The organism is Paenibacillus shenyangensis, assembly GCF_000346635.1.
In the GTDB taxonomy this organism is placed as follows: Bacteria; Bacillota; Bacilli; order Paenibacillales; family Paenibacillaceae; genus Saccharibacillus; species Saccharibacillus dauci.
The window spans coordinates 173,015-230,685 of the sequence record NZ_AOIG01000003.1 but is presented as its reverse complement, the minus strand read 5'-3'; the positions used below and the strand labels follow the sequence as shown (position 1 = coordinate 230,685).

The 57,671-nt window shown below is 46.7% G+C and carries 57 protein-coding genes (2 of these 57 running past the window's edge); 44 read left to right on the top strand and 13 right to left on the bottom strand.

What is annotated here, in order from left to right; genetic code table 11:
• On the top strand, positions 1–614 hold the 3' end of the coding sequence (gene recQ, locus H065_RS0102465; RefSeq protein ID WP_017811425.1) for a DNA helicase RecQ. 1,261 nt of this gene lie to the left of the window's left edge; the window shows 614 of its 1,875 coding nt (coding positions 1,262–1,875); the start codon falls outside the window, past its left edge; its stop codon occupies positions 612–614.
• Between the two features lie 147 nt (positions 615–761).
• On the opposite strand, the gene H065_RS0102460 is transcribed toward recQ, so the two are convergent.
• On the bottom strand, positions 762–1,169 hold the full coding sequence (locus tag H065_RS0102460; protein ID WP_017811424.1) for a DoxX family protein: 408 nt from the start codon (positions 1,167–1,169) through the stop codon (positions 762–764).
• 246 nt (positions 1,170–1,415) lie between these two features.
• Here H065_RS0102460 and H065_RS0102455 point away from each other — a divergent pair, with 246 nt between their 5' ends.
• The 6 genes from H065_RS0102455 (at position 1,416) to H065_RS0102430 (ending at position 8,263) form a co-directional block, all read left to right on the top strand.
• Entirely contained in the window at positions 1,416–2,246 is an 831-nt protein-coding gene (locus H065_RS0102455; protein WP_017811423.1) for a hypothetical protein, read from the top strand.
• Positions 2,247–2,367: 121 nt separating this feature from the next.
• Complete coding sequence (locus H065_RS0102450) at positions 2,368–3,123, top strand: thioesterase II family protein (RefSeq protein ID WP_017811422.1); 756 nt, start codon at positions 2,368–2,370, stop codon at positions 3,121–3,123.
• A 547-nt stretch (positions 3,124–3,670) separates the two neighbouring features.
• A complete protein-coding gene (locus tag H065_RS0102445) occupies positions 3,671–5,440 on the top strand; it encodes a B12-binding domain-containing radical SAM protein (protein ID WP_017811421.1) in 1,770 nt (589 codons plus the stop codon).
• Positions 5,441–5,737: 297 nt separating this feature from the next.
• Positions 5,738–6,532 (top strand): PP2C family serine/threonine-protein phosphatase, encoded by a 795-nt coding sequence (locus H065_RS0102440; RefSeq protein WP_017811420.1) that lies wholly within the window; start codon positions 5,738–5,740, stop codon positions 6,530–6,532.
• Positions 6,533–6,640: 108 nt separating this feature from the next.
• On the top strand, positions 6,641–7,096 hold the full coding sequence (locus H065_RS0102435; protein WP_017811419.1) for a DUF3237 domain-containing protein: 456 nt from the start codon (positions 6,641–6,643) through the stop codon (positions 7,094–7,096).
• A 414-nt stretch (positions 7,097–7,510) separates the two neighbouring features.
• Positions 7,511–8,263, top strand: coding sequence for an HD domain-containing protein (locus H065_RS0102430; protein WP_017811418.1), 753 nt, complete (start codon positions 7,511–7,513; stop codon positions 8,261–8,263).
• A gap of 101 nt (positions 8,264–8,364) precedes the next feature.
• Here H065_RS0102430 and H065_RS0102425 read toward each other — a convergent pair whose 3' ends face one another.
• Positions 8,365–9,828: a glycoside hydrolase family 32 protein gene (locus H065_RS0102425; protein ID WP_017811417.1), complete on the bottom strand. Its 1,464-nt coding sequence runs from the start codon at positions 9,826–9,828 to the stop codon at positions 8,365–8,367.
• A gap of 247 nt (positions 9,829–10,075) precedes the next feature.
• On the bottom strand, positions 10,076–10,990 hold the full coding sequence (locus tag H065_RS0102420) for a methyl-accepting chemotaxis protein (RefSeq protein WP_017811416.1): 915 nt from the start codon (positions 10,988–10,990) through the stop codon (positions 10,076–10,078).
• A gap of 527 nt (positions 10,991–11,517) precedes the next feature.
• Between H065_RS0102420 and H065_RS0102415 the strand changes: the two genes are divergently transcribed.
• The 8 genes from H065_RS0102415 to H065_RS25005 all read left to right on the top strand — a co-directional run bounded on the left by H065_RS0102415 (position 11,518) and on the right by H065_RS25005 (position 19,360).
• The gene (locus H065_RS0102415; RefSeq protein ID WP_017811415.1) at positions 11,518–12,159 is read left to right on the top strand and encodes a hypothetical protein; all 642 of its coding nucleotides are present in this window, start codon (positions 11,518–11,520) and stop codon (positions 12,157–12,159) included.
• Between the two features lies 1 nt (position 12,160).
• Positions 12,161–12,643: a DUF7716 domain-containing protein gene (locus tag H065_RS0102410; protein WP_017811414.1), complete on the top strand. Its 483-nt coding sequence runs from the start codon at positions 12,161–12,163 to the stop codon at positions 12,641–12,643.
• 64 nt (positions 12,644–12,707) lie between these two features.
• A complete protein-coding gene (locus tag H065_RS0102405) occupies positions 12,708–14,537 on the top strand; it encodes an HSP90 family protein (RefSeq protein ID WP_017811413.1) in 1,830 nt (609 codons plus the stop codon).
• Positions 14,534–15,622 (top strand): hypothetical protein, encoded by a 1,089-nt coding sequence (locus H065_RS0102400; RefSeq protein WP_017811412.1) that lies wholly within the window; start codon positions 14,534–14,536, stop codon positions 15,620–15,622. The genes H065_RS0102405 and H065_RS0102400 overlap by 4 nt, the downstream gene beginning before the upstream one ends.
• 2 nt (positions 15,623–15,624) lie before the next feature.
• Complete coding sequence (locus tag H065_RS0102395; RefSeq protein WP_017811411.1) at positions 15,625–16,686, top strand: hypothetical protein; 1,062 nt, start codon at positions 15,625–15,627, stop codon at positions 16,684–16,686.
• 162 nt (positions 16,687–16,848) lie between these two features.
• Positions 16,849–17,916 carry a hypothetical protein gene (locus H065_RS0102390; RefSeq protein WP_017811410.1) on the top strand — a complete coding sequence of 356 codons (1,068 nt, stop codon included), beginning with the start codon at positions 16,849–16,851 and terminating at the stop codon, positions 17,914–17,916.
• Positions 17,917–18,032: 116 nt separating this feature from the next.
• Entirely contained in the window at positions 18,033–18,692 is a 660-nt protein-coding gene (locus H065_RS0102385; RefSeq protein WP_017811409.1) for a nitroreductase, read from the top strand.
• A gap of 191 nt (positions 18,693–18,883) precedes the next feature.
• The gene (locus H065_RS25005; protein ID WP_017811408.1) at positions 18,884–19,360 is read left to right on the top strand and encodes a DinB family protein; all 477 of its coding nucleotides are present in this window, start codon (positions 18,884–18,886) and stop codon (positions 19,358–19,360) included.
• A gap of 95 nt (positions 19,361–19,455) precedes the next feature.
• Here H065_RS25005 and H065_RS0102375 read toward each other — a convergent pair whose 3' ends face one another.
• Together H065_RS0102375 and cypC are read right to left on the bottom strand one after the other, a co-directional pair.
• Positions 19,456–20,010: a hypothetical protein gene (locus H065_RS0102375; protein ID WP_017811407.1), complete on the bottom strand. Its 555-nt coding sequence runs from the start codon at positions 20,008–20,010 to the stop codon at positions 19,456–19,458.
• 169 nt (positions 20,011–20,179) lie between these two features.
• Entirely contained in the window at positions 20,180–21,466 is a 1,287-nt protein-coding gene (cypC, locus tag H065_RS0102370; protein WP_017811406.1) for a CYP152 family fatty-acid peroxygenase CypC, read from the bottom strand.
• 242 nt (positions 21,467–21,708) lie between these two features.
• Here cypC and H065_RS0102365 point away from each other — a divergent pair, with 242 nt between their 5' ends.
• From H065_RS0102365 to H065_RS0102320, 10 genes are all read left to right on the top strand, one after another.
• Complete coding sequence (locus H065_RS0102365) at positions 21,709–22,182, top strand: GNAT family N-acetyltransferase (RefSeq protein WP_017811405.1); 474 nt, start codon at positions 21,709–21,711, stop codon at positions 22,180–22,182.
• 228 nt (positions 22,183–22,410) lie between these two features.
• The gene (locus tag H065_RS28430; RefSeq protein WP_017811404.1) at positions 22,411–22,536 is read left to right on the top strand and encodes a hypothetical protein; all 126 of its coding nucleotides are present in this window, start codon (positions 22,411–22,413) and stop codon (positions 22,534–22,536) included.
• 165 nt (positions 22,537–22,701) lie between these two features.
• Positions 22,702–23,370 (top strand): DUF2238 domain-containing protein, encoded by a 669-nt coding sequence (locus tag H065_RS0102355; protein WP_017811403.1) that lies wholly within the window; start codon positions 22,702–22,704, stop codon positions 23,368–23,370.
• Between the two features lie 168 nt (positions 23,371–23,538).
• Positions 23,539–24,066 (top strand): peptide-methionine (S)-S-oxide reductase MsrA, encoded by a 528-nt coding sequence (gene msrA / locus H065_RS0102350; RefSeq protein ID WP_026135995.1) that lies wholly within the window; start codon positions 23,539–23,541, stop codon positions 24,064–24,066.
• 106 nt (positions 24,067–24,172) lie between these two features.
• The gene (locus tag H065_RS0102345; protein ID WP_238557863.1) at positions 24,173–24,778 is read left to right on the top strand and encodes a DUF4269 domain-containing protein; all 606 of its coding nucleotides are present in this window, start codon (positions 24,173–24,175) and stop codon (positions 24,776–24,778) included.
• A 103-nt stretch (positions 24,779–24,881) separates the two neighbouring features.
• On the top strand, positions 24,882–25,616 hold the full coding sequence (locus H065_RS0102340) for a Bax inhibitor-1/YccA family protein (protein WP_017811400.1): 735 nt from the start codon (positions 24,882–24,884) through the stop codon (positions 25,614–25,616).
• 286 nt (positions 25,617–25,902) lie between these two features.
• Positions 25,903–26,190, top strand: coding sequence for an antibiotic biosynthesis monooxygenase family protein (locus tag H065_RS0102335; RefSeq protein ID WP_017811399.1), 288 nt, complete (start codon positions 25,903–25,905; stop codon positions 26,188–26,190).
• A gap of 48 nt (positions 26,191–26,238) precedes the next feature.
• Positions 26,239–26,688: a GNAT family N-acetyltransferase gene (locus H065_RS0102330; protein WP_017811398.1), complete on the top strand. Its 450-nt coding sequence runs from the start codon at positions 26,239–26,241 to the stop codon at positions 26,686–26,688.
• A 130-nt stretch (positions 26,689–26,818) separates the two neighbouring features.
• Positions 26,819–27,040, top strand: coding sequence for a tautomerase family protein (locus H065_RS0102325; RefSeq protein WP_017811397.1), 222 nt, complete (start codon positions 26,819–26,821; stop codon positions 27,038–27,040).
• 26 nt (positions 27,041–27,066) lie between these two features.
• Positions 27,067–27,705, top strand: a complete 639-nt coding sequence (locus tag H065_RS0102320) for a LysE family translocator (protein ID WP_017811396.1) — start codon at positions 27,067–27,069, stop codon at positions 27,703–27,705.
• A 56-nt stretch (positions 27,706–27,761) separates the two neighbouring features.
• Here H065_RS0102320 and H065_RS0102315 read toward each other — a convergent pair whose 3' ends face one another.
• From H065_RS0102315 to mnmL, 5 genes are all read right to left on the bottom strand, one after another.
• On the bottom strand, positions 27,762–28,697 hold the full coding sequence (locus H065_RS0102315; RefSeq protein ID WP_017811395.1) for an alpha/beta fold hydrolase: 936 nt from the start codon (positions 28,695–28,697) through the stop codon (positions 27,762–27,764).
• Between the two features lie 105 nt (positions 28,698–28,802).
• Positions 28,803–29,771, bottom strand: coding sequence for a type I phosphomannose isomerase catalytic subunit (locus tag H065_RS0102310; RefSeq protein ID WP_017811394.1), 969 nt, complete (start codon positions 29,769–29,771; stop codon positions 28,803–28,805).
• Between the two features lie 103 nt (positions 29,772–29,874).
• Complete coding sequence (locus H065_RS0102305) at positions 29,875–30,264, bottom strand: VOC family protein (RefSeq protein WP_017811393.1); 390 nt, start codon at positions 30,262–30,264, stop codon at positions 29,875–29,877.
• A gap of 120 nt (positions 30,265–30,384) precedes the next feature.
• Entirely contained in the window at positions 30,385–30,981 is a 597-nt protein-coding gene (gene mnmM, locus H065_RS0102300; RefSeq protein WP_017811392.1) for a tRNA 5-(aminomethyl)-2-thiouridylate-methyltransferase MnmM, read from the bottom strand.
• On the bottom strand, positions 30,982–31,938 hold the full coding sequence (gene mnmL / locus H065_RS0102295) for a tRNA modification radical SAM protein MnmL/YtqA (protein ID WP_017811391.1): 957 nt from the start codon (positions 31,936–31,938) through the stop codon (positions 30,982–30,984).
• Between the two features lie 531 nt (positions 31,939–32,469).
• Between mnmL and trmB the strand changes: the two genes are divergently transcribed.
• Positions 32,470–33,177 (top strand): tRNA (guanosine(46)-N7)-methyltransferase TrmB, encoded by a 708-nt coding sequence (trmB, locus tag H065_RS0102290; protein WP_017811390.1) that lies wholly within the window; start codon positions 32,470–32,472, stop codon positions 33,175–33,177.
• Between the two features lie 51 nt (positions 33,178–33,228).
• On the opposite strand, the gene H065_RS0102285 is transcribed toward trmB, so the two are convergent.
• Both H065_RS0102285 and H065_RS0102280 read right to left on the bottom strand, forming a co-directional pair.
• On the bottom strand, positions 33,229–34,362 hold the full coding sequence (locus tag H065_RS0102285; protein WP_017811389.1) for an MGDG synthase family glycosyltransferase: 1,134 nt from the start codon (positions 34,360–34,362) through the stop codon (positions 33,229–33,231).
• A 119-nt stretch (positions 34,363–34,481) separates the two neighbouring features.
• On the bottom strand, positions 34,482–35,009 hold the full coding sequence (locus tag H065_RS0102280; RefSeq protein WP_017811388.1) for a phosphatase PAP2 family protein: 528 nt from the start codon (positions 35,007–35,009) through the stop codon (positions 34,482–34,484).
• A 611-nt stretch (positions 35,010–35,620) separates the two neighbouring features.
• On the opposite strand from H065_RS0102280, the gene H065_RS0102275 reads away from it, so the two are divergent.
• The 14 genes from H065_RS0102275 (at position 35,621) to H065_RS0102205 (ending at position 52,251) form a co-directional block, all read left to right on the top strand.
• On the top strand, positions 35,621–36,865 hold the full coding sequence (locus H065_RS0102275; RefSeq protein WP_026135994.1) for a glycosyltransferase family 2 protein: 1,245 nt from the start codon (positions 35,621–35,623) through the stop codon (positions 36,863–36,865).
• 310 nt (positions 36,866–37,175) lie between these two features.
• Positions 37,176–37,673, top strand: a complete 498-nt coding sequence (infC, locus tag H065_RS0102270) for a translation initiation factor IF-3 (protein ID WP_017811386.1) — start codon at positions 37,176–37,178, stop codon at positions 37,671–37,673.
• 13 nt (positions 37,674–37,686) lie between these two features.
• Complete coding sequence (gene rpmI / locus H065_RS0102265; RefSeq protein ID WP_017811385.1) at positions 37,687–37,887, top strand: 50S ribosomal protein L35; 201 nt, start codon at positions 37,687–37,689, stop codon at positions 37,885–37,887.
• 26 nt (positions 37,888–37,913) lie between these two features.
• Positions 37,914–38,273, top strand: a complete 360-nt coding sequence (gene rplT, locus H065_RS0102260) for a 50S ribosomal protein L20 (RefSeq protein ID WP_017811384.1) — start codon at positions 37,914–37,916, stop codon at positions 38,271–38,273.
• A gap of 198 nt (positions 38,274–38,471) precedes the next feature.
• Complete coding sequence (locus H065_RS0102255) at positions 38,472–39,014, top strand: hypothetical protein (protein WP_017811383.1); 543 nt, start codon at positions 38,472–38,474, stop codon at positions 39,012–39,014.
• Between the two features lie 646 nt (positions 39,015–39,660).
• Positions 39,661–40,692: a BMP family lipoprotein gene (locus H065_RS0102250; protein ID WP_017811382.1), complete on the top strand. Its 1,032-nt coding sequence runs from the start codon at positions 39,661–39,663 to the stop codon at positions 40,690–40,692.
• A 134-nt stretch (positions 40,693–40,826) separates the two neighbouring features.
• Complete coding sequence (locus H065_RS0102245) at positions 40,827–42,365, top strand: ABC transporter ATP-binding protein (protein ID WP_017811381.1); 1,539 nt, start codon at positions 40,827–40,829, stop codon at positions 42,363–42,365.
• Positions 42,358–43,437: an ABC transporter permease gene (locus H065_RS0102240; RefSeq protein ID WP_017811380.1), complete on the top strand. Its 1,080-nt coding sequence runs from the start codon at positions 42,358–42,360 to the stop codon at positions 43,435–43,437. The genes H065_RS0102245 and H065_RS0102240 overlap by 8 nt, the downstream gene beginning before the upstream one ends.
• The gene (locus tag H065_RS0102235; RefSeq protein WP_017811379.1) at positions 43,438–44,400 is read left to right on the top strand and encodes an ABC transporter permease; all 963 of its coding nucleotides are present in this window, start codon (positions 43,438–43,440) and stop codon (positions 44,398–44,400) included.
• A 1,014-nt stretch (positions 44,401–45,414) separates the two neighbouring features.
• Positions 45,415–47,163: a biosynthetic-type acetolactate synthase large subunit gene (gene ilvB / locus H065_RS0102230; RefSeq protein WP_017811378.1), complete on the top strand. Its 1,749-nt coding sequence runs from the start codon at positions 45,415–45,417 to the stop codon at positions 47,161–47,163.
• Entirely contained in the window at positions 47,160–47,654 is a 495-nt protein-coding gene (gene ilvN / locus H065_RS0102225; protein ID WP_017811377.1) for an acetolactate synthase small subunit, read from the top strand. Before ilvB ends, ilvN begins: the two co-directional genes overlap by 4 nt.
• A 198-nt stretch (positions 47,655–47,852) precedes the next feature.
• Complete coding sequence (gene ilvC, locus H065_RS0102220; protein WP_017811376.1) at positions 47,853–48,845, top strand: ketol-acid reductoisomerase; 993 nt, start codon at positions 47,853–47,855, stop codon at positions 48,843–48,845.
• 330 nt (positions 48,846–49,175) lie between these two features.
• Complete coding sequence (locus tag H065_RS0102210; RefSeq protein WP_017811374.1) at positions 49,176–50,720, top strand: 2-isopropylmalate synthase; 1,545 nt, start codon at positions 49,176–49,178, stop codon at positions 50,718–50,720.
• Positions 50,721–51,168: 448 nt separating this feature from the next.
• Complete coding sequence (locus tag H065_RS0102205; RefSeq protein ID WP_017811373.1) at positions 51,169–52,251, top strand: hypothetical protein; 1,083 nt, start codon at positions 51,169–51,171, stop codon at positions 52,249–52,251.
• Between the two features lie 155 nt (positions 52,252–52,406).
• Here H065_RS0102205 and H065_RS0102200 read toward each other — a convergent pair whose 3' ends face one another.
• Positions 52,407–53,387, bottom strand: coding sequence for an aldo/keto reductase (locus H065_RS0102200; protein ID WP_017811372.1), 981 nt, complete (start codon positions 53,385–53,387; stop codon positions 52,407–52,409).
• An 811-nt stretch (positions 53,388–54,198) separates the two neighbouring features.
• Between H065_RS0102200 and leuB the strand changes: the two genes are divergently transcribed.
• The 4 genes from leuB to H065_RS0102175 all read left to right on the top strand — a co-directional run.
• The gene (gene leuB, locus H065_RS0102190; RefSeq protein WP_017811370.1) at positions 54,199–55,281 is read left to right on the top strand and encodes a 3-isopropylmalate dehydrogenase; all 1,083 of its coding nucleotides are present in this window, start codon (positions 54,199–54,201) and stop codon (positions 55,279–55,281) included.
• 290 nt (positions 55,282–55,571) lie between these two features.
• Entirely contained in the window at positions 55,572–55,976 is a 405-nt protein-coding gene (locus H065_RS0102185; protein ID WP_017811369.1) for a hypothetical protein, read from the top strand.
• 232 nt (positions 55,977–56,208) lie between these two features.
• Positions 56,209–57,285, top strand: coding sequence for an AAA family ATPase (locus tag H065_RS0102180; RefSeq protein WP_017811368.1), 1,077 nt, complete (start codon positions 56,209–56,211; stop codon positions 57,283–57,285).
• Positions 57,286–57,671: the start of a DUF58 domain-containing protein gene (locus H065_RS0102175; protein ID WP_017811367.1), read on the top strand. Its footprint extends 703 nt past the window's final position; the window shows 386 of its 1,089 coding nt (coding positions 1–386); the start codon lies at positions 57,286–57,288; its stop codon lies beyond the right edge, outside the window. It abuts the gene before it with no gap.

Sequence of the window (57,671 nt, the reverse complement as noted above, 5' to 3'; positions counted from 1 at the left end):
TTTCCTGTATCTACCGCCTGCGTGAACGGTTTGGCGTATCGGTCGTTGCCCAGGTTCTCAAAGGCTCACGCAACAAAAAGATCGTACAATACAAATTCGATGAACTGCCTACCCACGGTCTGCTGTCGCATCTGACGGAAAAGGAAATCTCCGAGCGGATCAACGTGCTGGCTGCGGAAGGCTATCTGCTGCTCACCGAGGGACAGTATCCGGTCGTGAAGCTGCAGCCACTGGCAGGCGAAGTATTAAAAGGCCAGCATAAAGTCATGCAGAGAGCACCACTGCCAGCTGCTGCGGCAGCAGGACGCGTATCCTCTTCGCGCAGTCGTTCCGGCAGCCGCGGCGAAGAACTGTCTGCGGTGAATGAGACGATTTTCGAACAGCTGCGTCTGATACGTCGTGAACTGGCTTCACGCGAAGGTGTACCTTCATACATTATTTTCAATGATGCGACACTGCGTGAGATGAGTGTAGTAGAGCCGCAAAGTGAAGGTGAGATGTTGACGATCAAAGGGGTCGGCGAAGTGAAATACCGGAAATACGGCGAGCCTTTCCTGGCATTTTTCCAGAAAAAAACGATGGAAGAAGACAGTATATATGGAGATGAACTGTAAAGGATATATGCAGCATGCTGCCATTGGTCTATCGGATATCATCGAATAAGCATCAAAAAGCGCGGTACCCTGACAGGTATCGCGCTTTTTAATTTTATAATGAATGACGGTGTATGAGATACATGACATGCTCTATATATTCTAGTATTAGCGGCGGCTCGATCTGCGACCAAATAGCAGATGATCCAGTGACCAACGGGTCCGATCGGCTACGGCCAGATAAAGAGCAATGACAATATAAGCCAGATCCAGCTCATATCCGGCCATCTGACCATTACCGAGCAGTCCGAGAGACAGCTTGGCTGTAAAAATCGCACCAAGTAAAATCACGATCAGTACAATAGATACATAACGGGTCAACAAGCCTACGATTAACAGAATCCCGCCTACCAATTCGATCGGTGCAACAAGATAAGCCATAAATCCGGGAATGCCGATACTCTGGAAATATCCAGCTACACCGTCCAGTCCCATTTGAAATTTACTAATACCATGGGCCAAAAATAGAATACCCAGTACTACTCTCATAATAGTTATAACAACTGAAATCTTCATAACAAAAACTCCCTTTTGAATTAATGATAAATAACTAACTAAAAGTAATTTATAATATTTTTATCAGCAGGTCAACAAAAATATTTAGGGATTAGAAAGGATCTTGAAGAATATCGGAGAGAACGTCGCCACGATAACGAACGCAGTGTATACTGGACAGAGCTGGAAGTTTAGCCCATACCAAGATGCAATTTACCAATTATGTGGTAGGATACAAAATAATAAAAGAAGTGAAGGAAGGTAGATATGCCTTTATTTCAGAAATATATCGGTATTGATTATTCAGGAGCAGAGCGTCCTGATTCGCGTATTCGTGGACTGGCGGTAGCAGGAGCGAGTGGAGACGGAAGTTGTCATTTGCTGATTTGTCCACAGTATAAGTCTGACCGGAATCTGTCTATTCCTGATAGCAAATCCCATCTGTGGTCCAGGCGGAATATCTATCTATGGCTGCGTGATCAGCTGCTGACCAGCAGTGAACGGATGATTGTCGGACTGGATTACGGACTATCTTATCCACTCACTGCACTGGATCGGCTGCAATTGACCGATTGGGATTCTTTTCTGAGTTGGAGCCGTCGCACCTGGAAAACAACCCGGCTCACGATGAAGGACAGCAAGCAGCAGGTCGATTACCTTAACTCGACAGAAAAAAGACTGGTTGAACGGGAATTCGTTCCCAGTACCAAAAGTGTGATGGATCTGGACCGGGTCTCCGGCATGCAGGGTGCTGTCTCTTACTCTACCCATACCGGACTCCCCTGGATTGGCAGGCTGCGCAGATACCAGCAGCACTATGGAATGAAGGTACATTTCTGGCCGTACGATGGGGTGAATATTCCTGATGATCATCATGTGATTGTTGAAGGTTATCCGTCATTATACCGAAGACGAATGCAGCAGGAGGATTGGAGCGCTACGATGAGTGAGCATGAGCGGGATGCCAGTTATATTGCTCGCTGGATGCAGGAACGCGATCAGGCCGATACACTGCTTGCCTACCTGGCTCTACCTACACTGAGCGCCGATGAACACCGAATGATCCGTCGTGAAGGCTGGGTACTGGGCTGTCTATAGCTGCTTCTGTCAGATATACACTTAATCAGTAACCCTATTCCATATAGATACGATCTATGCACCATCAATCTCCGGCATTGATGCCGGCATACCATTTCACTGGAGAGAGGAAGGATATTCTATGCTACACAATAGTCTGAATTCTCGCAAAATCCGTTTGTTTGCTTTTGCTTATGCAGGTGGCAGCAGCAATATATTTAACAGCTGGAAAAAACAGCTGCATCCCGATATCGAGCTGATACCCGTTGAACTTCCCGGACATGGAAGCCGAATGAGCGAGCCTCTGCTAGAACGGATGGAGCAGGTGATTGAGAACGCATGGCAGGATATGCAGGCTCATCTCCAGGATGACCGTGAATTTGCTTTTATCGGTCATAGTATGGGCAGTATGCTGGCTTTTGAAATGATACATAAAGTGCATCGTGAGACGGGACGCTATCCGATCTGCAGCTTCTTTGCCGGCCGGGTACCGCCGCATATCAGCCGCGATCATCAGTGGGGCGCCCTGCCAGACGACCAGTTCATGGAAAAGGTCCGTACACTCGGCGGTCTGCCGGATGCCGTGCTGGAGCATGAAGAATTGCTGCAGCTGTTCCTCCCAATCCTGCGCGCCGATTTCCGATTGGTCGAAGATTATCGATATGACGGTCAATATCCGTCGCTACCGCTGCCGATCTTCGTCATGACCGGAGAGCAGGACAATAGGACGAACGAGGATATCCAGGGATGGAGCAGCTATTCTGCCGTCTCCTGCCGCTATTTTACTTATCCCGATGGACACTTCTTCATCAATACCTGTGTGGATCAGGTTATCCGGGACGTCAACAATACCTTTGCTGAAATGATCAACAACCGGAGTACTCTACACCGATCATAAGCCGTTACAGACAGAAAGATGTGCAGATCTCAAAGCGAATACTGCCGTATTGTTGTACAGCCACTGTTACTGTATTGCAATTATTGCATCGTTTTTAGCACCCAGCTTTAACGACTGTCAGCATGACATCTTTTTGCGATAGACATTTCTTTGAATATATAGGGTTTGCTATTTACAGGTTGTACTTATAAATGTTTACCAAGACCGCGAGCACAACGTATCTAACACGCAGCTATCTCAATATACCTACCCTGTATTGACTTCGTGAGTTGCTCCAGCACCATGCATATCCATGGAGCGGAGAAAAGAGAATTCTGCCAACGCCCGACATTTAAGAATGGAAATCAACTGCTGCAGGCAGTCATTCAGGATTTCCATTCTTAACCGAAGGAAGTGGTAGAATCTCTTTTCGCAGCGGTAGCCCATTCAACACACCCAGCAGCACTTGAATACATGAAGCACTGGTGTCTGACCAACCAACCGACCAATGCTTGAACACCCGAGCCTCGAGCCACTTCAGTATGAACATCCCGAAGGGAGCGATTTTATGAAAGTCGTACTGTCCACCCTGAATGCCAAGTACATTCATACCTCTCTGGCGATCCGCTGTCTCAAAGCCTATAGCGAAAAGGAATTTGATATCGAGCTTGCCGAGTATACGATCAAAGATCCCGTGATGAATATCGTCTCCGATCTGTATCAGCGTCGCCCGGATGTGATCGGATTCTCCTGTTATATCTGGAATATTGAAGAGACGATCAAAGTGATCGATGTACTGCGGAAAGTGCTGCCGCAAGTAAAAATCATTCTTGGCGGACCGGAAGTATCCTATGATACCGAGCACTGGATGAACCGGCTGTCCAATGTGGATTTTATTGTGATTGGCGAAGGGGAAGAGACGTTCCATCACCTACTGCAGGAGATTGAAGGGGCTGGCAAGTATCATTTCATCTACGGAGTTGCCTATCGCAAAGGAGAAGAAGTAATCGTGATGCCCGGTCGTCCCAAACAGGATCTGAATGAGCTGCCAAGTCCACATCGTTTTGTCGAGGATATTCCGAGTCTGGGCAAGCGGGTCGTTTATTTTGAGACCAGCCGCGGCTGTCCGTTCAGCTGCCAGTTCTGCTTGTCGAGTATAGAAGTAGGCGTGCGGTATTTCGATATTGAACGAACCAAAAGCGATATTTTGTATCTGATCGAGAACGGAGCCAAGCTGATCAAATTTGTGGATCGTACGTTTAATATCAAGCGGGATTATGCACTGGAGATGTTCCGGTTTCTAATCGAGAATCATAATGGATGTACATTCCAGTTTGAGATTACAGCGGATATTATGCGGCCGGAAGTGCTGGATTATCTGGCTGAGCATGCTCCACCGGGAGTATTCCGTTTTGAGATCGGTGTACAATCGACCAACGATCCGACCAATGAACTGGTCAAGCGCCGGCAGAATTTCACGAAATTGAGCCGTACTGTAACCAAGATCAGGGAATCCGGCAAAATCGATCAGCATCTCGATCTAATCGCCGGTCTGCCGATGGAGGACTATAATACGTTCCGCAAAACATTCAACGATGTATTCGCGCTTGGACCGGAAGAGCTGCAGCTGGGTTTCCTCAAAATGCTGCGCGGCACAGGGCTGCGGATCGATGCGGACAAATACGAGTATACGTATATGGATCAGGCACCCTATGAGATTCTGAGCAGTCATATGCTGTCGTTTGACGATATTGTACGTCTCAAGCGGCTGGAAGATGTACTGGAAAAGTACTGGAACGCCCATCGGATGGATTATACCCTGCATTATCTGATGAAAGACGAGTTCAGCTCGCCGTTCGACTTCTTCCAGGAGTTCGGTAACTACTGGGAAGCCCAGGGCTGGCAAAAGATCGGCCACCAGCTGGAAGATTTGTTTGTCCGGCTGCAATCTTTCCTGGAAGATCGGGACACCGGACGAATGGATATTATTCTGGGATTGATGAAGCTGGATTATTTCCTCAATCACAAATACAAGCCTCGTAAAATCTGGTGGGAGCCGACGGTAGATAAGTCCCGTCTGAACCAGCATATCCAGCGGGCTGTCCGGAAGCCGGAGGCTATTTCGGCAGAATTTGCAGAGCTGGGACTGGATGACAAAGATATGCATAAGCACATGGTAATGGAAGAACTGCCTTTCCGCCTCGATCAGCTGTTGGCTGGTGTGCCGATTAGTGGTGCCCAGGGAAGAAGCCTATTGATGGTAGCTTATCAGCAGAATGAGCAGCAGAAGCCGTTGTTTTTTGTAGCGGCACTGACGTCCGAGAGTGCAGTGATGTAATTTATCCAGATAACAGATACCGTATCAGGTCGAAGCATTCACCTCTCAGGAGCAGCCGCTTTTGTCATAGGAGCAAGAAGTTCCGTCTCCCATCATGCCGACCAACAGCTGTCTGAACAGGCCGCCGTACATAGCGCGGTCTGTTTTCTTTTATACCAATGTGCAGCGATGAGGCATGTTCAGATGGGGGATGTGTATCGAATATGGTTAATTGTAAAAGAATCTTTCATACGTATGAAGATGAATCAAGCCGAATCAAGACGTTAAAAATATACACTATAAAAGGAGGCTGCAGGCATGAGCTACAGTTGGGTAGGCAGCAGATATATGTTTTTGGATGAGATCTCAGTCTCCGAGCAAAAAGGTATACATATCGGACGATATGGCGGACATACACTTAGTGGAGCGAACAAGAACGAAGATGGATTGATGGTGCTTCAGAGTGAGACAGGACAGTGGAAGCTGGCGGTACTGATGGATGCTCATCAGACAGCAGAAAGTGCGACACTGGTGATTGATTACTTGCTGAGTCAGCAGGAAGAACTGAACCGGGTACTGAACAGCAGCGATACGTTTGAGCGTCTGGATTATTATTTCAGTGCACTATTCAGCAGCAGAGAATTCCGCGAAGCTTGTCAGACCGTGCAGGGAGAGACAGCCTGTCTAATTCTGTATCAGCGTGAGCAGTATCTGTGGTGGTTCTCGGTTGGAGATTGTGCGGCCTATCTGCTACATCCCGAACTGGCCAAATGGGATCAGTATCTACTGAATCAGAGGCAATTTTATGAATGGATCGGTAGGGTGAATACATTTGATCTGCCAGTGCCTTGTTATAGCTCTGGGCGCCGGGAGCTGCGCAGTGGGCGTAATGTGATTGTGATGCTGACAGATGGCGTGCTGGATGGAGCGGAGGCCTTTTATAATACGCCATCTAATCTGTATCAAGCGCTGTATAACAATAACAGCATGAGCCATAATCTGCATCATATTCTGAACCAGCTGCATACCCATCAGGCGTATGATAGTGCGACACTGATCTGCTGGGAAGTGAATAATACCTGCGAAGCAGCGATACCTTCGGATATGAAATAAGGAAGCATTTATCCCGCCAGCCAGCTATTTTGACAATATGTTTCTTTTTTCTTTATAATAATATGTAAATAATAACATGTATTTATTTACATTATGAGGAGAGATACTATGCAGCAACCAACACTTCATTTAATGGCTTCCTTGACGATTCAGGTAGATACACCGATTGATGTAGGGGTTACTCCTCTGGGACGCCGTCGCCTGATTCCGATTCTATCCGGTCGGGTAACCGGCAAGATTGAAGGTGATCTGCTGCCGGGCGGCGTTGATTCGCAGATTATTCGTCCGGACGGCAAAACGGATTTATCGGCGAGATACGTTATTCGCACGCAGGACAATGAATTAATTTATATCGAAAATAACGGGATTCGTCAGGTCAGTGAGCCTTACCGCGAGCAGGCAGCAGCCGGAGAGATTGTTGCGCCGGAGCATGTCTATTTCCGCACAGTACCGGTATTTGAGACGAGTAGTCTACGGTATAGCTGGCTGCAGGACCGGATATTCATCGGAGCGGCTACCCGTCTGCCGGATGCGGTATTGCTGGATATTTACGAGGTTCTATAGACAATGTGGCATGATCATGCTCATTTCGTGTGATGGAGCTTTATAACAGGGAAACAACTAAAACGACTGCCTCTGCTATACTAAGGAGGACAGTCGTTTTGTTATAAATAGAGAACAGTTCATGTACGAGATTATCCTATATTATAAATTTGTCCAATGAATGAGATGGAGGGTGACAATGAATCGACGCGGAGCAGGAATCGGATTATTAGGAATTGGTGCCGTATTATATACAGGCAGATACATAGGCGCGGCTATTATGGTATGGTGTTCGAACAGGCTGTACTTTTCAAATCAAGAATGGCTTATCTCTATGTAAGTAACGATATGTGACTAATGAATAGAGGTATTCTCCATAAAGAAAGTAATCCCCAGATTATCAGGCTATTCTGGTAAAAGGAAAGGAATATTCCCATGACAACATCCAATAATCAGCAATTAGTTCAGCTGCAATATTCAAAAGCAAATCCGTTATCAACAAACCATTCCGAATCCCAACCAGGCGATCTTCCGCAAAGGTCTTCCAGCAGACAGCAGATGCTGGAGGAGACCGAAGCATTTGTCCGAACCGAGCTAAGTGGTGAGACAAGCGGACATGACTGGTGGCATATTCATCGTGTAGTGCAGATGACCCGGCGCCTGGCTGCTGCCGAACAGGCTGACTTGTTTATCTGCACGATGGCTGCACTGCTGCACGATATCGCAGACGAGAAGCTGAATCCATCCAAGGAAGCAGGAATGCAGCGTCTAAATGGCTGGTTGGATCAGCAGCCGCTGGACCCGCAGGAGCGAGAGCATATTCTGGAGATTATCGCCAATATGTCTTACAATGGCGGGAATAATCCACCGATGCGTACGATCGAAGGAAAAGTCGTACAAGATGCCGATCGGCTGGATGCCATCGGAGCAATTGCAATTGCGCGCTGCTTTGTGTATGCCGGCCATGTGGGTGATCTGATGTATGATCCTAAAGTACCGGTGAGAGAACAGATGACAGCCGAAGAATACCGCAATGGACAGAGCACTGCAATTAATCATTTCCATGAGAAACTCCTGAAGCTCAAAGACCGGATCAACACTCCAGCCGCTCGTGAGATTGCCGAGGAACGCCATCAGTATATGCAGGACTATGTAGACCGGTTTTACCGGGAATGGAATGGCATGTAAAATAAGCAAGGCAGCAGAGATCAAATGATCCTGCTGCCTTTTTGATATTAGAATAAAATGGGCATAAATGGTTAGAATAATCATCGATCTTCAACTGTTGGTTATGGAGCAGCAGCAATATAGCTGTCATACAACCTTATATCCCCACCACGCGTATAGATGGAGATTCGCTCGCATGTCTTATCCGGGAAAATAAGGCTGGTGATCGAATACAGCCCGTCATTGACGAATACTTCCACTGATGAAGCATCCAGTACAATCCGCAGACCAAAGTGACTGCTGGATGGAATATGAATCTGCTGCGGACGATTGAACATTGGCGCATATTCGCTATCTTCGCTGGATTCCCGCTTCACACTCAGCAATTCACTGCTTGAGTTGTAGGATACGCTGGTCTGCTGGTCGGCTGTGTGATGGATAACAACGCCGAATTCTTCAATGCCGTCATGCTGCAGATGCAGATTAATATCAGCAATACTCGCCGGTAGATCGACTTCATAGGTCTGACCATCGGTTATGGAGAGACTTCTTAGTTTGGTCTTAGAAGTGAAACTGCGATCCAGCTCTGCGACCGGACGCTGGCAGAGTACCATTTTGTCCTTGATCGATCGAAGGGAGAGAACGCGTGGCAGTGTCATCGAACCGCGCCAATTGCCGGTTGGTAGCTGATGGGCATACCGCCAGTTATTCATCCAGGCCATATAGATCCGGCGGCCATCCGACTGGGGAATGTCCGAGAAGCTAACCCCCGCATAATTATCCCGTCCGTAATCGAGCCACTGGATTTTGGAGTGATCCGGCATAAACTGTCGTCCGTCAAAGGATCCGGTAAAATACTGCGTACGCGAACCGTGATACAGCTCCGGACTATCGCCGATACTGACCAGCAGCACCCATTTACTCGCTTCGGTTCCTTCTACCGGGAGTCGGAACAGGTCCGGACATTCCCATACGCCTTCATGACAGCCGATGCCCGCTCCGAATTCACTGACCAGCTTCCAGTCCAGCAGATTGGAGGAGGTATAGAACGAAATACTCTGTCCGGTCGCCAGCGCCATGACCCAGTAACCTTTGGGACGATACCAGAATACCTTGGGATCACGAAAATCAGGCTTGTCGGTGCTGGATAATACCGGGTTATGCTCATACTTGGTCCATGTTCTGCCCCGATCATGGCTGTAGGCAATGCACTGTGACTGTACATAGGGTGCATCGATATCCGGCGAATCTGCTGTATCCAGATGAGTTGTATAGATAGCGACCATACCTGGCTCATCCGGGAATAGACCGGACGTATTATTCCAATCAATCACGGCACTGCCCGAGAAGATCGTACCCTGTTCATCCGGATAGAGAGCAATATCCAGCTCTTCCCAGTGAATCAGATCGGTACTGACAGCATGACCCCAGTGCATCGGTCCCCATACTGTAGAATGCGGATGATGTTGATAGAACAGATGATATTCACCTTCAAAATAAACGAGTCCATTCGGATCATTAATCCAGTTTTGCTGCGGTGCGAAGTGCAGATGCGGTCTATAGCTTTTGAGAAAAGAGGATTCCATCGAATGACCACCTTTGCAGGAATTTGGCAGTGCCTGATACTTATTTTATGATAACGTTTTCAATAAAGAACAGTAGCAGATCGAACGACTGCTTCTATCTCCTATTTTATACAATTCAAGCGAGATGTTCTATCTTTTCATAGCTGAAATAGAAGATTAATTTCATCAAAAAAGACTGTCATCACAATATCTTGCGATAACAGTCTGCTGATTGGGTCAACATCATATAATGATGAATTAGTATAGATTAGATAATATCGGATACTTTACGTGCCTGGTTATCCAACTGCTGGGCTGATGAGGCAATCGTAGAGAATTCCTCTATGGCTACCTGAATCTGCTGCTGGCTATCTTCCACATCGCTTTGTACACCCGTAGTTCCGTCCGAGATTTTATTGATCTCCTGGGTGATCGAATCTACACTGTTTTTGACTTCAATAATGGATTTCTCGACCATACCGGATAACTTGCGTACTTCCTTGGCTACTACATCGAATCCGCGGCCGAATTCGCCGGCATGGGCAGCTTCGATAGCGGCATTAAGTGCGAGCAGATGTGTCTGCGAAGAGATATCACGAATCGTTTGCACCACTCCCTGAATAGAGTGTGCCTGCTGTTGCAGATTTTGAAGAGTAGACGTATTCTCCAGTGAAGCATTAGCAATTTTGTTAATGCTGGTCAGCAGATCCTGATTGCGCTGGATACCGGTATCTGCGCGTTGACTTAGTTCATCGGCCATATTTTGCATATCCTGTACAACGTTTGTAATATTCATTTGACGTGTAGTAATATTCGCTGCAATTTTGGTAACTCCGATGACTCTGTTTCCTGCTTCGTTAAAAACAGGCATGTAGGTGGCTTCAAGCCAGATCGCGTCACCGTGCGCATCCATACGTTTGATCTTATCCTGAAAGCTTTTGCCGGAAAAGAGATTTTTCCACATTAATTCATATTCGGGACTATTCACAAATTCGGGAAAACAAAACTGTTTGTGACTCATGCCAAGCATGGCGGCTGGTGTATAACCCATAGTACTTGCAAAGATATTGTTCACATAAGCGACCTGACGATTCGTATCAAACCGGATAATCGCCAGATTTTTCTCAAGAGATTTTACTACAAGTTCATCGGTTACAGTTTGATCCTGATTGTTGGTTGTCATAATACAGAATGCCTCCACGTCCAAATTCGTTTTCGGTAATTTTTTTATCGTAGTTTTGTCGATTTAATAAGTGATTAAATTACCTGGATACTACTTATTATCGTATGCAGTTGCGAGAATGATTAGGTCAAAAGTAGTAGCTTGCTAAATAATTTGTTCAATTTATATTGATTACAAGCTAATTCGGTAAATAGCCATTATCGTTCATTCACAAACGTTTACATACAGTCATGAAAATGCGTATTTTTGGCGGAAAATGAGTGAATAAGCAAAATGACGTTAGAGAATTCTAATACATGTTGATTCATAAAATAGCAGCTTCTATTCTATTTCACCAGTTAGGTGCAGTCGGTAATCAGGTTGTTACTGACCGAATACATCGGTATACTTATAAGTAATATATCCTGTTAAATAGCAGGAATAAGGAGAGAACTGGAATGTAATTCTGGATATAGCAACGGCTATGGATAATACGCCTATTCAGCTAACCGGTTATGGAGACATAACCTGTCAAGGGAGGTGCAAAGGTGAAACGTTTCAAAGATCCTGTCGGAATGCCTTATTCCATCTATGCGATCCTGAACAGCGGCGGTGAAATTATCGTCAAATGTTCTCAGTGCGAAGGACCAGCCAGTATTCGCTATCTATCAGATGAACAAGAAGTTATCGTGCGCTGTTCATCATGCCTGTATCAATCAAGACAACAGCCGCGATATGCTTACTCGGTAGCTGCAATATGTACACATTGCGAGAGGTGGTTCAACCAGCCGCTGCATAACCGGCGACAATTCGGTCAAAAGCAGGTTCATTTTCCATGTCCCCATTGTAATAGGGTTAACCGCGTTGCTGTTCGCAAGCAGGATACCGGCTACTGGCAGATGCCGGAGATTTATCAGGGTAGAGAGCCTTATTTTAATTTGGAACTGTATTTCATGGATGATTATCGTGGACAACAGGTGTGGGCACTGAATCGGGAGCATCTGAGCTATCTGCTGGACTATATCTCTGCAGATCTGCGCGAGAATTCCATGTATTTTCAGGTTATCCGCACAGCTTCCCATCCTATACCCAAATACATGAAAGAAGCCAAAAACCGCGATGGAATCGTCAGGCTGCTGCGCAAAATGCAGATGAAACACAGTCCGTCTTCCGGCAGAAAAGAGGGATAAGTTGAGTCGATACGAAGATCGGATGGCGGATTATAACCGCAGAACCCGTCCGGATAGCATGACATTCGGGAATCTGCAGGAATTGGTCGCTATGCATGGGCAGCTGCATAATGAATGGCTCTATACCGATGTGGAGCACTGGAATGAAGATCCGCTCCACACACCCATCTATTATTTTAGTGAAGAATGGCTCGGGGAGCAGGAAGAACAAGGGCTGACGGTACAAAATGATCGTGAGGACATACTGCCTGCCAGGTTTGCGGAGCAAGGTGTCCAGACATGGTTGGAACTTGCTACATTTGAAGATGTGATCGATGTACTCAAGCAGGCGAAACAGCCGATATCGCTCACGATGATTGTGATGGCATTAAATTATTATTACGAATACGATGCTTTTCTGGATTACGATCAAGTGACAAGCCGGATCCAAGCTATAGATGTGCTTCATCAGGTCGCTGAACACAAGCAGTCCAAAGACATATAATCACAGGCTCTGCATCCGAAAGAAAAATAGATATTCACATTTCAGGTGAGAATGGAGAGTACTTATGAGCAATCAGAATAATTATCGTTTTCAGGTGAACCTGAGCGGCATGATCAATATTTTATCCAATCATTTATACAGTAATCCACGGGTATTCCTGCGTGAAGTGATGCAAAATGCAGTGGATGCCATTACGGCACGTAACCAGCTGGAGACGGATTATCAAGGCAAGGTGCATATCGAGCTCGCCGGAAGCGGTGCAAATTCAACACTGATTATCGAAGATAATGGTGTCGGTCTGACCGAGAAAGATATTCATGAGTTTTTGGCACAAATCGGTCAGTCTTCCAAGCGTGGCGAGGCTGCTTTTACTGGAGAGACGACGTTTATCGGGCGATTCGGTATTGGTCTGCTCTCCTGCTTTATGGTGAGTGACGAGATTGTCATGGTGACTCGCTCCGCCAAGGGTGGACCTACGCTGGAATGGCGTGGACAGCCGGATGGTACATACAGTATCCGTACCCTGGAAACGGATTTATCGGCAGGAACCAAGGTATACCTGCGCTGCAAGACAGGCAGTGAAATGTATTATGAACCACAGGAGCTCGAGCGTGGCCTGTACTACTATGGAGCGTTGCTGCCTTATCCGATTACATTCAATGATGGCACATCCAGCAAAGTGATCAATGATTACCGTCCGGTCTGGATTCAGGAACCGGATCTGGCCCGCAGTAATCGGGAAGAAGTATTACAGTATGGCGAACGATTAATGGGAGAGCAGTTCAGAGACTTTATTCCACTGCGTACGGCTTCCGGTCGGACAGGAGGGATTGCCTATGTGCTGCCACATGCAGTCAATCTGAATGCCAAGCGTTCCCATCAGGTTTATCTCAAATACATGCTTGTCTCCGACAAAGCAGAGAATATTTTGCCGGATTGGGCCTTTTTTGTGAAGTGTCTGATCTGGACCGATGAACTGCAGCCGACAGCATCACGTGAACATTTTTATGAAAATGAAAGATTGGAAGAAGTACGTGATGAGCTGGGCGAAGCCATCCGCAGCGAGCTGATGCGCATGGCGGACTATGATCCTGACCGGCTGCAGCATATTATCCAGCTGCATGCCCTGTCGATGAAAGCACTGGCAACCGAAGATGCCGAGTTCTACCGGATCGTTCACCGCTGGCTGCCGTTCGAGACGACCTATGGACGGCGTACTCTGGGCGAAATGCTCAAGGAGCATGATCATATTCACTATACGCTGACACTGGACGAATATCGTCAGATCACTCATGTGGCTTCGGCACAATCCTTGCTGGTAGTTAATGGTGGGTACATCTATGATGCCGAGCTAATGGCGCTGCTGCCCGAAGTCAATGCACAGGTAGTCACCGAGCGTCTGCTGCCGGAAGATGTATCCATGTCCTTTACCGATCTGACACCGCAGGAACGCAAGGAATACTATGAGAAAACACGGCTTGCCGATATGGCTCTGCAGCGTTTCCGTTGTCAGATCCAGTTGAAGCGGTTCAAACCATCCGAGTTGCCGGCACTGTTTACCCTATCCAAAGAATCTTCGGATCTGCGTTCTCTTGAAGCTGCCAAGGAAGTAAGTACAGATACGCTTTCTTCAATTCTCGGTTCACTGGGATCCACGATGCAGCAGTCGGCGTATTCGACGCTGTATCTGAATCTGGACAATCCGGTAGTTGGACGCATTTTCCAGCCGGGTAGCGAGGAGATGATGCAGGTAGCGATCGAGATGTTATATGTTAATTCACTCATGATGGGCCACTATCCAATGAACAAGCAGGAGATGGCTGTCCTGAATCAGGGCATTCTGCGATTTATCGAATGGGGATTGTCTGCAGGTGGCAAAGGAGACTCGCTATGAGTACACCGATTGATCCGGAAATTCTGGCGCTGTACAGAGAGGCGCTTGAACTGCCAGACAGTCGGACCAAGGTTGAACTTCTGGAGCAGGCAGTACGGATTGCGGATCATCAGGGACATATCGAAGCGGGATACATGGTGCGCAGCGAGCTGGTGGAAGCAGCGATATTCAGCGGCTATCCCCGTAAAGCAATGATTCATTATTCGTGGATGCTTGGTCAGTATGATCAGAATCCGCAGGCATACAATCAGCATAATCTGCTCTGGTCGTACAAATGGATCTTTGTCAATGCTATCGATTTTCCGGAGATCAGCCGGGAGCAGCTGCAGGAACTGATAGACGATATGCGTGTACGTTACCAGGCGGCTGGTTATAGTGACCGCACGTATTACTCCAATCTGTATACCCTGCATCTGTACGTCGGAGAGCTGGAGCAGGCGGATGACTATATGAAGCTTGTTCTGCAGCTGCCGCGTGATCAGATGAGTGACTGCTCTGCCTGCGAGCAGGATGAACTGGTGGATCACTATATCATACTGGGCAGACATGAAGAAGCTTTGCAGGCAGCCGAACCTATTTTGCAGGGGACAATGAGCTGTACTACGGTTCCTCATCAGACCATTGCTTCACTGCTGCTGCCTTTTTACCATTTGGGACGTACAGCCGAAGCGGAAAATTATCGCAGTCGTAATTATGCGAATATCGCAAGCAATCGTGATTATTTGCAGTCGATAGGTGAACATATTGGCTATCTTACCCATACCGATCCATTTCTCGGCTTGGATCTGTTCGAACGTCATGCAGATTGGCTGATTGATCATGAGAGTGCACTGGAAGCCATGATGTTCAGTATGCATGTAGCTGGTCTGCTGCGGCGTCTTAGCAAGGAGACGGATGTGCACTATCAAATCCGTCTGCCTATGGAATATGGTTATACGGGTGATAAAGCAGATGTCGGTGCACTAGCGGATTATGTACTGCAACAGGCACTGGATACCGCAGCCCGATTTGATAAGCGAAATGGCAATTCGTATTATACCGACAGGATTCATCAATATATCAGGGGAACGGAGGCTATTAATTAACTATGAATACAGAACGAAGTTACGAAGAATTGCTGGATGAGGCATATCAATTACCCAATGGACATGCCAAATTGGAACTGCTGGATGAAGCGGCGCGGATCGCTGACAGTCTGGGCGAAGTCGATGCCGGATACGAAATTCGTGGGGAGATTGTCGAGACGGCTACATTTAGCGGATATCCGCGCAAAGCGCTGGTCGCTTTCTCCTGGCAGCTTGGTCAGTATGACAAGAATCCGGAGGAATATTATGATTATCCGCTGCTCTGGTCGTATAAATGGATCGTAGATAATCTGCTCTGTTTCCCGGAGATTGAGCGGGCACAGATCGATAATCTGTTGGAAGATATGCGGCGCCGGTATCAGGAACACGGCTATAATGACCGGACCTACTGGTACTACCGCTTTACACTGGCTCTGCAATCCGGTCAGTTGGAGGAAGCGGGACAGTTCCTGCAGCAGCTCCGACCGATGGAACGGGACGGAATGAGTGACTGCGAAGCCTGTGAGCAGAATGAATTTGTCGAATATTATATGCGTCTTGGTGATGATGAGCAGCTGCTTCAGGCAGCGCAGCCTATTCTGACCGGGAAAATGACCTGTGCAGAGATTCCGCATCTGACCTTGTCCAAGGTACTGCTGCCCCTGCACCGTCTGGGGCGTCACCAGGAAGCAGAGAAATATCAGAAAAAAGGATATCGGCTGACCAAGGATAATCATGACTTTTTGCGCTGTATAGGAGAACAGATCGGATACCTGACCGTAACCGATCCGTTCAAGGCACTGGAATTGTTTGAGAAACATATCTCCTGGACCGCAGAACATGAAGATCCGCTCGATAATATGCTGTTCCATGGTTATGCAGCAGCATTATTCCGGCGTCTGGCCGAGGAGCAGGTCAACTTCAATGTGAAGATTCCTTCTTTTTACCCGTACCCGGAGCATGCGACAGATGTGAACAAATTGGCTGCCCAGTATAGTGAAATGGCACTGGAAACTGCCCGCAAACTGGATCAGCGTAATCACAACCAATATTATGTGACGTATCTTCAGACGCTGCCAAGATAAATGGAAATGATCGATGAAAAGATTTTGATTGGCGTAGCCGTATGATGGTATGGGAAAGGGCGCTCAGATGAGCGCCTTTTTATATGATAAGACTGTTATGATCGACAGGCATGTTCTTCAGAAATGTAACTAATCCCTTATATTAGAAAGGAAGTTTCCCCGATGCTAACGATTACCCGGCAATTGATCATGGAGCTGGAACAGAATACGAGCAGAGAATCCGTCTGGTATGAGACCATGCTGCATATGATTATCAAGTACGGCAATATCGAGGATGCCCATGCGCTGTATCACTGCTTTATTACTCATCCCGAAGACTGGGACTATATTAATCTACTGGAAGGTTTATGTAAGCTGGGTGATCGGGAGCTGGGACTGGAATTGTATCGATGGGCTTTTACAGAAGGCCGGCTGCGTGTTGGACTACCGGGAGATATACTGACTGCCTGTAGTTACCTCGGCGTGCAGGAGGCAGTGGGCAGCCTGCTTCATTATGCGCTCGACGACAGTAAGAGCTGGGAGTGGCAGACTAGAGCCTGTCTTGGACTGCTGCAACTGCAGCTTGATGATAAAGAAGCAGCTATACTGCGAAGAACAATCGAAGAGACAATGGGACAGTCTCTGTTTAATGAGTTTTTGCCTGCTCTATCCAGCCAGGTGGCAGATGCTTCGCTGATTCCGAAGTTATATCACTGGGGAGAACAGCAGGCTTCTATTGACTGCAATGCAGGATTGGTACTGGGTATTGCCTTATATGGACCAGAGTATCGCGAATGGATACGACAGATATTATGGAGTCCTTACTGGGAGGCTCATGATACAGGTACCGGAACCTGTGTATGGATGTATAGAGCGATGAGTCATGTAGGATTGACGTTTACAGATCTGATTGATGATGTACGGCATACACTGACGGATACGGAAGATCGGCAGCGGATGGAATATCAGCTGGATGTACTATACCAGATGTTATGCGAGAAGCTGCAATATCGGAGGTTATCCCTGTCTGTTCTTCATCCTAATCAGGAGACGGCAGAAGAGATTTATCATGCTCTCTATCACTGGAGTACCCCTGACTATGATGATTCGATTATTGGGCTGATCATCAAGCGGCTTGGCATGGATTATTGCGGACTACAGGATTTTTATAATCTTCGGACACGTCTGGAGATGCGAATAGCTCATGATATGGAGACTATATATTTGTTATCACAACATAATCAGGTATAATAGGATAAGCTGCTATTTAATTGTAACTATTATAGTTGTCAGCAATAAAGTGTCTTCTTATTCAGTATAGCTACTTAACCAATCGTCTCCATACATTCAGAGGAGGAATCATTATCATGAGCAATATCTTCGATCAGCGCAAAACAGTTCGTAAATATACATCCAAACCGGTACCTCACGAAGTGTTGATCCGTGTACTGGAAGATGCTCAAAAATCTCCTTCCTGGGCGAATTCACAGCCATGGGAAGTATACGTTGCAACAGGAGAGACGCTGGAAAGATTGCGTACTGCCAATCTGCAGGCCTATGATGAGAAAATTCCGGCTGATGATGCAAATATGCCCTGGCCTGCAGTATGGCCGGAATATATTCAGGAGCGGATGAATGCAGCCTATGCCAAAGTATTCGAGCAGAGCGGCATCGCACGCGACGATCAGCAGGCACGTGAAGAGAACTGGCGCAATAACTTTTACTTTTTCAATGCACCGGTAGCTGCGTTTATCTGTCAGGATCGCAATTTGACGGAATGGTCTACACTGGATGCAGGCATTTATGCCGGTAATCTGATGCTGGCAGCCGCGCAGCATGGACTGGGTTCCACACCGGCAGCCAGTTCGGTATCTTATCCGCATATTTTGCGCGAGATTCTGGGTATCCCCGATCATCAGCGGATTATGGTTGGTGTGATGCTTGGTTATGAAGACCAGGAACATCCGTACAACAGACCGGTAAGTTCCCGTGTACCGATTGGCGAAAATATTCATTTTAGCGAGTAATCGCAGTAATCCAATAGATAATTCTGGCTTATGGAGAAACCTCATGATTTCCGATCATACGTTATCCATGCCTGAACAAAGAAGCTGTCTGCTCATGTAGCGGACAGCTTTTTATTATGTGCTATAATTTTGATAAAGTTGGATTCAGAACATTCTCCGTCTTCACAAATTCCAAGCGAGGAGTGCTGTATATGAATACGCTCAGTCACAGATTGCAGGAACTGGTCATCTATTTTCAGGGGAAATTAAATGATATTCCGCCGGATCTATTTAGCGCCAAACCCCATGCCGGGCAGTGGTCGCAAAAGGAAACTCTTGGGCATCTTTGCGATTCGGCTTCGCATAATTATATCCGGTTTGTCAGTATTGCGCTGTCGGAAGAACCTGTGCGGCTGACCGATTATGATCAGGATCGCTGGGTGGAGCTGAATGATTATCAGAACAGTTATGATCAGCAGGATCTCATTCTGCTCTGGATGACGCGTAATCTGCAGATTGCTACGCTACTGAATCAGATTCCAAAGGAAGATTACGAGAAGACATGCCTGACCCGCAGCGGACAGGAACTAACTCTAAAATGGCTGGCAATGGATTATATCGCCCATATGATCCATCATTTCCGCCAAATGCTCGGGAGTGAACATCTACAGGAGATTTTACCGGACTAAAAACAGCCATTCGGCCCGGTAACAGGCAGGATGACTGTGATTATGAATTTATATCCGGTATAGCCTGGGAACCCGATGGGTCGCGGTCGCTGACATTAGGAATCAGAGGCAGCATCTTTGCTGCGCGTTTCTCCCGCTACCCGCCAGCGTGAAGCATATTTTTCCAATCGGGGATGAAGCTGCTTTGGCCGCTCGGTCAGTACGAGACTGACTTTGACAATCCATTCTTCAAAAGTGGAAAAGGAAGCGAACTGATTGGCCATATCCGGCGTCATCAGGAGAAAGTAGGGGGAAGTATAATGATCGGTCAGTGTGCGCAGAGCCGCTTCGATGGGAGTATATTTTTTGCGTTTGCCTTCCCAGCTCTCGATCATAATATCCTTGCGTCCGGTATCCTGCCGCCATTCATGCAGCCGATCTTCACGTTTGTAAAAAGGAGAGACTGGCGTTTTGGACATTCGTTTGACGGTCTGTTCATGCAGCGGATAGAGAACCAGCCGATCGAAACGCATCTGATCGGCGATAGCTGCCGCCTGTTCCAATTCTTCGTCTGTTGTGTTCTGGAATGAATCGTAGTAGATCAGTGTACCCCTGAACTTCTCGACAGGCGGCTCGTATCCATAGGGGACATGCTGTGTATTATGCGGCATAACAGTTTCCTCCTGAACTATAGGTTATGAATAATATTACCCTATTTCTACAAAATCGTATGCGCCGAATCTATTGAGCAAAAAGCTGCCCCTGCACTATATGCAGCAAGCAGCTTTTGTAAATGCTGTAGGATATGGCAATTATGATGGCACAGTATAGACGTACTACTCAGGACCCGGCATTCTTCGGCTGTACCTGCACATCGCTCATCACAAACCGGCTCTCCGGAATGGCAGGCATCCGGGACAGATCGATGGTCAGATCCTGCGGAGGAACTTCATAAGTGATACGGGTGGTCAGGAACTCCAGACTGACACGCATCACATCAATCGTCAGCCATTCGCCGGCGCAGCGATGATTACGGTAGTGATCGCCGCCTCCCTGGGGAATCAGATCGAACGGACTGCCGCTCCAGTGTTCGAACCGTTCCGGCTCAAACGTATCTGCCTGCTGCCACAGCTTCTCATCATGAGTGGTGCCGTATACATCCAGCAGTACCATCGTTCCTTCTTCAAAAGAATAATCTTTCCACGTAAAGTCTTTGCGTACCTGTGCACCGAGAATCGGAGTGAAGGGATAAAATCGGCGCACTTCCTGTACAAACCATTGACTGTAGGTAGGGTCACCCGTCTGCAATGACTGTACCAGTTTGTGCCGGGCTTCCGGATAGTCATGCAGAGCGACCGCGCTGAATACTACATAACGACCAATCGCTACAATCGGACGAATAATATTGATTAACTCTACAGCTGCCGTCTGGGTATCCAGAAGATTCGCTTCGGTATCACGGTGCCAGGACATGGCGTGGGCTGCTGTCTGTTCCGGAGCCTCCAGCTCACCTTCACGAATCTGCTCAATCAGATGTGATACCCACTTCTCTGTACGGCGGCGAGCCTGCCTGCCGCGGCGATGGCGCATACCTACCGCTCCGAATGACTCAACCATATCACCCAGATCATCAGCGACCTGCTTCACATCGCTTTCCTGCAAAGGAACACCTGCCCACTGACAAGCCGCACGGCACATCACCTGCTGGGCTTCGTCAAATAGTACCAGCTGCTCTGTACTTTGCCACTTCAGCGCAGCCGCTTCCCATTGCTGCTCGACGAGTTCGGCAATTTCATTCAGACGCTCAGGCGACATGAGGGACATGAACAACTTTTTGCGGTGAGCATGAGCCTGTCCATCAAGTGTCTGTACTCCTTTTTCACCGAATAGTGATTTCTGGATACGCTTGGGAATGGCACCGCCGCGCTGGAACAGCTCTTCATTATAAAATAATTCGGCACCTTCCTTGCCACCGATACAGATTGCCTTTTGTCCCAGCATACGGGTCTGGAAAATATCGGACTGGAATTCCTGACGACGTTTCATGGCAAATTCATAACCTTCCGAAAGCAGTCCAATTCCGCCCTCCAGTGTATGATCACGAGGAATAGAGTTGTCATTCGTCATAATAGGCTGTCTCCTTTGTGTAGAAATTCGATATTTTAGATATGAGTGCAAAGTCACGCCAAATAAAAAGAGGTATATAACCAGTGTAATGACCGTTTTGCGCAATCCGTGATGCTGTCATCCATGTATTACCTCTGATCCACTGGCATCTAACATTAATATGGTAAAATTCAGTACGAGCGCTTGCTGGCAGTAATCATTCCATGTATCTCATAGACATTACCGATTCCGAGGAGGAGAATATGATTACATTTGTAAGCACATCACCTGATCTGCTGGAAGTAGAACTGTCGATCATTAATTCCAATCCATTTTACAATCGTATTATCAAAGGCAGGGAACAGCTGACCGCCGAGGAAATACAGCAGGAAGTGGAGGAGACGATACAGCTTGGAGCAGAACGCTATGTGATCTGCAGCGATGATCAGCCGATCGGCATCGTGGAGTACCTTTCATTAAATCCGAATGATGGTTATCCATGGCTGGGACTGTTTATGATCGATAAATCCTGTCAGGGCAAAGGACAGGGTAACCAGGCTTTTCAGGCATTTGAACAGCGGCTGATTCACCAGGGGGTTCAGGCTTTTCGTCTGGCTGTAAATATTGAAAATGAACCTGCACATATATTCTGGAAACGACAGAACTTTCAGTATGTAAAACATTCAATTACACGGGATAATATGGAAGTTATTATCTATGAAAAAGAGCTTAATTGATAACGCAATATTGTGCTTTTTATAGACAAATACAACATTTATTAATGTCTATAATCCCTTGCTGCATATGCGATTAAGCCGTTTTAATTAATATGTTTACACACAGTTAATATAACGATAATTGTCTTAACATATTTTTACAAAAATAGTGATTGACACAATGCCGGCTCCCCCCGTAGAATGTGCTTAAACCATTAAGGTTTTATTTCATTTACGGGAGGGACTCTCATGCTGCAAACCATTCAAAAAGTACTGGAATGGCTGTTCGTCAGCCGAAGCGGGATCTATCAATTTGGTGACGTGTATTGTGAAGACAGCGGTTTTGTCGTCTACATCCCAAGAGAAGAAGAATAATAGCTACAGACATATAATGAATGCCAAATCAGCTGCAGATCCGAGGGCCAAGCCTGGATTTGTGGCTTTTGTTTGTTCTGTTGTATGTTACAATGGCACCACTGAAGATCCTACCTACATAACAGATCCTTTTCATCCTATTCTGCCAAAGGAGAAGTTCCGGAAATGAACAGATTACGTACAGGGAAGAAGCAAAGGCGGGAACAAAAGCTGCATATTGTACTACTGGCTGTGACAGTAGCGGTGCTGGTCTGGTCGGCTATTCATCCGCATGACTGGTTCACATGGATATTGGAAGTATTCCCGGCGCTTATTGGCGGTGCGATTCTGCTGCTGACTTATCGGCGGTTTCAGTTGACGGGTCTCGTCTACAGTCTTATTGCGCTGCATATGATTATTCTGATGATTGGCGGACACTATACCTATGCCGAGATGCCGCTGTTCAACTGGCTGCGGGATAGTCTGCATCTGGAGCGCAATTACTATGATCGACTGGGTCATTTTATACAGGGATTTTTTCCAGCGATGATTGTAAGAGAAATGCTGCTTCGTACATCGCCGCTTCGTCCGGGGAAATGGCTGGTGACAATTGTAATCTCGATTTGTATGGCGATTAGTGCTGCTTATGAATTGATTGAATTTGCAGTAGCAGGAATCACCGGCACAGCAGCCGAAGCTTTTCTCGGTACACAGGGCGACGTGTGGGATACGCAGTGGGATATGACATTTGCCCTGCTGGGTGCTGTCGCTGCCCTGCTGCTGTTCAGCCGCTATCACAATGCCGAGCTGCGTCGCATAGAGCGTTCCCGGACGACTTTCAATGAAGACAGGTAATTTCTCCATGATACGTTATAATGGGGAAGATGACAGGGAAGCAATAGAGAGGCGCTATCTCTGTATCTTCGTCTGCTCCAGGCTGTTCAAGCAGACGTTCCGTTTTGAAAATGGTATGATATAGAGACACCCAATTTACAGCTGAAAGGATAAATCGATATGGCAGAATTGCAAAAAGCAACATTCGCTGGCGGATGCTTCTGGTGCATGGTTACTCCATTTGAGGAATTGCCCGGCATTCATGGTATCATATCCGGTTATACTGGCGGACATGTGAAGAACCCGACTTATGAGCAGGTCAAGACCGGCAATACCGGTCATTATGAAGTAGTGGAAATTACGTTTGATCCGGAGTTGTTCCCTTATGAGCGTCTGCTGGAACTGTACTGGCCGCAGATTGATCCGACCGATGATGGCGGACAATTTCATGACCGTGGTTCGCAGTATCGTACTGCTATTTTTTATCATAATGATGAGCAGCAGGAACTGGCCCAAAAGACCAAAGCGGAAGTTGGAGCAAGCGGACGGTTTGGCGACAAGCCGGTTGTAACCGAGATTCTGCCTGCCGACGTGTTTTATCCGGCTGAAGAATACCATCAGGATTACCACAAAAAGAACACTAAGCATTACAAGGAAGACCGTGAAAAGTCCGGCCGTGATGAATTCATCAACGAGCACTGGGAGAATCAGGGTTAATCCATAAATTTACAGCATATAACGGTACAAGAATCTTTCTTCACATTCCGTCAGGAACGCGAGCAGATACTTTGTACCGTTATTTGTGTGTCATACTGGAGGCAATATGATGAATACATCGGAAGCGATTCTTCGTATAGAGCGTATATTCAGACAGACCGCTTATCTGGCAAGCGGCAATGCAAGGCAACGCTCTGCCTATCAGGTGCTGCAGCATCTGGATCTGTTCTCTGTCCTGTCTGCCTATGATCCGGTACTGGCCGGAACGATTCCACTTGATATTGATATTGGCAGCAGCGATCTGGATATCCTGTGCGAAGTACATGATCCCGATACGTTTGAAGCCATACTGATCGAGCATTATAGTCATATGACCGATTGGATGCTGAATCGCTGTGAAGTAGACGGGTTGATGTGTACTGTTGTACGCTGGATGTATGAAGAATGGGAGATCGAAGTATTTGCCCAGCCTCGTGCAGTCGAGCAGCAAAATGGATTCCGTCATATGGTGGTGGAACAGCGCTTGCTGGAACATCTCGGCGATCAGGGACGTCAGCAGATTCGTCTGCGCAAACAGCAGGGCATGAAGACCGAGCCAGCATTTGCCGACTATCTGTCTATTGCCGGAGACCCGTATAAAGAGCTGCTCCTCCTGTACGAATGGAGCGATGAACAGCTGCAGCAGTTCATCATTCAGGCTAATCTGACATAGTAGATTTGTCTTCGTTGGTGGAGCATTATTCAATTTTCAGGAAGAAATACCGTTAATAATAAAGTATGCATTTTATTCTTAATTGAGGAAAAGAGATGATTTCATGGCTTTGAAAAATCCTGTATTTAACAGCAGGGCATTCTCGGAAGAAAGAGACTATGATCAGAGAGAGTCTATGACCATTGCCGGCGCGGCAGGTAAAGCACTCGTACTGACTATACTGCTCATACTATCCGCTGCGTACACATGGTACTTATTTAACAAGGGTGAAGACATCCGTACTTACATGATCGTCGGCATGATCGGCAGTCTGGTGATTGCACTGCCTACTACATTTTTCCCGAAAATTGCTCCGGTCACAGCGCCACTGTATGTGATTGTCAACGGACTGGCGCTGGGTGGTCTGTCAGCGATGGTCGAGATGGTCTATCCCGGTATTGCGCTCAATGCCGTTCTGATTACAGTCGGTATCCTGTTCTTTATGCTGCTGCTGTATGCAACACGCATCGTACGTGTGACTCCCGGACTGGCTATGGGTATTATGCTCTGTACGCTGGCTATTGCTTTTGTGTATCTGATTAATTTTGTGCTGAGCTTTTTTGGAATGAGTGTGCCTTATATTCATGATACCGGCTGGCTTGGCATCGGAATCAGTGTATTTGTAGTTATCGTGGCAGCTGCCAATCTGCTGCTCGATTTCCGGACGATCGAAGAATCGGCTCAGGCAGGACTGCCGAAATACATGGAGTGGTATGGAGCATTCGGACTGATGGTAACGGTAATCTGGATGTACGTGGAGATTCTGAGACTGCTCAGCAAGCTGGCAAGTCGGGATTGATCCCTTATTCAGCCATCTATAATAAGTAAAATGTAACGTGATCAAAGCCTGCATTTCTGCTGATCTGCTCTTGTGTAACAAGGGTCTAGCCAGCGGGAATGCAGGCTTTTTGGCATGTCATTATCTACATCGGATATATTCGAATAATGATATGGACAAGAATCGGAGATTGACGCTGCTCTTTTTATTCGTCAATATATGGTACAAGCATCTTGGGTTTGCTGCTATTTGGTAACAGCATTGATCAAGTGAGGATTCATTATTTTATTATGGAGGAGGATACATCATGATTCTGGAAGTTGCCATACTGAACGTCAAGGCAGGGCATACCGATGCATTTGAAGACAGTTTTCGCCAAGCCAGCCGTATTATTGCCGGGATGAAAGGGTATCTGTCCCATGAACTGCAGCGCTGTCTGGAGATCGACAATCAATACATACTGCTTGTCCGCTGGGAGACGCTGGAAGACCACACTGAGGGATTCCGCGGCTCGGAGCCTTATCAGGAATGGAAAAAGCTGCTGCATCACTACTATGATCCATTTCCGGTCGTTCATCATTACGAACTGGCTTGATAAGGATAAGCATCATCATTTACGTACTATAATTAAGGAGGAGCCTGTATGATTACCATCTTGCCGGTACAAGCTGATCACACCGATCTGCATCTATTGATCAAGGAACTTGATACTTATCTGATGGAATGCTATCCGGCGGAGTCGATCTATGGATTAAGTCCGGCTGACCCGGCTACCTTTATGATCGCCTATGATGCGGAGGGCAAGCCTGTAGGCTGCGGAGCCATTCGTGCACTGGATGAACAGAGTACCGAGCTGAAGCGATTTTACGTCCGTACTTCACATCGCCGTCAGGGAATAGCCAGCAGGCTGCTGCAGGCACTGGAAGAACAGGCATGGCAGGAGAATTATCGGATTATCCGCTTGGAGACGGGGGCTGCCCAGCCCGAAGCTATTGCTTTTTACCAGCGTCACGGCTATGAACAGATCGAGCGGTTTGGCATTTATGTAGAGGATGAGAGCAGTCTTTGTTATGAGAAAAAGCTGCAAATGTAATGCGATGCTAGCGCACACTGGATGATCAGTATATATTCCGGAGTCTGCCGGGAAAAGGTTGTTTTCCGGGATATATACATGGTATTCTAATTCATTAATCAGACAACTATTCTGGAAAGGGTGAAAAGCGATGCCGTTTATTACTGTCAAAGTGCTTGAAGGCAAAACTGTCGAACAAAAGCGTGAACTGGTACAGAAGATGTCGGAGCTGGTTTCGGATGTATTTGAAGTAGAGAAAGAGAAGATCTTTATCTTTTTTGAGGATCTGGCACCACATAATTATGGCAAGCATGGCGAGTTGCTACCTTATCTGAATGCACCGTCTCCAGAGGAACCGGACGAACAGGCATAGATACTGGTTGAAAGGGGGAGATAGAGATGTGGGGGATTGAACACTACTGGTTGTTTATATTATCTAGTATTCTGCTGAATATCACACCCGGCAGTGATACGATTTACATTTTGAGCCGCAGTATGTTCCAGGGCAAGCAGGCAGGACTTATGTCTGTCTATGGCATTATCAGCGGCTCACTGGTACATACACTGCTGGCTGGACTGGGATTATCACTGATCCTGATGCAGTCGGCACTTGCTTTTAATCTGGTCAAATGGATTGGCGCCGGATATCTGATCTGGATGGGGATTCGGGCTCTGATGGCACGTCAGGAAGAAGGAGAAGCACTTAAGCATGTAGAGCAGCGACCTCTGCGTAAAATCTATCTGCAAGGCATGCTGACCAATGTGCTGAACCCCAAGGTAGCGCTGTTCTATCTGGCTTTTATCCCGCAGTTTGTCAGTCCTGCGCAGCATATGGGTCCGATTCCATTCCTGCTGCTGGGATTAACATTCAGTACAACAGGCTTGATATGGTGCATACTGCTGGTGCTGTTTTCCAGCAAAATGTCCGGCCGGCTGCAATCCAGCCGCGCATCACGTTATCTGAACCGGGTAACCGGAGGGATTTTTGTTCTGCTGGGATTGAATTTGCTGCGTACTTCGCGGCATGTATCCTCCTGAGAAATCAATCGATCCTATCAAATAGCCATCAGACCGGGACGATAACGGTCTGATGGCTATTTGGGTACAGGACAATGACGCTGAAGCCAGTCCAGAATATCTGCAGTAACTTCTTCACGGTTCGTATCATTAAGTGTCTCGTGCCGTGCATCGGGATACAACTTGATCTCGATATCCTGCAGCTGCAATCTCTGATACTGTTCATACAACTTGCGTACTCCTTTGCCATAGGCACCTACCGGATCACGATCTCCGCTGAATAGATAGACAGGCTTGTCTTTTGGAATTCGCCGCATACAATCCGGTCGATGAATCTCGATCAGCAGCTGGAAAAAGTGTACATAAAACCTCACACTGGCAAGCCGCGCACAATAAGGATCATTGACGAACAGTGCCACTTCCTCAGGATCGCGGGAGAGCCAATCAAACCGGGTCGCGCGCGGTCTGGGCAGCCCGCGGTTGAACGGGCCGAATACAAGTGCATTGAGCAGCAGACTGCGATGCATCGGTCCACGCAGACGCCGCTGCAGCTGTGCCAGACGTTCACCAGCCTGGAGCAGTCCACGCGGACCGTTGGTGCCGGAGAGGATAAATCCATCGTATAGATCCGGATGATCATACATCAACTTTTGCACAATAAAGGAACCCATACTGTGCCCGAGAATATAGAGCGGTAGGGCAGCATAGTGCTCATGAATCCAGCGGGATAACAGCACCAGGTCTTCTTCCATCCAGTAAAACCCATTCTCCCCGGGATCACCAAGGTCATCCGGTGTAGCGGCAGTCAGCCCATGCCCACGGTGATCATTGGCATAGACGGCATATCCCTGTGCAGTGAGAGATTGAGCCAGACGATGATATCGGCGGGCAGTCTCGGCCATACCATGTGATATTTGTACAACTCCATGTATATTCTCCTGATCCGGCAGCCATTCATAGATATGCACCTGAATGCCTTCTTCATCCGTCATGCGAAATGTACGTTCCTTCATGAGTGTCATCTCCTTTCCAATCATAAATATAACCTGTACCGGAGGAATTATCACACCGGTACAGGTTAATCTATTCAATCCATTATAAGTTTGTTCCTCTTGGTATTAAGGCAGATAGGAACGGATCACTGTGCAGCTGCCATCCAGCGTGTATTCACCCAGATTGGCAGGCAGCAGGAAGCATTGTCCGCCTTTGAGTGGTGCGCTGCCATCTTTCCACGTAATGGAACCTTCGCCATTGGCAACGACGAGGATGGTGAAGCTCTCCGGCAGAGTGGACAGGCTCCATGAACCGTCGACGATGCCTTTTTCTACAATAAAGTAAGGAGAGGCAGCCAGTGTCAGCCACTGCCCTTCAGACAGACCGTCTGTTTTCATAGTCGTAGCGCCTGCGCCTTCGTAAGCGATCACGTTAAGAGAATCTTCGATGTGCAGTTCACGCGGCTTGCCATCCAGTCCGGGGCGATCATAATCGTATAGACGATAGGTGGTATCGGAGTTCTGCTGAATCTCGGCTACCAGTACACCGGCGCACAGTGCATGTACCGTACCTGCCGGAATGTAAAAAGTATCACCAGCTTCGACCGGAACCTCCTGCAGCTCGTCCATAATCTGATTATTACGAATCGCTTCAGCCAGGGATTCGCGGGTGACGCCATCTTTGAGACCATAAATGATTTTGGCACCCGGTTTGGCATCCAGTACATACCACATTTCCGTTTTGCCCAGTTCACCTTGCGGCAGACCTTCATAATCATCGGTCGGATGCACCTGCACAGATAGATCGTCATTGCAATCCAGCAGTTTGATCAGCAGAGGGAAACGGCCGTTGGTCTCGGATACACCCCGTGTACCGAACCAGTCGCGCCCCAATGTCTCACGCAGCTGATCCAGACTTTTACCGTCCAGCTCGCCACCGATAACCGATGTTGTCCCATTCGGATGATCCGCGATCATCCAGCCTTCGCCAATCGCTCCCTCCGGAATATCCCATCCGAACTGTTCCAGTGCTCTACCGCCCCATACACGTTCTTTGAATTCCGGTTGAAATTGCAGTGGGTATGGCTTCGTCATTAATCTCTCTCCTCCACATGGTTATATAGTTAACATCCACCCCGTATGTATCGTTGTCCTATCCACAGACAACATCAGATGTAAGGCCGGGGCTGTATCCATCTTAACGTGCAGACTGGAAAAATTCCAGACGCTCTCCATCGGGACCGCTGAAAAAGAAGTAGCGACTGCCATTCGGAAGTGTCGTAATTGTCTGATCCAGATTGGACAATTGAAGTCTCTGAATCCGTGCATATTCTTCTTCAATATCGTCTACGGTAAAAGCAATATGATGCACACGGCCTTCTTCGGTCAATGCACCGGTATACCCCTGTACCAATTCCACTTCGGTATCGGTATGACCCCGAAAAGCGAGAAATGCCAGTCGAATCGCATCATCTACATGACCGTTTGTCTCCAGATGCTGAAGCCCGATAACCTGTTCGTAAAAAGCGATAGATTTTTCGATAGAAGTCACCATAATGCCTACATGTTCCAATTTGCGTACTGCCATAATATTTTCATCTCCTCAATTTCATTTAAAATAATGACAGGATCATCCCTTATTTGGATCAGAAGTCTAGCCTGCTCCAGGCAGTGCTGCATCTGCATCCGGTTCGGATCGATTATGCGATCAAGCCTGTTTCTTTTCAATAGCAATCAAATATGGCGCATCACTGCGCTGCAGCTGGCGATATATAATGCACTGCGCCGTAGCAGTAGGAAGGGAAGAGGCCCATTCCTGTACAGCTTCGGCTTCTTCAGATCCGCCGGGATGCCCCGGATACAGTACAATTGTCAGGATGCCCTTTACAGCTAGTAGCTCCAGAGATGTGGTGAGCGCAGGCAGTGTCGATTCCGGACGGGTAATAACTGAAATATCTCCTGCCGGAAGATAACCAAGATTGAACATGACAGCCTGCAGCCGTCCGTGAAGCTCTGCTGGGATATGATTCGCCATCCGGTCGTGACTGCCTAGGATCAGTTCGGTCCGGGCGAGCCTGCCAGGATGCTCATACCTGCCGAGTCGTTCCTGGGTACGATCCAGCGCCTGCTGCTGAATATCAAAGCTGTATACAAGGCCACTCGCACCAGCCGCCTGAGCCAGCATCAGTGTATCGGCACCGGTGCCGGCTGTAGCATCAACAGCTATCGCCTGGCTGCCTGCCGTACTGCCCAGACGCTCGGCAACTAGTTTGTGGGCAAAGCTGAGTACAGACAGAAATCCCATTTAACGTCCCCTCCAGTACTTGCCCTGCCAGGTATCACGCTGTCTGAGCTCCCGATCGATCGAATTCAGAACTTCCCATTTATTCAGACTCCACATTGGGCCGATCAGTAGATCGCGCGGTGCATCGCCAGTCAGCCGGTGAACGATCATATCCGGCGGCAGGAATTCCAATGTATCAACGATCAGTTTAATATATTCATCCTGATCCAGGAATCGCAGCAAGCCTGCTTCGTATTGCTTGACCATCGGTGTCTTGCGCATCAGGTGCAGCAGATGAATCTTGATGCCCTGCACATCCATATTAGCTACAGCCCGTCCGGTATCCAGCATCATCTCGTGGGATTCCTGCGGCAGTCCATAGATAATATGGGCACATACCCGAATACCGCGCGCCCGTAGTTTGGCTACGGCTTCTTCGTAAGAGTGGGTGTCATGAGCGCGATTGATAAGAATAGAGGTGGATTCATGAATCGTCTGTAGGCCCATTTCCACCCATAGATAGGTTCGTTCATTCAACTCTGCGAGATAATCAACCACATCATCCGGCAGACAGTCAGGACGTGTAGCGATTGCAAGACCGACAACGCCCGGCTGCTCCAGAATGACTTCATAATATTCACGCAATTCTTCTACAGGTGCATAGGTATTGGTATAAGCCTGGAAATAGCCAATATACTGGGCATTTGGCCACTTCTGGTGCTGCCGATCACGGATCGTATTGAACTGGGTGACCAGATCATCACGGCGTCTGCCGGCAAAGTCGCCGGAACCCCGTGCACTGCAAAAGGTACAACCGCCTTTGGCAATGGTACCATCACGGTTGGGACAGGTGAAACCGGCATCCAGCATCACTTTGAATACCTTGGTTCCAAACTGCTCCCGCATCTCGGTGTTCCACGTATGGAATCGTTTATCCCCCCACAGAACCGGGGACTCTGTCTGTTCTATAGTAACCATACTGCAAGCTCCTTCATGGTATATCCATATTCTGATTATTCCGCCAATCAACAGTTTCTATTGTAACAAAAATAAATCACCGCCGGGTAGAAAAACAGTCCTTTTACTATAGTAAAAATAGACGTGGAATGCAGTGATTCTGCCCATAGCTGTGTGACGGATATTCCCTGATCAGACGGGACAACTGCTTATACAGATCCCAAAATGAAAAAATAAATGACCTGCGTGTCATATTGCTGCAAAATGGTTAATAATAGGTGCACCTAGCTTAATTTCTTAACTGCATCGTGGCTACCGGGGAAAATGGATTTGATTTTCCGGCAGAAAATGGGTAGACTATGAATGCTTAAATTTGTTGGACCCCAATTCCAAATATAGAGAGAAGGATTTCCTTATGCTGTTCGCAGGATAGGGAAATCCTTCTTTCCTTTGTGCACTTTTTGGCAGATAACTCTTTACATTTCCCGTTTTCTTCGTCAAAATAATTCCGTACGAAATAAAGATGAGAATTATTCAAATCGGAGGACGAAGATGCGTTTAAGAGGTAGAAAAGGGATTCGCGAGGATCTGGAGCAGCAGCAGGATCTGGTCGTATTGAACCCTGAAGCTTATAAAGGAAAATGGCGTGAGCGTTTTAACAATGATTATCCGATCCATGTGGAATTCGGAATGGGTAAAGGACGCTTCGTCAGCCAGATGAGCGTGAAGAATCAACAGGTTAACTATATCGGCTTTGATATGTATGATGAATTGGTGCGCCGCGCTGCAGAGAAGACTCGTATTGCCTGGAATGAAGCAGAACTGGGCGATCCAACCAGTATTCAGCTGGCACTAGCGAATATCGAGAATATCGAAGATATTTTTACACCAGGCGAGATTGAACGGGTCTATCTGAATTTCAGTGATCCTTGGCCGAAAAAAAAGCATGGACGCCGTCGTTTGACGCACCCGCGCTTTTTGGAGAAATACTGTCGTCTGCTGAATTCCCGTGGACAGATTCATTTCAAGACGGATTCGGAGACATTGTTTGAGTTCTCGATTAATTCATTTGCCGACTATGGTCTGCAGATGACCAATATCAGCCTGAATCTGCACCGTGACGGCATTAATGAAGAGCATGTCATGACAGAATACGAAGCCAAGTTTATGGGTAAAGGGATGCGCATCCACCGCTGCGAAGTGATTGTAGGACAGGATGCATTGAACGAATACCAGCAGATGCGCCTCGATAAATATTGATTTATTGTTCTATTTAAATAGGAAAAAACACAATAAGGTCTTAACCTGACGTCAGGTTAAGACCTTATTGTGTTCCACCATATCCATAATACTGCGTGCACATTCAGTAGGATTATAGCGGTCGATTTGCTCCAGCTTGAGCTGGCGCTGCATGACGACAGCATCATAATCATTGATCAGCAGTTCCATCCACTGGGTAACGACATGAATCGAAGTAATCGGTTCACCCCAGCCTTGTTCTGTAAAGTAGCGCGAATTCTGTTCTTCCTGACCAGGTAGCGGATTGTAAAAGAGCATAGGGATTGCCTTGGCTAATCCTTCCGTACATGTCATTCCGCCTGGTTTGGTTACGAGCAGATCAGAGACTTCCATCAACTTATCAATCTCTTTGGTATAACGGACGAGATGAATATTCTCATGGCTGAAGTTCAGATCCTGCTGTGCTCGCTGGTAAGCTTTATCGTTGCTGCCGAAGCAGAAAATAAATTGTACTTTGTCTGCGAAGCTGGTCAGATAGGCATTGACGGCATCGTCGCTCATCATTCCCCAGCCGCCGCTCATAATCATGACGGTAGGCATATCTTTGAGGCCGAATCGCATCCGGATCTCTGCCTTGCTGGGATGTTCCCAGAAGTTCGGATGGACAGGGATGCCGGTAACCTTGATCTTGGAGAAAGGGATTCCGCGCATCATGAGTTTGGAACGTACTCCATCTGTAGAGACCAGATAGCGATCTACTTCGGGAATAATCCATGTTCCATGTGCATCATAGTCTGTAATAACCATGCATAGCGGAATCGGCATACCCAGGCGTTTCAGCCGGGAAATAACCGCACCCGGAATCGGATGTGTACATACGATAATATCTGGCCGCAGCTGCCGAATGACATTCTGGGTATGAGTATAAAAAATCCGATGCAGCGCCAGTGTAGCCAGACGATTAATCGATTTTTTATATTGGCTGCGATACATCATGCGTACAAGCTTCGGCTGCGAGACAACCGTTTTTTTATAGGCGGTGATAATGAGCGGCGCTACTTTGGGATTGAGGAAACTGCCGAGCTCCAGCACTCTGGTTTGTATATTCGGTGAGATTTTACGCAGGCTGCTGGACAGCGCGTAAGCAGCTTGTGTATGTCCTGAACCAAAACCTTCCGACAAGAGCAGCACTCTGTATTTTGACACGTTCATTTCACCTTTTCTGCAAGGTATTCTCAATTAATTAAGTAAGGTCGTACAGGCAGCAATTCAGCATGTCTGTAATATAACTGTAACAATGTTACCATACTGTTACAATAACTGCTTTAAGGCCATAATGCAACTGTACCAAAAGCAACCGCCGATCCGATCAATGCCCCAACGAGTACATCCGACGGATAATGAAGTCCCAGATACATACGGGACACCGCTACAATTAGTGCCAGTGGCAGCAGAAACGGGATGGTGTGCACATCTGCCAGCATGAATGGAACGGTTACCGAGAAGACCGCTGTCGTATGCCCTGACGGAAAAGAGTGATCCGTCAATGGGTTACGGAAGGTAATGGTCTCCGGTATGGCGAGATACGGACGGATACGTGGATATAGTTTTTTGACGATAGCTACCGGAATATGACTGATAGCTAGTGCAACAGCAGCATGCAAGCCGGCCTGATCCCATGGGGAAGGTGCCAGCAGCCATATGGCCAGTGTAGCGATAATCGTAAAAGTGGCTCCGCCCAGATTCGTCAGATAATAAAAGAAAATGTTGAGAAACCGATTATGAAGCCTGGTGTTAAACCATCTGAAAATATACTGCTCCATGGTTTGTAAACGAATAAGGAACTGACGCATGAGAGACCCCCGTATATATTGCCGTTGTCGGCTTAGATTAATCATATTTTTATTCTTTAACCATTTCAAGCATTATAACGTTAACCCAGCGTTAAATCACACATAATCTGTCATTATTATTCTTACCCTCTAATTGGCTGGCTCATTCATTTTGGCTTGAGGCGTATTATGGAGTGATCTGTTGCCCATGATTCAACCGAAATTAATCGGTTTATAGAATGTCAGGCAACATGTTGCCTGGTTCCATTTCCCAAATTCCACTATAAAATTAAGGCTAAAGACATGAAAAGCGAGCAAAACCAAGATATTATACCATAAAACGCTGATAGACCTCGCCTTGGAACCTTTTCGTCGTGTTTGTCGTCATAATTATAGAGTTTTTCACAGCATACTGCATTTGGTACCTTTGACAAATGGACAAAAAGTGTGCAAAATCTTTATGTCTGCATGCAAAAGTTTCATGAGGCTTACATCAATTACCTGGAATTATGAAATTTGAGTCATTTACAAAACAGATATTCAAAAAATGAAATGTTAGACACAAAGAGAACACAGTCGTCACGGTTTGAAGGGGTTTCATATGAAGGGGGTCACATATTCTCATGGGTAATATCTTGGATACAACATTTATAGTGCTGCAGATTTTGCTGGCACTGATCGCTGTCTACCAGTTTGGTTTTTCTTTATTCGGGATTATCAAACGCAAAAAAAGACCGGAGCATGCTCCGAAAAAGTCATTTGCGATTCTGGTAGCTGCACATAACGAGGAGAAAGTTATTGGCGCACTGATGGAGAATCTGAAAGAAATGGATTATCCGGAAGAACTGTACGATGTATTCGTTATCTGTGATAACTGTACAGACGGTACAGCAGATATCGTAAGAAGTCATGGTATGAATGCTTGTGTACGTACGAACCCTAACCAGCGTGGTAAAGGGTATGCGATCGAGTGGATGCTGAACGAATTGTGGAGCATGCCTCGCCAGTACGACGGTATCGTGATGTTCGACGCGGATAACCTGGCTGCTTCGAACTTCCTGAAAGAAATGAACAACGACATGTGTGAAGGTGCACGTGTTATCCAGGGTTACATCGATACCAAAAACCCGGAAGATTCCTGGATCACTGCAGCTTACGGTGTATCGTACTGGTACATCAACCGTCTGTGGCAGCTGTCCCGTCATAATCTGAATATGGCGAACTTCCTTGGTGGTACAGGTATGTGTTTTGAAAATGAACTGCTCAAGGAAATCGGCTGGGGCGCAACCAGTCTGGTAGAAGATCTGGAGTTCACTATGCGTTGTGCCGAAAAAGGCATCTATCCAAAATTCAGCTACGATGCCAAAGTATTCGACGAGAAGCCACTAACATTCAAAGCTTCTTCCCGTCAGCGTCTGCGCTGGATGCAGGGTCACTTTACCGTAGCACGTCGTTATTTCTTCCCGCTGTTGTGGAAAAGTATCAAGGAATTCAATATCATCAAGTTCGACCTGGCGCTGTACAGCGTTAACGTCTACATCGTGTTGATTACATTCCTGATGACAGCTGCCGTATGGATCGATACAGCTATTCTGGGTGGACCTCATATTGCTTCGGTATACAATTACATGCCGATGTGGGTCGCTGTTGTAGCCATCTTCGCCAATGTAGTTACTTTTATCCTGGCGATGGTTCTGGAAAAAGTGAAATCGTGGAAAGTGTATATGTACCTGCTGCTGTTCCCAATCTACGGATTGTCCTGGTGGCCGATTACCTTCTACGCGTTCTTCACACAGAACAACAAACAGTGGAGCCATACAGAACATACACGTGTGGTACGATTGGATGAAGTACAAGGTAAACAAAGTTCTCTGTAAGTCGGAGATCATTATATAGACAGTCATGGACAGCCTGCATAATTATTTTATGCAGGCTGTTGACTTGTCTAAGACTACGTGCTACAATGTTCAAGTGTGTTATTGAGAACGTTAATGAAAAGCAGAAGCTTGTCTTCTCACCTGACCGATCTTTTATCGGCTGGTTCATTGGTCTGTAATTTATCGACAATTATTTGTCATGAATGTATACTGATCAAGGGATGCGGGTGATGAGACCTGCATCCCTTTTTATTTTGTAATAGTAGTATCTATTATATCTTGGAGGTGGAAGGTTATTAGTAAAGAACATATGATCAATGACGAAATCCGGACAAAAGAAGTACGTCTGGTAGGTGCTGACGGTGAACAAATCGGAATTACGCCGACTCGCGAAGCATTGCAAATGGCAATCGATCTGAATCTGGATCTGGTTAACGTTGCTCCGCAAGCGAAGCCTCCGGTATGTCGGATTATGGACTACGGCAAATTCCGCTACGAACAGCAGAAGAAAGAAAAAGAAGCACGCAAAAATCAGAAGATTGTTGAACTGAAAGAAGTGCGCTTCCATGCAAATACGGAGGAACATGATTACCAAACCAAACTCCGTAATGTAAACAAATTCTTGAATAATGGCGACAAGGTGAAATGCTCGGTCCGCTTCCGCGGTCGCGAGATTGCACATGCAAATATTGGACAAAGAGTCTTGGAACGCGTAAGAGATGAAGTTGCAGATATCTGTACTGTAGAGCGCCAGCCCAAACTGGAAGGCCGCAGCATGATTATGATCTTGGCGCCGAAAAATAACTAAGGGGGATATTCAAATGCCTAAAATGAAAACTCATAGCAGTTTAAAAGGACGCTTCAAAGTTACAGGAACTGGTAAAGTGAAACGTCACAAAGCTTTCAAAAACCACTTGCTTTCTCACAAATCCAAGCGTCAAAAACGTGTACTGGGAACTAGCCCACTGATGGCTGCTGGGGACGTTAAACGTTTGAAACAAGGCTTAGCTAATCTTAAATAATTTAATTTTCCGGGAGGGTTATCAATATGGCACGAGTTAAAGGCGGATTCGTCACACGTCGTAAACACAAGAAATATCTGAAACTGGCAAAAGGTTACTTCGGTTCCAAACACCGTATTTTCAAAACAGCAAAAGAACAGGTTAATAAATCCCTGCTTTATGCTTACCGTGACCGTCGTCAAACAAAACGTAACTTCCGCAGACTGTGGATCGTACGTATCAATGCAGCAGCTCGTCTGAACGGACTGTCTTACAACAAAATGATGCACGGCCTGAAACTGGCTGGTGTTAACATCAACCGTAAGATGCTGGCAGACCTGGCAGTTAACGATGTAACTGCGTTCAACTCCCTGGCTACTGTAGCAAAAGAAAAAATCAACGCGTAATTTAGGTTGCGTATTATAAAAGGCTATCTATTTATCTATTCACTGGATATATGGATAGCCTTTTATTTATGTCTATTTAGGACTCGGGATATTTAGTGACTGGCTATCCATAAATGCTCCATTCCTTATCTCTCCACAAGATGTACAAGTGAGTGAACAAAGTAAAATGTATAGCTACAGTTCAAAGGAGATAGTCTAATGAAGAGAAGAGGACACTTATGGCTTTGGATCTGCGCTTTTACAGGGATACTGATCTTGATCCTAAGCCTGACTAATAGCATGACCGATAATACGGTTACACCGCCCAAGCCGATGACATCGGCAGTAACGCCGGTTCTTCAAACGAGGAGTGAACACACTCAAGCCGAAGATGAACGTATACATAAGCAAATACAAAAGCGTGTAGATCATTCAACACCAGAAGTTATAGTACCAATTATAGATAAAGAAACAGTTTCATTTAATGGACAGTCCAGAAATGGGTTTACACTTCAAGCGAATCAGACAGCTGCAACCCAGACCCTTGTTATCAACATGGAGAATACAGGTCGTTCTTCTTTTACCTATCAATTGGTCGATCCTGCAGGCACGGAATGCAGCATAGATACGATAAAGCCGGACAAGCAGAAGAAGATTCAATATACATGGATTAATCAGCAGGCGGGAGACTGGACAATACGTATTTCCAATAAAGATGGTTCCCCGGGTTCTTTTAGCTACGCTGTACAAACCCAGTCTTAATATAAATGACAGCCGGGCATCCAGCTGTCTTATTTTGAATAAAAGTGTGACCGATAAGAAGAAGACAACCTAATATATTCCCTTTTTATTTACAGTATTCCAGAGAGTGGAATTGAAAAAGACAATGGATAAGAAATATGTTGCTGTCACGGGACAAATCACGTAAACTGTCTGAAGGGCATGAAGCGGAACGGATATTTTGGGACTTCCATACTATGCGGCATCAATAAGTAATACGGGCTTCAGTAATGTGACAAACGGCATATTTGACTCGGAAAAGATACTTTATATATAAGGAAGACAAATAGAGGTGTCTTGTCAGGTATATCGATAATAAAGGTTCTACTGTACCTTTTTAGTGCATTAAAACAGTTTTGCTGTAAAGTATGTGTAGGTTATATAACATTGATGTAACGCGAAATAGTAAAAAAATCCAATATAGAGCGCTTACATTGTTTAATGGATAAATTAATTGACCAATTGTTATTAAAATAGTGGATTTTCCTATCACATGATTGTATAATCTGTTCAGTGACTATTAAATCTGCTCCGAAAGCGAACAAAATAATGTTATTTTCAGAAAATGTTCGTGTTTTCATGAGAGAGACAGAAACATAGTTGATACTTTTAAGGGGGAAAAAGATACATGAAGAAGGTCTATTCACTTTCGCTGATTATGGTACTGGCACTGTCCGTTATTCTGGCAGCATGCGGTAACAAGAGCGACAATGCAAGTGGCGGTGCATCTGAAGGCAAAGGTTCCAGCGACGTTAAAGTCGGTATGGTAACTGACGTAGGCGGCGTAAACGATAAATCCTTTAATCAATCTGCCTGGGAAGCTCTTGAAAAAGTACAATCTGCTGGCGGAGCAAGTGTAAAATACCTGCAAAGTAAATCCGATCAGGATTATATTCCTAACCTTAACCAATTCGTTAAAGATGGCTACAGCCTGACTTGGGGTATTGGATTCAACCTGGCAGACGCAATCAAAACGGTTGCAGGTCAAAACCCTGATGCCAAACTGGCAATCATCGATAGTGTAGTAGACGCTCCAAACGTTAAATCTGTAACGTTCTCCGAAAACGAAGGTTCCTTCCTCGTGGGTGTCGTTGCTGGTAAAATGACAAAAACGAATAAAATCGGTTTTGTAGGCGGCGAGAAAAGCCCTCTGATCCAACGCTTCGAAGCTGGCTTCCAAGCAGGTATCAAAGCGGTTAACCCTAAAGCTGAGTTCATTGCCAACTATGCCGGCGCATTTGACAAGCCGGATGTAGGTAAAGCAGCAGCTGCAACAATGTACAATGAAGGTGTGGATATTATTTTCCACGCAGCTGGTGCAACAGGCACAGGCGTATTCAATGAAGCAGCATCCCGTAAAAAATCCGGACAGCAAGTATGGGTAATCGGTGTAGATAAAGACCAATCCCTGGAGTTCGGTGATGAAGTGACTTTGACTTCCATGATCAAGCGTGTTGATACAGCAGTTGAGAAAGTATCCCAGGAAGTAATTGATGGTACTTTCAAAGGCGGTACAGAAACACTGGGTCTGAAAGATGACGGCGTAGGTATTGCGGATACTTCCAGCAAAAACGTACCTGCTGACGTACTGAAACTGGTTGATGAGTACAAAGCTAAAATCATCGCTGGCGAAGTTAAAGTACCTGATACAGTGAAATAATTGCTTTTGAACATATAGTACAACAGACAAGGCTGGTTAATAACTAGCCTTGTTGTTACGTCTACAGGTAAGTTTAAGAATGGCGGACATGCCGGTAACATATGAACTATTAATTTGCTTATAAGGGTGATCTAATGGATACAGCAACCCCTGTTGTAGAGTTAAAACAAATAACAAAGCGTTTTCCGGGTATCGTAGCCAATGACTCGATCAGTCTCAAGCTGCAAAAAGGCGAGATTCATGCTCTTCTCGGTGAGAATGGCGCCGGTAAATCAACGCTTATGAATATCGTGTTCGGGCTGTATCAGCCGGATGAAGGCAGTATTGAAATTGATGGCAAACCGGTGATTATCGATGGTCCCAACAGAGCGATTGAGCTGGGTATCGGTATGGTCCATCAGCACTTTAAGCTTGTTCAGCCATTCACTGTTACGGAGAACATTATTCTGGGTTCCGAACCGAGAAAGGGAGCCCGAATCAATTATAGAAAAGCAACAGAGGAGATCCGCAAGCTGTCCGAGCAATATGGTCTGCGCGTAGATCCCAATGCCAAGATCCATGATATTTCCGTTGGTATGCAGCAGCGTGTAGAGATTCTCAAAACGCTGTATCGCGGTGCGGATATCCTGATCTTTGACGAGCCGACCGCTGTACTGACACCGCAGGAAATCTCTGAATTGATGGAGATTATGCAGCGTCTGATCCAGGAAGGCAAGTCCATTATCCTGATTACCCACAAACTCAAAGAGATTATGCAAATTGCCGATACAGTAACAATTATTCGCCGTGGTAAAGTCATTGATACGGTCAAAAAGACAGAGACAACTCCGCAGGAACTGGCCGAAAAAATGGTCGGTCGCAACGTCAGCTTCAAAGTGGACAAAAAAGCGGCAGAGCCTGGCGAAGTGGTTATGCATATGGAGAATATCCTGTCTAAGAACAAGGATGGCATGGCTGTGCTGAACAGTCTGAATCTGCAGGTGAGAGCAGGAGAGATTCTCGGCATCGCCGGCGTAGACGGCAATGGACAGACCGAGCTGATCGAAGCACTGACCGGCCTGCGGCATGTAGATGGCGGTAAAATCACTTTACATGGCAAGGACATCACCAACCTGACGCCGCGTAAGGTAACCGAATCAGGCGTGGCACATATTCCGGAAGATCGTCACAAACATGGTCTGGTACTGGACTTTTCAGTTAGCGAGAACATGGTACTGGAAACGTATTACAAAGCACCGTATAACAAAAACGGCTTTTTGCAATATGATGAAGTGGACAAAAAAGCAACCCGTCTGGTAGAAGCGTTCGACGTACGTACGCCAAGCATCCATACGATGGCGCGCTCTCTGTCCGGTGGTAACCAGCAGAAAGCGATTATCGCCCGTGAGATTGACAAAAACCCTGAACTGCTCGTAGCGGCACAGCCAACGCGTGGTCTGGATGTCGGTGCAATTGAGTTTGTACAGAAACAGCTGATTGCCCAGCGTGACCAGGGCAAAGCCGTGCTGCTGATTTCCTTTGAATTGGATGAAATCATGAATGTATCTGACCGGATTGCGGTTATCTATGAAGGACAAATTGTGGGTGAAGTGCTGCCGGAACAAACCAATGATCAGGAATTGGGCTTAATGATGGCGGGAAGCACCGTAAAGAGAGGTGCAGCGCATGAGTAAATTGATGAAAATATTTACCGGGGATTCTTTTATTCTATCTATTGTGGCCATTATTATGGGTCTGATCCTCGGTGCGCTCGTCATGCTGATCGGCGGTTATGATCCGTTCGAAGCATACAGTGCCCTGCTTACCCGGGTATATGGGGATTCCTATAACTTTGGTGAAGCTATTCGTGAGATGACACCGCTGATTATGACAGGTCTGGCATTTGCTTTTGCAGCACGTACCGGTCTGTTCAATATCGGTGGTGAAGGACAGTTTCTGATCGGGATGACAGCCGCTTCTATCGTGGGTATCCATGTTCATGGACTGCCTGTGTACATTCATGCTCCACTGGCGGTTATCGCAGGTGCGGTATTCGGCGGATTGTGGGCAGCGATTGCTGGCTATCTGAAGGCTGCACGAGGCGTGAACGAAGTTATTTCCTGTATTATGCTTAACTGGATCGGTCTGTACCTGTCCAATATGATCATCAACAACTATGCATTACTGGATGGCGAGAACCGTTCGGTCGATATTCAGCCTACGGCTTCAATTGCAATCGGCTGGTTGTCCGAGATGATGGGCAATGCCCGTGTTCACTGGGGAACAGTAATTGCATTGCTCGCTGCGGTGTTCTTCTATATCTTTATGTGGAAAACCAAGCAGGGTTATGAGCTGCGTGCAGTAGGGTTTAACCAGGATGCCTCCAAATATGCAGGTATGAACGTTAACCGCAATGTCGTCAAAGCGATGTTTATCAGCGGCGCGTTTGCCGGTCTGGGCGGCGCATTTACCGTACTGGGCGTATTCGGTTACCAGTCGGTTATGGCAAGTTCACCAGGAACCGGATTTGACGGGATCGCGGTTGCATTGATTGGTATGAACAATCCATTTGGTATTATTCTGGGTTCCATTCTGTTCGGTACGCTGACTTATGGTTCGGCAGGTATGAGCTTCAGCGCGGATGTACCGCCAGAAATCGTACGTATCGTTATCGGTGCGATTATATTCTTTATCGCTGCACAGGGTATTGTGCGCTGGGTACTGAAGCCATTCTATGCCAAGCGTAAGAAAGAGAAGGTGTTGTAAATGGACGTATTAACAATTATCGGGCAGCTCATTAATACGACGCTTGTATTTGCTACAGCTCTGATATTCACTTCCCTTGGCGGCATTTTCTCGGAAAAATCCGGTGTGACGAACCTGGGACTGGAAGGTCTGATGGTCTTTGGTGCATTTGCAGCCGGTGTTGTAGGTCACTATGCACAGGATGCAGGTATGGATACATTCTCTGCGGCAACGATGGGCCTGCTGGCAGCTATTGTGCTGGGAACGATCGTATCACTCATTCATGCTCTGGCTTCGATTACGTTCAAAGCAGATCAGGTTATCAGTGGTATCGTTATTAACTTCCTCGCAGCAGGAAGTACGCTGTATATGGTTAAACTGCTGTTCGACGGTGCCGGTGAGACGGAACTGATCGCTGGTTACAACCGTATTGCGATTCCTTATCTGAGTCAGATTCCACTTCTGGGTGATGCGATCTTCAATGCATATCCAACAACGTATCTGGCGATTATCCTAGTGTTTGTATCCTTCTATGTATTGTACAAAACACCATTCGGTCTGCGTCTGCGTTCTGTCGGAGAACATCCGAGTGCAGCCGATACCGTAGGTATCAAAGTAAACCGTATGCGTTATATCGGCGTTATGCTGAGTGGTGCGCTAGCGGGAATCGGTGGTGCAACGATTACACTGACAACGACCGGTACATTCTCGCATAATACGATTTCCGGTCAGGGTTATATCGCAATTGCTGCGATGATCTTTGGTAAATGGAATCCGATCGGTGCGTTTGGTGCGGCAGTATTCTTCGGTCTGGCACAGGCAGTGCGTAACTATGTGCAGCTGTTTGCCTGGACACAGAGCATTCCGCCTGAAGTGATCTATATGCTGCCGTATGTACTGACTATTATTGTGCTGGTTGCAGCTGTAGGTCGCTCCAGTGCACCGTCAGCTCTCGGTCAGCCATATGATCCGAGTAAACGATAGACAGGCAGCGTTATAGATGACCTTGCCTGTCTGAGAAAATTAGTTTGTTTTAAGCAGCTTGGTAGTATAGGGATAAACAGCTGCCTGATCTACAGAATAAGCTGTACAAGGTAAGAATTTTGTAGCAGGGCAGCATAATAAAGAAAAGCCGAAATCCAGTAAAAAAGGATTTCGGCTTTTTTATTGGGATAAAAATTAAGAATCCACAGTAGAGCAAATTCTTAACACTGTAAAAACGATATAAAAAACGGTCGTTTCTGTATCTATTTCAAAATTAAACGATGTGTGGTCTAAATACAAAATCATTGCCATATTTATGCTGTTTAATTGTGCATAATGCACAAACAGGGAAATGGTTATGTAAACAGCATATTAAAATAATCCCTAAAAAACCTTGCAAATATAAGCTTTTTTGATAAATGGATAAATATAGCAATATGAAACTGTCAAAACGATTGTTCAAAAAGACAAAAAAATTAGTGTTGACTCTGTCTGGAATGAATCATATAATAATCCTAAATTAGCGGCGGACAATACAACATATTGTTCCGGTCCATATGAGAATACCAGATATCGGCTATGAAGAGGACGAAGTTTTAGGGGCTATTTTGTCCAGAGAGTGAAGCATCTGTTTGCTGCAAGCTTCATCAAAAACCCTTAGATACGAGCTCACCTCGGAGCTGTTTTCCTGAAAGGCATTGATTTCAATGATTATTAGGGAAAATCGTACAGTCTACGTTACAGACTACAGGTAAGGTGCAAAAGCACGTTACTTGGCGAGGTGTACATTGCCGTGAGGCTGTACACGAATATGGGTGGTACCACGGAAGCGATAGCCTTTCGTCCCTCTACAGAACATTTTTCTGTGCGAGGCGACGAAAGGCTTTTTTTGATACTTTGTTCGTCTCAGCTGCCAACCTGATCTTTGATCAGGACGCATCCGGAACGGGATGCAGCGGCTTTGCATATGCTGTGTATGTGAGATTGATGTAAATTTTGGGAGGAGGAATACTGATGAGCGCGCAAATACCTAATGTGCAATCGACAGATGAATTACGAGAGAAATGGATGAAGCCTGAAGTCATTACAGGTTCGGAAATGCTGCTACGCAGTCTGCTGTTGGAAGGTGTGGAATGTGTATTCGGATATCCGGGTGGAGCGGTGCTTTACATTTACGATGCCATGCACGGATTCGATGATTTCAAACATTTGTTAACACGGCACGAGCAGGGAGCGATTCATGCAGCTGATGGATATGCCCGCGCTAGCGGCAAAGTCGGCGTCTGTATCGCAACATCCGGTCCGGGAGCGACCAACCTGGTGACCGGAATCGCGACAGCTTATATGGATTCCGTACCCCTCGTTGTAATTACAGGCAATGTGGCAACGACGCTGATCGGAACGGATGCGTTCCAGGAAGCGGACATTACCGGGATTACAATGCCTATCACCAAACACAGTTACCTGGTTCGCGATGTAGAAGATCTGCCTAGAATTATTCATGAAGCTTTCCATATCGCCAACACAGGACGCAAAGGCCCGGTGTTGATCGATATTCCCAAGGATGTATCGGCAGCCAAGTCTCTGTTCAAGCCGCATACCGAACCGGTTATGATGCGTGGTTACAATCCAAGAGTAATGCCGAACAAGCTGCAGCTGGACAAGCTTCATCAAGCAATTGCCGAAGCCAAACGTCCACTGATTCTGGCAGGTGGCGGCGTGGTCTACTCTGGTGGTCATGAAGAACTTCTGAAGTTCGTCGAGACTACGGGGATTCCGATTACAACTACCCTGCTTGGACTGGGCGGTTTCCCAAGCGGTCATGATCTATGGATCGGTATGCCGGGGATGCACGGCACATATGCAGCGAACAACGCGATTCAGCAATCGGATCTGCTGATCAGCATTGGAGCACGATTTGATGATCGTGTAACCGGCAAGCTGGACGGTTTTGCACCGCATGCCCGCATCGCACATATCGATATTGATCCAGCCGAGATTGGCAAAAATGTCAAAACCGATATTCCGATCGTAGGCGATGTGAAGACGGTACTGGAGATGCTCAATATCGAAGCTGGCCATTCCAGCTATGCCGATGAATGGCGGACAACGATCGCTGGCTGGAAAAAGGAAAAGCCTTTCCGTTATGATGATTCCGAGGAAGTACTCAAACCGCAGTGGGTTGTGGAAATGCTCAATGATACAACACGCGGCGAAGCTATTGTCACTACGGATGTAGGTCAGCATCAGATGTGGGCCGCTCAGTATTATCGTTTTAACAAACCGCGTTCATGGGTGACATCCGGCGGACTGGGTACGATGGGATTCGGATTCCCATCTGCGATTGGTGCTCAGATGGCGAACCCGGAACGTCTGGTTATCTCGATTAACGGTGACGGCGGTATGCAGATGTGTGCACAGGAACTAGCGATCTGCGCCATCAATAATATCCCTGTCAAAGTAGTCGTGATGAACAACCAGGTACTGGGCATGGTCAGACAGTGGCAGGAACTGATCTATGATAACCGTTACAGCCACATTGATCTCTCCGGTAGCCCGGACTTTGTCAAACTGGCTGAAGCTTATGGCGTCAAAGGATTGCGGGCAACGAACAAGCAGGAAGCTGCAGCAGCCTGGCAGGAAGCGATGGATACACCGGGTCCTGTTCTGGTAGAATTCGTAGTCAACAAGCATGAAAATGTGTATCCGATGGTTCCACAGGGAGCCACCATTGATCAAATGTTAATGGGGGATAAAGAATGATACCGACAACGCTGAAACATACCATCGCCGTACTAGTCAATGACCAGCCTGGTGTGCTGCAAAGAGTCTCCGGACTCTTTGGCCGCCGGGGATTCAATATCGAGAGCATCACCGTCGGTTCATCGGAAGAAGCAGGATTATCCCGGATGGTTATCGTAACGACGGGTGATGAGAATACGCTCGAACAGGTAGAAAAGCAGTTATACAAAATCATCGATGTCATCAAGGTTATCGATTTGAGTTCCCGTCCGATGGTGGCACGTGAGCTGGCTCTGATCAAGGTTAAAGCAGAACCGGCAGAGCGTCCCGAAATTATGGGTGTTATTGATACCTTCCGCGCAGCTGTGGTGGATATCGGACCAAATAGCCTGATTGTACAGGTTGTTGGTGATACCGAGAAAATTGATGCCATGGTCGAACTGCTCAAGCCTTATGGCATTCGGGAACTTTCCCGCACAGGCGCGACAGCGATGATACGCGGTAACGTATAAAACCAATTCTCGCTGAAAAGAGCGGGGATTTGAGAGGATCACGCCTGAAACGGGATAGTCAATATCATGATTATGCAGTCGGACAGCTGGTTGTCGTGTTCCTTTGAAGTACCCGCTCTTTTCAGAGGGTTGTCATTATGTAACAGCAGTACTGCAGTACCGAAACGACGTTCCATACATTAAAGGAGGAAGAGAAAAATGGCAGTAACTACTTACTATGAAAATGATGCAGAATTGAACGTATTGAAAGGTAAAACAATCGCAATTATCGGATACGGAAGCCAGGGCCATGCCCATGCACAGAACCTGCGTGATAGCGGTCTGACTGTAGTTATCGGTCTTCGCGAAGGTAAATCCTTTGACAAAGCCAAAAATGACGGTTTTGAAGTACTGCCTGTAGCAGAAGCGACCAAGCGTGCAGATATCGTACAGATTCTGATGCCGGATGAAACACAGGCTAGCGTATATAAAAGCGAAATCGCACCTAACCTGAAAGAAACAGCTGCACTGATGTTCGCTCACGGTTTCAACGTTCACTTCGGTCAGATCGTTGCTCCGGAAAGTAATGATGTACTGCTGGTTGCTCCTAAATCTCCTGGTCATATGGTTCGTCGTACATATGAAGAAGGATTCGGTGTACCGGGTCTGATCGCTATTCATCAGGACGCAACAGGCAATGCCAAAGAAATCGGTCTGGCATATGCCAAAGGAATCGGCTGTACACGTGCAGGCGTTATCGAAACATCCTTCCGTGAAGAAACCGAAACGGATCTGTTCGGTGAGCAGGCTGTTCTGTGTGGCGGCGTAAGTGCTCTGGTAAAAGCCGGATTCGAGACGCTGACAGAAGCTGGTTATGCTCCAGAAATGGCTTACTTTGAATGTCTGCATGAACTGAAATTGATCGTTGACCTGATGTATGAAGGTGGTCTGGCGACTATGCGTGATTCCATCAGTAACACTGCGGAATATGGTGACTATGTAACTGGTCCTCGTATCGTTACCGAAGAAACCAAAAAAGCAATGAAAGAAGTACTGACTGATATTCAACAGGGTAAATTCGCACGCGACTTTATTCTGGAAAATCAATCCGGTCGTGCTTTCCTGACAGCAACGCGTCGTAATGAAGCCGAGCATCCACTCGAAGTAGTAGGCGGACAATTGCGTGAAATGATGCATTGGATTAAAAAATAAGATTTGAACATTTGATTTGGGGAGGTGGGGTTGAGATACGGTCACTCCGGGAAAAGATGGTTTGGTCGATCGCTGTTAAGATCTTATTTTTTGAACGACTGCTTCAGCAGCCAAAATCAGATCTGAAAGGCGAACGCTTCGCTACTTTTGAATTATTCTTTTCCCTTCATTGGCACGTATCCAACCTGCCTACCGCAAATCAATTTAAAATCTTTTTTAAGGTTAGGGTGAGAAGTAGAGAGGAAGACGGTTAGGAAGTAATGAGTGGATACATTCATTACTTGCAGAATATGAAATTATTTTTCCCCATAAAAACAAGGAGGTGCGATAATGCGTAAAATTTATATTTTCGATACTACGCTGAGAGATGGAGAACAATCGCCTGGGGTCAATTTGAATACCCGTGAGAAAGTGGAGATTGCGCATCAACTCGAGCGTCTGGGTGTCGATCGTATTGAAGCCGGTTTTCCTGCGGCATCGCCCGGGGATTTGGCAGCGGTTAATGCTGTGGCACGTGCAGTGAAGAATGCGAGCGTCATTGGTCTGTCGCGTTCCAGAGAACAAGATATCGATGCGGTACGCGAGGCGCTGAAGGGGGCGCAAGATCCGTGCCTGCATCTGTTCCTGGCGACTTCACCGATTCACCGCCAATACAAGCTGCGTATGGAGAAAGAACAGGTTAAGGATACCGCTCGTTCTGCAATCCGTTATGCACGCAAATATTTTGATAAAGTGGAATTCTCACTGGAAGATGCAGGACGGACCGAGCTGGAGTTTATCGCTGAGATGACCAAGATGGCGATCGAAGAAGGCGCTTACGTCGTCAATCTGCCGGATACGGTCGGATATCTGTCTCCTTATGAGTACGGCAATATTTTCAAATATGTCAAAGAAAACGTGCCTGGTGTAGAAAAAGTACAATTGAGTGCTCATTGTCATGATGACCTGGGGATGGCGACAGCCAATGCATTGGCAGCGATTCTGAATGGTGCGGATCAGATCGAAGGTACCATCAATGGTATCGGCGAGCGGGCTGGTAATACGGCACTGGAAGAAGTGGCACTGGCACTGGAAACCAGACAGGATTTTTACCAGGCGAAAACATCGTTTACCCTGTCCGAGATTGCCCGTACAAGCCGACTCGTCAGCAAGCTGACCGGTATGGTTGTACCAGGGAACAAAGCGATTGTAGGCGCGAATGCTTTTGCGCATGAATCGGGTATTCATCAGGATGGCATGCTCAAGGAGAAATCCACGTATGAGATTATGACACCGGAGACCATCGGATTCAAAGAGAGCAAGCTGGTAATGGGTAAACACTCCGGCCGCCATGCTTTCCGTGAACATCTGATTGAGCTGGGTTTTGAACTGGATGAAGGAGCGATCAATACCGCATTTACCAAGTTCAAAATTCTGGCGGACAAAAAGAAAGAAATTACCGAGGATGATCTGTTTGCTCTGCTGGAAGAGCGCATGACCGATGCACCGGAATTCTTCCAATTGGATTCCCTGTTTGTTTCCTTTGACAGTGAATCTGCACCGGTTGCCAAAGTACGCCTGACTACAGCCGATGGCGAAGTACGTCTGGAAGAATCCAGTGGTAATGGTGCGGTAGACTCTATCTATAATGCGATCGACAAGGCTTCGCAGGAAGATGTAACCCTGGCTGATTATTCGATCAAAGCAGTTACGCAGGGCAAGGATGCGCTTGGTGAAGTGCATGTCGCGCTAACCCAGGAAGGCATTACTGCCCAGGGACGCGGCGTCAGCACAGATATCCTTGAAGCGAGTGCACGCGCTTATGTTGATTCATTGAATCGCTTGGTAGAAAAGCGCAAGACTTATGGTAGACGTGACAATATCAGCATGATCTGATTGTAATGCTGTACCATTTTGAATTGAAATAAAAGTATATGCACTTTTCAGTCCCCTCAGGGTTAAACAGCTTCCTGCGATTTTCGGTCGCAGGAAGCTGTATTTCCCGAAGGGGATATTTGCTATGTCCAGATGCTTGCTGCTTGCTGTAGGCTGGATCGTTTTGGAGAACAGAAGGAGTAGCGGAGTATCTAAGACCAGACGAGATCTTGCTATGCTATTCGTTACATCTTACCGTGGGGTTATATCGGTGGTATCTTATTCGTTATTTATTTCGCTTCTGTTATGTGTAATCAGCTTATCGTATAAACTAATTAAAAAAAATTAAATGAAGGTTGTAAAAGTACCGTTATTTTTACCTTTATGGATGAACCCTCAACAATAGCTGGTTATTCTACAGACATAAAGCTAATGAGTTGAGGGCAAACTAAATAAGGGAGGAATTATTATGAGAGACAGTGGACGTGATTTGACGATTGAAGCCGTGGATACAACCGGCGTAACACAGTATGATATTGCTTCAGCAACGCGAGGAGGTACTCGCAGACTGATGGTCAGCGACAATCCGGAGACATTGAGTGAATCTACATTTCCGGTGCGCCAGGGAACGCTCTGGCATGACGTTGTACGCAGCAGCGGCAGTACCATCACTCACCGGGTATTCGGATGGCATTATAACGTACTCACTACACCAGTCAAAGTAGGCATCACAGTAGAGAATCGTGCCAATCATGGTGCACTCCGTATTGAAGAAGTGACCCGTGAATACCGTATTGGCGGCGATGAAGTGAACTGGATCACCGATATCGGCGGCAGCATTTCCCGGGCAATCCTGGCAGGTACAACAGATGATCGTACGCCGAATGCTGCGCTGATCAAGCAGCAGCAGTCCGGACTGATCGAAGAGTTTATTATTCCACCGGGCAAGCTGCTAGGATTCACTTATGACTTTACAGTGAAAAGTACAGACAGTGGAGAGATGCTGTACACTGTGCGTACAGCGGCTTCTCGTGATACTGCTTACGATCTGACCCTGATCAAAAGCGCGCCGCTTCCACCGGCTCCACAAGCGCATCCGCGAGGCAACTGGACCTTCTCGGAGACTAATGCGGTTACTCCAGTCTATACCGTGGGTACTGCGCGAGCAATTTATCCAACCGCTGCCAAACTGAAAAAAGATGGTTCCCTGCCAGCCGATCAGCTGTTTACTGCAGCAGCGAGTGAACTGCCGGAGCTGTCACTGGATAACCGGGCTCAATTCGGTGTTATCTACAATGTGACCGTGCCGGTATATAATCCCGGTTCCCAGAAAAAGACCATTCAGATCTCACTGAATCCGCGCGGCGGCAGTTACGGTGGAGCAGTCCGGATGAATGATATGGTATATGGTGTGCCTCTCATGCGTACCAACAAGGAAAAAGCCCCGGTCTATGTAGCCAGCGTTCCACCGGGTAATAGCAAATATACATTTAGTCTGATGATCGCTGGAGCTTCGTCAACACCGCTCGGCATTTTGCTGGAGACGCTGTAAGCATTTCGTTGCAAAGATTTCCCGGTTGAGTCATATCATTTAGTTGATCGGAATAATAGACAGAGATATAAACAGGGAGATGGAGTACAAAAAAAGCTCCGCTGGACGGTATTCGTCAGCGGAGCTTTTTGGTTGTATATGTTCATCAAATCTGCTTACCAGGCATAAGCTTTTGGAGCAGCACCACCCGGACCAGGGAAAATCTCGTCCAGACGCTTCATAGTGGATTCGTCCAATTTCACATCCAGAATATGCAGTGAACTCTCGAACTGTTCGGATGTACGTGGTCCGATGATTGGAGCAGTTACAGATGGATTAGCCAGTACCCATGCGAGTGCGACGACATCCTGCGGCTCACCGAGTTCTTCACAAAGCGCAGCGAACTGCTCCAGCTGCTCTTTATGTTTTTCTACACGCTCGGCATTGCCGCCGCTGCGGGAACCTTCGATTTTTTTCAATGCATTGCGTCCGAGTAATCCGCCATCCAGTGGGCTCCATGGGATAACCCCCAGTCCCAGCTCTTTGGAGGCAGGCAGTACTTCAAGCTCGGGCTCGCGACAAAGCAGGCTGTATTTATGCTGTTCGGATACGAGTCCGAGGAAGTGACGCTTCTCTGCTTCTTTCTGGGCAATCGCGATATGCCAGGCAGCAAAGTTACTTGAGCCCACATAGCCGATTTTGCCCTGTTGAACTGCGACTTCAAAAGCCCCCCACAGCTCGTCCCAGCTGATTCGTGAATCTTCATGATGCATCTGGTACAATTCCACATGATCTGTCTGCAGACGCTTGAGGGAGCCTTCCAGATGTCTGCGGATTTTATAGGCTGACAGGCCGCCTTCATTATTGGGACCATCGGTCTCATCATTCATTTTGCCATATACTTTGGTAGCCAGTACGACCTTCTCGCGTCGTCCGCCACCCTGCTTGAACCAGCGCCCGATAATCTCTTCGGTAGCACCTTGCCCTATTTTGGATCCGTATACATTTGCAGTATCAAAAAAATTGACCCCTGCGTCCAGAGCAGCATCCATAATGCGGAAAGATTCTTTCTCATCTGTAACCGGTCCAAAATTCATGGTGCCCAGACAGATCTGGCTAACCTTCAAACCTGACTTGCCAAGATATGAATATTCCATTATTGTCCACTCCTTTGGTTGTTTGGATAGATGGGTTGAATAGGGTTGCGATATTAGTGTATTCCTCCTGAAGAGCAAGTTCAAATATCTTCACCCAATATATGGAATAAATGACTATGACTATACCAGGCATAATAATAAGGAAGTGAAAAAAAGTCAATTTGGCATTGTTTCGGCAATAACAAAAGGATATGTATAAGAAAATATCGTAAATATAAGAAGTAGGAGTAACACAGTGAGTTGACTCCATCTGTTTAGACGGTAAGGAATCAGGTAGAAATAACTTAATATAAATAAATAGATGGATATAACACATACTGTTTTTGCAACGAATGAGGGTTCCAGGAAATTACCGGATATAATCAGATATACTAGTGGAACTAACTGATAACCTATGATCAGATACAAGCCAGTAAAAAGGAAAAATTGCGTTTTTTTGTTCACTATACATCTCCTTAAATTCATTTTACACCTGTACGGTGATAACTTGTTTTCTAATGGATGTCATAATGCTGTGTAGATTTATTATTAAATGAGCATCTAATAATAGTCTAATACCAATTTGCGTAACACTGTGTAGAAAATTGTTGTGGTTCAGGATAGTGCGAATCTCTCTTATATCAATTAATATCAAGCATCATTCTAAGCTGTAGCTACTCTATAGGTTATACCTATCAACGTCATAGTTTGTGTATCTTGGCGCATACCTGACATGTATGTTAAAACTGAGTATAAGTAATAAACGAAACGTTCGAATATTCAACTATTATGCAGATGCGGATCAGCCGCTAACCAAAGGAGAGTTATATACATGGCAGACGTCAAAAAAATCGCAGTAATCGCTGGTGATGGAATCGGACCGGAAGTTGTAGCCGAAGCAGAAAAAGTACTGAGAAAAACCGAAGAAGTATTCGGATATTCCTTTGAGACTGAGCATGCATTGTTTGGCGGAATTGCTATTGATGAAAAAGGTACCCCGCTTCCGGAAGAGACATTGCGTATATGCAAAAGTGCCGATGCCGTACTTCTTGGCGCAGTAGGCGGACCCAAATGGGATAACAACTCCAAAGAGCTGCGCCCCGAGACAGGTTTGCTTGGCATTCGCAAGGAGCTGGGACTGTTCTCCAATCTTCGTCCGGCGGTTGTATTTGACTGTCTCAAGGAAGCCTCCACACTCAAACCGGAAGTACTCGAAGGTACAGACCTGATGGTCGTACGCGAGCTGACTGGCGGTATCTATTTTGGAGACAAGCTGAGAAGACAGGGAGCACATGGTGAAGAAGCTGTGGATACCTGTGTATACAATGTCACCGAGATTGAGCGTATTGCCAGACAGGCATTCGAAATCGCCCAGGGACGCCGCAAAAAGCTCGCTTCCGTTGATAAAGCGAACGTACTGGAGACTTCCCGTTTGTGGCGCGAGACAGTAAACCGCATTGCACCGGAATACCCGGATGTAGAACTGGAGCATGTGCTGGTAGATAACTGTGCGATGCAGTTGCTGCGTCGTCCATCGAGCTTTGACGTTATTGTTACCGAGAATATGTTCGGCGATATTCTGAGTGATGAAGCAGCCATGCTGACTGGTTCGATCGGGATGCTGGCTTCTGCTTCACTGGGCGAAGGAAGTTTTGGATTGTATGAGCCGGTACATGGTTCCGCGCCGGATATCGCCGGGCAGGGACTGGCGAATCCAATTGCAACGATTCTCTCCCTGGCACTGATGTTCCGTACTACATTTGGCTATAGTGAAGCAGCAGATGCGATTGAGTCTGCAGTAGCCAAAGTGCTGGACGAAGGTCATCGTACAGCTGATATTGCCGTGGACAAGAGCAAAGCGCTCTCTACTACGCAAATGGGCGATCTGATCGTAGCCGCTATCCAAAAAGTATAATTCCGATACTGCAAAAGCTTTTTGTAGAACAATTTTGCGGCTGTCAGATAGATTATTCCTGTCTATGGCAGCCCAGGATAAAGTACGGCTAACAAGCTGATTTGTACCTGTTTTCACCTTCTCAAATTAACCCCTTTATCGATGTATTTTACGAATAAAGGGGTTTTGTCTTACCTGAAAAAGGTGTAAAATGGAGATAAGCTGGTTAATAATCTTTCACAAACATGGATTTAACATTGATGCGAAGTCGCTTTTACGATTATAGAATCATGTCTGGAGGGAGAACTACAATGAGCTTTTGCTGTGGCGGCAGTATGATTGGAACGAAAGGGACCCTCAAACATTTTCGAACCCAGGTTCATAATGTTCCTTTGCTGGTGTGCCCGGTGTGTGAGCGTATCGAAGTGCATTACAAAGTAGAGAATGAGTACGAGATTCTCGCAGAGTATGCGCATGATGATGGTACACCGGAGATCGATTTCCAGGATTATGTGATGGAAGACGATAACACCATGTTCGAGAATTGTGTGAATGTGGAAGAGGATGACCCTGTAGATATGGTACAGCGACAGATTGATATGAGTCTGGATCTGCTGGCAGTAGCCAAGAAAATCAAGGACGAAAAATGGGAACGTGATCTAAAAAGACGTCTTGCTGTGATGAGTATGCGTCGTTCGCGTCTTCAGCATAAATAATAGAGATTATCGTGTACACGAATCGATGTGCATAACGATCTATTTCTTCGAAGAGCAGCCTGTTCACGGCTGCTCTTTTTCATTTGCCCGAGAATCATTGTATGATAGAAGAGCAGCGGTTCACTCTGCTGTATAGAATCGTGGGCGCTATTCATTGGAAAAGGATAAAGCCCCATAGCTGGATACATATAATTGCACATATTACGGCTAGATATGGAAAGGAAGAGACTGCATGATACCTGTTAATGAAGTACAGAATATTGCCCGGCAGCTGCAGACGGAGATCGGCAGAAAAATCGTAGGCAAGCAGCATGAAATTGAGCTGCTGCTGACCGCTTTGTTCGCCTCTGGTCATGTATTGATGGAGGATGTACCCGGTACCGGCAAAACGATGTTGGCCAAAACGCTAGCAGCAGCGATGCAATGCCGTTTTCAGCGTGTACAATTTACTCCCGATCTGCTGCCGTCCGATCTGACCGGCGGGAATTTTTATAATCAAAAGGAATCTGAATTCATTTTCCGTCCAGGTCCTTTATTTGCCCATATTGTACTGACAGATGAGATCAACCGGGCCACACCGCGAACCCAATCCAGTCTGCTGGAATGTATGGAGGAAAAGCAGATCAGTATCGATGGAACCAGTATGAAGCTGGAAGATCCCTTTATGGTCATCGCTACCCAGAATCCGGTTGATAACCAGGGAACATTCCCATTACCCGAAGCACAGATGGACCGGTTTATGCTCAAGCTGTCGCTGGGTTATCCTTCCTCTGTAGAAGGAGTGGAGATTCTGCGTCGATCGCTGGAAATGCCGGAATCTTCTACAGCAGTCTCAGAGACAGCTGGGAAAACGGACACAGCTGTATATCAGGAGACGACAGACAGGGAGCCTGCATCCATGCTCCACAGAGAAGCCGGTTCCGCCCGTTCGGACGACTCTACAGTAAGCCGTGAGCAGATCATCCGAGCCCGGCAAATATGCCGACAAATCCAGGTACATCCGGATCTGCTGGAATATATGGTTCGTATAGCCGAAGCGACAAGACAGCATCCCGAGACCGCGCTTGGAGCCAGTCCGCGTGCTACACAGGCACTGCTACGTGCGTCACAGGCTTATGCAGCGATTCAGGGACGAGATTATGTACTGCCTGATGATATTCGTACACTGGCGTCCCCCGTGCTCGCTCACCGGCTGATCTTCCGTAGCCGTCATCAGAATGGTGCATCGCAGGCGATTCAGCTGATAGAGTCTATTCTGGATACCGAGCCGGTACCGACAGAGGCGGGTATAGAAGGCAGTGTGAAATAGATGGAACTGTTCTGGCTCATGTTGGTCTCTGCTGTCATGATCGTGATCCAGTCGCTGGTATTTGGCAGACGTTCTCTTACACCGGTTCATTATGAACGTAAGCTTTCCCGTAATCGCTGTCATGCCGGTGAAGAGGTAGAGATGATCGAGATTCTGGAAAATGGGCGTGCATTGCCACTGCCCTGGCTTCGTCTGGAAGCGATGCTGCCGATCGCTTTTCAATTTGCGGGTACGACGGATACGGTCATCAGTGAAGGGACCGTATATCAGAATCATAACAGCCTATTCAGTCTGGGACGCCATACGCGCATTGTACGGCGGCATCATATGATCTGCCGGCAGCGGGGCAGTTTCCGCGTGGATAGCGCGCTCATGACAACCGGTGA

Bases quoted from the DNA above. Each gene is read 5' to 3' on its own strand.
- H065_RS0102250 (WP_017811382.1), top strand. From the start codon at position 39,661: ATGAAGAAGGTCTATTCACTTTCGCTGATTATGGTACTGGCACTGTCC.
- H065_RS0102425 (WP_017811417.1), bottom strand. From the start codon at position 9,828: ATGGAATCCTCTTTTCTCAAAAGCTATAGACCGCATCTGCACTTCGCA.
- H065_RS0102185 (WP_017811369.1), top strand. From the start codon at position 55,572: ATGAGCTTTTGCTGTGGCGGCAGTATGATTGGAACGAAAGGGACCCTC.
- infC (WP_017811386.1), top strand. From the start codon at position 37,176: ATGATCAATGACGAAATCCGGACAAAAGAAGTACGTCTGGTAGGTGCT.
- ilvN (WP_017811377.1), top strand. From the start codon at position 47,160: ATGATACCGACAACGCTGAAACATACCATCGCCGTACTAGTCAATGAC.
- H065_RS0102450 (WP_017811422.1), top strand. From the start codon at position 2,368: ATGCTACACAATAGTCTGAATTCTCGCAAAATCCGTTTGTTTGCTTTT.
- H065_RS0102440 (WP_017811420.1), top strand. From the start codon at position 5,738: ATGAGCTACAGTTGGGTAGGCAGCAGATATATGTTTTTGGATGAGATC.
- rpmI (WP_017811385.1), top strand. From the start codon at position 37,687: ATGCCTAAAATGAAAACTCATAGCAGTTTAAAAGGACGCTTCAAAGTT.
- H065_RS0102245 (WP_017811381.1), top strand. From the start codon at position 40,827: ATGGATACAGCAACCCCTGTTGTAGAGTTAAAACAAATAACAAAGCGT.
- cypC (WP_017811406.1), bottom strand. From the start codon at position 21,466: ATGACGAATGACAACTCTATTCCTCGTGATCATACACTGGAGGGCGGA.
- H065_RS0102365 (WP_017811405.1), top strand. From the start codon at position 21,709: ATGATTACATTTGTAAGCACATCACCTGATCTGCTGGAAGTAGAACTG.
- H065_RS0102320 (WP_017811396.1), top strand. From the start codon at position 27,067: ATGTGGGGGATTGAACACTACTGGTTGTTTATATTATCTAGTATTCTG.
- H065_RS28430 (WP_017811404.1), top strand. From the start codon at position 22,411: ATGCTGCAAACCATTCAAAAAGTACTGGAATGGCTGTTCGTCAGCCGA.
- mnmM (WP_017811392.1), bottom strand. From the start codon at position 30,981: ATGGGATTTCTGTCTGTACTCAGCTTTGCCCACAAACTAGTTGCCGAG.
- H065_RS0102405 (WP_017811413.1), top strand. From the start codon at position 12,708: ATGAGCAATCAGAATAATTATCGTTTTCAGGTGAACCTGAGCGGCATG.
- H065_RS0102310 (WP_017811394.1), bottom strand. From the start codon at position 29,771: ATGACGAAGCCATACCCACTGCAATTTCAACCGGAATTCAAAGAACGT.
- H065_RS0102345 (WP_238557863.1), top strand. From the start codon at position 24,173: ATGATGAATACATCGGAAGCGATTCTTCGTATAGAGCGTATATTCAGA.
- H065_RS0102180 (WP_017811368.1), top strand. From the start codon at position 56,209: ATGATACCTGTTAATGAAGTACAGAATATTGCCCGGCAGCTGCAGACG.
- rplT (WP_017811384.1), top strand. From the start codon at position 37,914: ATGGCACGAGTTAAAGGCGGATTCGTCACACGTCGTAAACACAAGAAA.
- H065_RS0102460 (WP_017811424.1), bottom strand. From the start codon at position 1,169: ATGAAGATTTCAGTTGTTATAACTATTATGAGAGTAGTACTGGGTATT.
- H065_RS0102375 (WP_017811407.1), bottom strand. From the start codon at position 20,010: ATGCCGCATAATACACAGCATGTCCCCTATGGATACGAGCCGCCTGTC.
- H065_RS0102335 (WP_017811399.1), top strand. From the start codon at position 25,903: ATGATTCTGGAAGTTGCCATACTGAACGTCAAGGCAGGGCATACCGAT.
- trmB (WP_017811390.1), top strand. From the start codon at position 32,470: ATGCGTTTAAGAGGTAGAAAAGGGATTCGCGAGGATCTGGAGCAGCAG.
- H065_RS0102340 (WP_017811400.1), top strand. From the start codon at position 24,882: ATGGCTTTGAAAAATCCTGTATTTAACAGCAGGGCATTCTCGGAAGAA.
- H065_RS0102240 (WP_017811380.1), top strand. From the start codon at position 42,358: ATGAGTAAATTGATGAAAATATTTACCGGGGATTCTTTTATTCTATCT.
- H065_RS0102255 (WP_017811383.1), top strand. From the start codon at position 38,472: ATGAAGAGAAGAGGACACTTATGGCTTTGGATCTGCGCTTTTACAGGG.
- H065_RS0102305 (WP_017811393.1), bottom strand. From the start codon at position 30,264: ATGGCAGTACGCAAATTGGAACATGTAGGCATTATGGTGACTTCTATC.
- H065_RS0102235 (WP_017811379.1), top strand. From the start codon at position 43,438: ATGGACGTATTAACAATTATCGGGCAGCTCATTAATACGACGCTTGTA.
- H065_RS0102430 (WP_017811418.1), top strand. From the start codon at position 7,511: ATGACAACATCCAATAATCAGCAATTAGTTCAGCTGCAATATTCAAAA.
- H065_RS0102395 (WP_017811411.1), top strand. From the start codon at position 15,625: ATGAATACAGAACGAAGTTACGAAGAATTGCTGGATGAGGCATATCAA.
- H065_RS0102385 (WP_017811409.1), top strand. From the start codon at position 18,033: ATGAGCAATATCTTCGATCAGCGCAAAACAGTTCGTAAATATACATCC.
- H065_RS0102390 (WP_017811410.1), top strand. From the start codon at position 16,849: ATGCTAACGATTACCCGGCAATTGATCATGGAGCTGGAACAGAATACG.
- H065_RS0102325 (WP_017811397.1), top strand. From the start codon at position 26,819: ATGCCGTTTATTACTGTCAAAGTGCTTGAAGGCAAAACTGTCGAACAA.
- H065_RS0102400 (WP_017811412.1), top strand. From the start codon at position 14,534: ATGAGTACACCGATTGATCCGGAAATTCTGGCGCTGTACAGAGAGGCG.
- H065_RS0102330 (WP_017811398.1), top strand. From the start codon at position 26,239: ATGATTACCATCTTGCCGGTACAAGCTGATCACACCGATCTGCATCTA.
- ilvC (WP_017811376.1), top strand. From the start codon at position 47,853: ATGGCAGTAACTACTTACTATGAAAATGATGCAGAATTGAACGTATTG.
- H065_RS0102455 (WP_017811423.1), top strand. From the start codon at position 1,416: ATGCCTTTATTTCAGAAATATATCGGTATTGATTATTCAGGAGCAGAG.
- H065_RS0102435 (WP_017811419.1), top strand. From the start codon at position 6,641: ATGCAGCAACCAACACTTCATTTAATGGCTTCCTTGACGATTCAGGTA.
- H065_RS25005 (WP_017811408.1), top strand. From the start codon at position 18,884: ATGAATACGCTCAGTCACAGATTGCAGGAACTGGTCATCTATTTTCAG.
- mnmL (WP_017811391.1), bottom strand. From the start codon at position 31,938: ATGGTTACTATAGAACAGACAGAGTCCCCGGTTCTGTGGGGGGATAAA.
- H065_RS0102280 (WP_017811388.1), bottom strand. From the start codon at position 35,009: ATGCGTCAGTTCCTTATTCGTTTACAAACCATGGAGCAGTATATTTTC.
- ilvB (WP_017811378.1), top strand. From the start codon at position 45,415: ATGAGCGCGCAAATACCTAATGTGCAATCGACAGATGAATTACGAGAG.
- H065_RS0102420 (WP_017811416.1), bottom strand. From the start codon at position 10,990: ATGACAACCAACAATCAGGATCAAACTGTAACCGATGAACTTGTAGTA.
- H065_RS0102210 (WP_017811374.1), top strand. From the start codon at position 49,176: ATGCGTAAAATTTATATTTTCGATACTACGCTGAGAGATGGAGAACAA.
- H065_RS0102200 (WP_017811372.1), bottom strand. From the start codon at position 53,387: ATGGAATATTCATATCTTGGCAAGTCAGGTTTGAAGGTTAGCCAGATC.
- H065_RS0102445 (WP_017811421.1), top strand. From the start codon at position 3,671: ATGAAAGTCGTACTGTCCACCCTGAATGCCAAGTACATTCATACCTCT.
- H065_RS0102355 (WP_017811403.1), top strand. From the start codon at position 22,702: ATGAACAGATTACGTACAGGGAAGAAGCAAAGGCGGGAACAAAAGCTG.
- H065_RS0102315 (WP_017811395.1), bottom strand. From the start codon at position 28,697: ATGAAGGAACGTACATTTCGCATGACGGATGAAGAAGGCATTCAGGTG.
- leuB (WP_017811370.1), top strand. From the start codon at position 54,199: ATGGCAGACGTCAAAAAAATCGCAGTAATCGCTGGTGATGGAATCGGA.
- H065_RS0102205 (WP_017811373.1), top strand. From the start codon at position 51,169: ATGAGAGACAGTGGACGTGATTTGACGATTGAAGCCGTGGATACAACC.